Source organism: Myxococcus sp. RHSTA-1-4 (assembly GCF_020037125.1).
GTDB lineage: Bacteria > Myxococcota > Myxococcia > Myxococcales > Myxococcaceae > Myxococcus.
On sequence record NZ_JAIQDG010000036.1, the window covers coordinates 1 to 57,671 of the forward strand.

Sequence of the window (57,671 nt, forward strand, 5' to 3'; positions counted from 1 at the left end):
GCTGGTGGCTGGAGACGCTGACGAAGCTGGGGGGCACCATCAGCGGCGGCCCCAACTTCGCCTTCGAGCTGTGCGTGAGGCGCATCCCTCCGGCCGAGCGTGAGGGGCTGGACCTGAGCCGCTGGGAGGTGGCCTTCTGCGGCGCGGAGCCCATTCGCGCCGAGACGCTGGAGCGCTTCGCGGAGGCGTTCGCGCCCTGGGGCTTCCGGCGCGAGTCCTTCTATCCCTGCTACGGGCTGGCGGAGGCGACGCTCATCGTCTCCGGTGGAGAGAAGGGAGAGCCGCTGCGGCTGCGGCCGGTGGACCCCGGCGCGCTGGAGAAGGGCAGCGCGGAGGCGCCGCGTGGACAGGCGCGGACGCTGGTGGGGTGTGGGGGCACACTGCCCGGGCAGCGAATCGTGGTGGTGGAGCCCGAGTCGCTGCGGGTGTGCGCGCCGGGTGAGGTGGGGGAAATCTGGGTGGGTGGGCCCAGCGTGGCCGGTGGGTACTGGCAGCGGCCGTACGAGTCGCAGAGCATCTTCGAGGCGTACACGGCGCGCGGTGAGGGGCCCTTCCTGCGCACGGGGGACCTGGGCTTCCTCGAAGGCGGCGAGCTGTACGTGACAGGGCGCAGGAAGGACCTGCTCATCCTGCGTGGACGCAACCTCTACCCGCATGACCTGGAGCTGACGGTGGAGGGGAGCCACCCGGCGCTGCGTCCCGGGTGTGGAGCCGCCTTCAGCGTCGAGGTGGAGGGCGAGGAGCGGCTGGTGGTGGTGCAGGAGGTGGACACGCGCAAGCTGGCGACGAGCCTGGAGGAGGTGGTGGGCGCGGTTCGCCAGGGATTGGCGGAGAGGCATGAGGTGCTGCCGCATGCGCTGGTCCTGATTGAGCCCGGCAGCCTGCCGAAGACGTCCAGCGGCAAGGTTCAGCGACGCGCCTGCCGGGCGGCCTTCCTCGCGGGAGAGTTGCGCGAGGTGTACGCATGGCGGGGCTCGCAGACTGTCGAGTCCGCTGGGATTGAGCCCACGGCGTCCATTGCCGCGGCGACAGCGGAGTATGTGGCGCGCACGGGAGCTGTCGGCTCGCCTGCCGTGCCTCGTGCGGAAGCCGCCGGGAATCCTGGCGGCGCTGCTTCCGAGTCGCTGACGGGGCAGGGAGGACTGGAAGCACGCGTGCTCGCGCGGGTGGCGGCCCGGCTGGGCGCTCGCGCGGAGTCGCTGGAGGCCTCGGCACCGCTGACGCGCTTCGGTCTGGACTCCCTGGCGGCGGTGGAGTTGGCGCACGCGCTGGAGATGGAGCTGGGCGTGGCGCTGCCAGTGGAGTTGCTGCTGGGCGGCGCGAGCGTCTCCGAGCTGGCTCGGGAGATTGGCACCCGGCGGACGGCGGCGGGCGTGCTCCCGCCCATTCCGCGCGCTCCGCGCACCCGCGCGCTGCCGCTGTCCTTCGCGCAACAGCGGCTGTGGTTCCTCGACCGGATGGAGCCGGGCAGTGCCTTCTACAACGTGCCCGTCGTCTCCAGGCTGGAAGGCCGGCTGGACGCGTCGGCGCTGGAGCGCAGCCTCCAGGCACTGGTGCAGCGGCATGAGGCGCTGCGCACCGTGTTCGCCGAGGAAAGGGGCGAGCCCGTCCAGCGCATCCAGGACTCGCTGCTCCTCGCCCTGGCCCAGGTGGACCTGCGCGGCCTGCCGGAGGAGGCGCGGGAGGCGGAGGCCCTTCGACTCACACAGGAGGAGGCACGCCGCCCCTTCGACCTCGCGCGAGGGCCACTGCTGCGCGCCACGTTGCTGCGGTTGGGGCAGCAGCGGCACGTGCTGCTGCTGACGCTGCACCACATCATCGCCGACGGCTGGTCCATGCGCGTGCTGGTGCGCGAGCTGGCCGAACTCTACGAGGGCTACTGCACCGGACGCACGCCGGTGCTGGACGAGCTGCCCTTGCAGTACGCCGACTACACGGCGTGGCAGCGCCAGTGGCTGCGCGGGGAGCGACTCGAGGAGCTGCTCGGCTGGTGGCGCACGCACCTTGCCGGAGCGCCTCCGGTGCTGGAGCTGCCGACGGACCGCCCCCGCCCCAAGGTGCAGTCCTACCGTGGGGCGCACGTGGTGCGGCAGGTGGGACGGGCCACGTGGGAGCGGGTGAAGGCACTGGCTCAGCGCGAGGGCACCACGCCCTTCGTCGCGCTGCTGGCCGGCTTCCAGGTGCTGCTGCACCGCTACACCGGCCAGGAGGACCTGGTGGTGGGCGTGGACACCGCGCACCGAAACCGCCCGGAGACGGCCGGCCTCATCGGCCTCTTCGTCAACCAGCTCCCCCTGCGCGGCGACCTCTCCGGGGCGCCGTCCTTCCGTGAGCTCCTCGCCCGGCTGCACCCGGTGGCCCTGGGGGCCTGGGCGCATCAGGACCTGCCCTTCGACGAGCTGGTGCGCGGCCTCAACCCGGAGCGCAGCCTCGCCCATGCGCCGGTGTTCCAGGTGAAGCTGGTGCTGCAGGACGCCACGCCCGCGCCCCTTCGGCTGCCGGGACTGTCGCTGGAGAGCGCCCTGGGCGACACGGGCGCCACCAAGCTCGACCTCACCCTCTCCGCCACCGACACCGCCAGCGGCCTGGAGCTGCTGTGCGAGTACGCCACCGACCTCTTCGACGCGGACACCGTCGGCCGCATGCTGGAGCAGCTCGGCACCCTGCTGGCGGAGGCCGCCGCCACGCCGGAGCGCCGCATCGGCGAGCTGCCCCTGCTCTCAGAGCTGGAGCGCCACCGGGCACTCGGTGAGTGGAGCTACACCGCCCCCGCGACTCCGGAGGCCTGCGCGCACCACCTCTTCGAGGAGCAGGTGCACCGCACGCCCGAGGCCCCTGCCGTCTCCTTCGGCGAGCGCACGCTGACGTACCGGGAGCTGGACGCGCGTGCCAACCAGCTCGCCTGGCACCTGCGCTCGCTGGGCGTCGGGCCCGACGTGGTGGTGGGCGTGCACCTGGAGCGCACCCCGGAGCTGGTGGTGGCGCTGCTGGGCGTGCTCAAGGCCGGTGGCGCCTTCCTGCCGCTGGACACGGCGTACCCGCCCGCCCGGCTGGAGCTGATGCTGCGCGAGGCCCGGGTGCCCGTGCTCGTCACCCGTGAGGCGCTCGCGGACTCGCTGCCCTCCCACGGCGAGATGCTGGTGCTGGTGGACACGGACCAGGCCGCCCTGGCCGGACAGCCCAGCACGACACCCGCGCCCTTCGTCACGCCCGCGCACCTCGCCTACGTCATCTTCACTTCCGGCTCCACGGGGACGCCCAAGGGGACCCTGCTCCAGCACCGGGGCCTGAGCAACACCGCCTGTGCCACCCGTGAGGCGCTGGGGCTGAGCCACGGACATCGGCTGCTGCAGCTCGCCTCCATCGGCTTCGATGCCTCGGTGTCGGAGATCTTCTCGACGCTGCTCTCCGGCGCGGAGCTGTGCCTCGTCGAGCCTGAGTCGCTGTTGCCCGGCCCTCCGCTTCAGAAGGTGCTCGCGGAGAAGCGCATCACGGTCATCACGGCGACGCCCACCTCGCTGGCTCCGCTGGAGCCGGAAACCCTGCCCGGGCTGGCGGTGGTGGCCTCCGTCGGTGAGGCGTGCACGCCGGAGCTGGCCGCCCGCTGGAAGCCGGGGCGCCGCTTCCTCAACGCCTACGGCCCGACCGAGGTGTCCGTCTGCGCCACCATCGACACGGACGTGGACCCGCGCCGGCCGTCCATCGGCCGTGCCATCGCCGGGGCTCGTGTGTACGTCCTGGACGCGCGGATGGAGCCGGTGCCTCCCGGGATGCCGGGCGAGCTCTACGTGGGCGGTCCGGGGCTGGCGCGGGGCTACCTGCACCGCCCGGCGCTCACCGCCGAGTGCTTCGTGCCCGACCCGTTCGCCACGACTCCGGGAGAGCGGCTGTACCGCACCGGGGACCGGGTGCGTCCGCTGCCGGACGGCAGGCTGGAGTTCCTCGGGCGCCGCGATGCGCAGGTGAAGGTGCGCGGCGTGCGCGTGGAACCCGGCGAGGTGGAGTCGGCGCTGGCTCAGTACCCCGGCGTACGTCAGGCCGTGGTGGTGCTCCGCGAGGATTCGGGCGAGGCGCGGCTGGTGGCGTACGTCGTCGCCCAGGAGGAACTGGAGCCCGCGGCGCTGCGGCGCTTTCTCAAGGAGCGGCTCCCGGAGGTGCTGGTGCCCTCCGCCTACGTGACGCTGGCCGCGCTGCCGCTCACCCCGGGCGGTAAGGTGGACCGCGGGGCGCTGCCTTCGCCCGAGTCCACGCGAGCGGCACGGGAGGACTCCTTCGTGGAGCCCCGCTCGGAGCTGGAGCAGCGCATCGCCACGGTCTGGGCGCGCGCGCTCCAGGTGCCCCGAGTGGGGCTGCATGACCACTTCTTCGATGACCTCGGCGGCAGCTCGCTGCTGGTGGTGAAGGCCGGCACGCACCTGCGCGAGGCGCTGGGCCGGGAGGTGCCCGTCACCCACTTCTTCGAGCACCCCACCGTGTTTTCGCTGGCCGCGAGGCTGGAGCGGGAGCAGCGCTCCGAGCAGGCGCCACCGCCGTCCGCGAAGACGTCCGAACGCAAGGACCGGGGCGGGGAGGTTTCGGGCGACATCGCCATCATCGGCATGGCGGGGCGCTTCCCGGGGGCAAGGGACCTCGACACCTTCTGGGAGAACCTGCGCCGGGGCGTGGAGTCCATCTCTCGCTTCACTCCGGAGGAACTGGAGCCGTCGCCGCTGTTCCCGGACACGCTGCGGAGCCACCCGGACTTCGTCCCCGCCGGCGGAGTGCTGGATGGCGCGGACGGCTTCGACGCGGGCTTCTTCGAGGTCTCTCCGCGCGAGGCGCAGTGGATGGACCCGCAGCAGCGGCTGTTCCTCCAGTGCGCGTGGAACGCGCTGGAAGACGCCGGCTACGACCCGGAGCGCTTCCGGGGACTCATCTCGCTCTACGCGGGCTCGGGCTCCTCGGGCGGGCATGTGCTGTCGCTGCTCGGCCAGACGCGGAAGGACCCCGCCTCGCTGTTCGAGGCGCTGGGAACCACCACGGGCGAGAACGCAGCGACCAAGACCGCGTACAAGCTGAAGCTCGCCGGTGAGAGCCTCAACGTCTACACGGCGTGCTCCACGGGGCTGGTGGCCGTCCACCTGGCCTGCCGGAGCCTGAGAGACGGTGAGTCGGATGTGGCGCTGGCCGGCGCGGTGAAGATTTCGCTGCCGCAGCGCACGGGCTACCTCTTCCAGGAGGGAATGATTCTCTCCCCCGACGGCCACTGCCGCGCCTTCGACGCGCGTGCCCGGGGAACCGTCCCGGGCAGCGGCCTGGGCGTCGTCGTACTCAAGCGGCTCTCCGAGGCCCTGCGGGACGGAGACCGAATCTACGCCGTCATCAAGGGCTCCGCGCTCAACAACGACGCGGATGCCAAGGTCAGCTACACGGCGCCGAGCGTGCAGGGACAGCGCGAGGTGATAACACGGGCGCTGGCCTCGGCCGGTGTGGACGCCTCCAGCATCGGCTACGTGGAGGCGCATGGCACCGGCACTCCGCTCGGCGACCCGATAGAAATCGCCGCGCTGACCCGGGCCTACCGCGCCCACACGGGCCGCACCGGCTACTGCGCCATCGGCTCGGTGAAGACGAACATCGGGCACCTGGACACGGCGGCGGGCATCGCCGGTCTCATCAAGACGGCGCTCGCGCTCCACCATGGAGAGCTGCCTCCGAGCCTCCACTTCGAGCGGCCCAACCCGGAAATCGATTTCGAGAAGAGCCCCTTCTTCGTGAACACGTCCCTGCGCCCCTGGGAGCGCGGAGCCGAGCCCCGGAGGGCGGGAGTGAGCTCCTTCGGCATTGGCGGCACCAACGCGCACGTCGTGCTGGAGGAGGCGCCGCCCCACGCGAAGGGGCAGGGCAGCCGGCGTGACCGGCAGCTCGTGACGCTGTCCGCTCGGACCGTCTCCGCGCTGGAGAGGATGGCGCGCGAGCTCGCGGACCATGTGGAGACACACCCGGAGGTGGACCTCGCGGACCTGGCCTTCACCCGGGCCGTGGGACGCAAGGCGTTCGAGTTCCGCCGGACGGTGATTGCCAGGGACACGGCCGCGCTCGTGCGTGAGCTGCGCAAGCCGGGCACGCCTTCCGAGGTCAATGACCTGGAGACGGCCCGAGCCGCCCGGGTGGCCTTCCTCTTCCCAGGGCAGGGCGCGCAGTCCGTGCGCATGGCCCAGGGCCTCTACGAGTCCGAGCCCCTGTTCCAGCGCGAGCTGGACGTCTGTCTCGCGCTCCTTCCCGGAGCGGGGCTGACGGAGGACCTCCACGCCGTGCTCTTCCCCGAGCAGGGGATGGAGGCCCAGGCGGAGGCGAAGCTCTCCGAGCCGCGCTTCGCGCTGCCCGCGTTGCTGGCGGTGGAGTACGCCCTGGCGCGGCTGTGGATGGGCTTCGGCTTCCAGCCCTCGGCGCTGCTGGGGCATAGCTTCGGCGAGTACACGGCGGCGTGCCTGTCCGGCGTGCTGTCCCTGGAGGACGCGCTGCGGCTGGCCGTCCTTCGCGGCGAGATGATGTCGCGGCTGCCTCCCGGCGGCATGCTCGCGGTGGGGCTCTCCTCCGCGGAGCTGATGCCCCAGCTCCCCGCCGAGCTGGAGCTGGCCGCGTTCAATGGCCCGTTCCGCTGCGTGGTGTCCGGCCCGCTGGAGCCACTGGAGGCGCTGGAGCGCACCCTGGGGGGGCGCGGCGTGGCGGTGCTGCGCCTGTCCGCGGCACATGCCTTCCACTCGCGCGCGGTGGAGCCGCTGATGCCCGAGCTGGAGCGGACCGTGGCGGGGCTGACGCTGAACGCGCCCACCGTCCCGTATGTCTCCAGCCTCACGGGGACGTGGATTCGACCCGAGGAGGCGACGTCGCCGCGCTACTGGGCGCGGCAGATGCGCGAGCCGGTCCGCTTCACCGAGGGCATGGACGCGCTGGTGAAGTGGGGCTGCGGCTGGTTCATCGAGGCTGGTCCGGACCAGGGGCTCACCTCGCTGGCCCGCCTGCGCCTGCGCACCGAGCGTGACGCGCGGGTGGTCCCCTCCCTTCCTCGTGCTGGCACCTCCACGCCGGAGGAGCAGACGTTGCTCGAGTCGCTGGGCGCGCTGTGGCGTGCCGGCGCTCCTGTCGACTGGGAGGGCTTCTACGCCCTGGAGCAGCGCCGCCGTATCTCGCTGCCGGGCTATCCCTTCGAAGAGCAGCGCTTCGCCCTGGAGGTGCGGTCCGCCGTCGAGTCCGTGGCCGCGCCCGAGCCCGGCACGCCTCGGAGCGACATCGAGCAGCGGCTCGTGGAGCTGTGGCGCGAGCGGCTGGGCGTGACGGAGATTGGCCCGGACGACAACTTCCTGGAGCTGGGTGGCAACTCGCTGATGGCGGCGCAGCTCCTCACCCGGCTGCGCGAGGCGTTCCGGGTCCAGCTGCCGCTCAGTGATTTGTTCGAAGCCCCCACCGTGGCCAGCCTGGCCGAGCGCATCGCGCTGCGGCTCCAGGCGGAACGGCCGGGCAGCGGGGCTCATGCGGCCGCGATGCGGCCCATTCCGCGCACGGGCGAGCTGCCGCTGTCCTACGTGCAGGAGCGCGTCTGGGAGCTGGAGCTCCAGGAGCCGGGCAGCTCCATCTTCAACGAGCCCCTGGCGGTCCGTATCTCCGGGGCGCTCCACGCCGCCGCGCTGGAGCGCGGGTTCAACGAGGTCATCCGCCGGCACGAGTCCCTGCGCACCGTCTTCCAGCAGGTGGAGGGCAGGGCGGTGCCGCGCATCCTGAGCGAGGCGCGCATCCCGCTCCCCGTGGTGGACCTGCGCGACTTCGCCGGGGACCGCGAGGCCGAGGCGATGCGCCTGGCCCGGCTGGAGCCCGCCGAGCCGTTCTCGCTGTCTCGGGGACCGTTGGTGCGGGTGCGCCTGCTGCGGCTGACGGAGACCGAGCACGTGCTGCTCGTCACCATCCACCACATCGTGGCGGACACCCTGTCCCTGGTGAACTTCATCCAGGAGGCGGTGGCCCTCTACACGGGCTTCGTCCATGGCGTCTCCGTGCCGTTGCCGGAGCTGCCCATCCAGTACCTCGACTTCGCGGCGTGGCAGCGCCGGGCGCTCGCGGATGGCACGTTGGCGGCACAGCAGGCGTACTGGCGCCAGCGGCTCGCGCAGCGTCCCGGACCGCTCCCGCTGCCGCTGGACCGGCCTCGGGTGGAGGGGGCGCGCAGGCGGGGGGCGCGTCACTCGTTCAGCTTCTCCCGGGAACTCGGCGCGGCGCTGAAGGCGTTCAGCCAGCGCGAGGGGCTCACGCCGTACATGACGCTGCTGGCGGGCTTCAAGGCCCTCCTGGCCCGCTGCTCGGGGCAGGAGGACATCCTGGTGGGCACCTCCATCGGCAACCGCACCCGGCCCGAGCTGGAGCCTCAGATTGGCTACGTGGCCCATGCGCTGGCCCTGCGCACCAGCCTGGAAGGGGACCCCGGCTTCCGCGAGCTGGCGCTGCGTGTTCGTGACACCACGCTGTCCGCGTTCGCCCACCCGGACGTGCCCTACGAGCAGCTCCTCGGGGAACTGGAGCCCGGCGAGGAGACGCGGCTCTCCCGCCTGTTCGACGCCATCTTCCTGCTGCACACGCAGGACGTGTCCGCGCCCATGCTGGAGTTCCCCGGGCTGCGGCTGGGCTACTTCGACGTCACCGGGCTGCCCGCCCAGTACGGCACCTCGCTGGCGGACCTCACGCTGCTGATGCGCGAGGACGAGCACGGCTTCTCCGGCACCCTGGAGTACGCCGTCGACCTGTTCGACGTCTCCACCATCGTGCGCCTGCTCTCGCAGATGGAGGCACTGCTCGCGGATGCGATGGACTCGCCGGACAAGCCACTGTCGCGCCTCTCACTGACCCGCGATGCTGCCCTCGCGAAGCCCACCGCGCCGCACGTGCCGCCACACCCGCAAGCGCCGGGCGCGCGGAGGCCGCTGGACTTCAGCCTCTTCTACTTCGCCAACGACGCGGAGGCGTCGGGCAGGGGCAAGTACCAGCTCCTCATCGACGGCGCGAAGTTCGCCGACACGCACGGCTTCAGCGCGGTGTGGACGCCCGAGCGGCACTTCCACGCCTTCGGTGGGCCGTACCCCAACCCCATCGCCACCAGCGCCGCGCTGGCCATGGTGACCGAGCGCGTGGCCATTCGCGCCGGCAGCGTGGTGCTGCCCCTGCATGACGCCGTCCGCGTGGCGGAAGAGTGGTCCGTCGTCGACAACCTCTCCAACGGCCGGGCGGGCGTGTCCTTCGCGGCGGGCTGGAACGTCAACGACTTCATCTTCGCCCCCGGGAACTTCCACCAGCGGCCCGAGGCCGTGCGGCGCGGAGTGGAAGAAGTACGCGCCCTCTGGCGTGGCGGAACCGTGCGCCGCACCAACGGCCAGGGCGCCGAGGTGGAGGTCTCCATCCGCCCCCGGCCGGTGCAGTCCGAGCTGCCCATGTGGCTGACGGCCGCCTTCAACCCGGACACCTTCCGGCTGGCCGGAGAACTGGGCGCGGGCCTGCTCACCAACGTGCTGGGGCTGGGCCAGGACTTCGAGGAGCTGGCGCGCAAGATTGCCCTGTACCGCGAGGCCCGGCGGAAGGCGGGGTACGACCGGGGCCACGTGGTGCTGATGCTGCACACCTTCGTGGCCGGCAGCCTGGAGGAGGTGCGGCGTCAGGCGCGAGAGCCGCTCATCCGCTACTTCCGCAGCTCGGTGGAGCTGTTCAACGGACTGGTGGCCAGCCAGGGGCTGGGCTTCGACGTGCGCGGCCTCACGCCCCAGGACATGGAGGTGCTGCTGGAGCAGGGCGTCTCGCGCTACCTGGAAGCGGGTGGTCTCTTCGGCACACCGGAGACGCTCGCCGCGCGCGTGGAGCAACTGCGCCATGCGGACGTGGACGAGGTGGCCTGCCTCGTCGACTTCGGCCTCGCGCACGAAGTCGCCATGGAGGGCCTGCGGCACCTGGACGTGCTGCGCCGGAAGAGCCAGCAGCCGGTGGCCGAGCCCGGCGGCGAGGTGCTGGTGGAGACCGGCGGCGCCGAGGAGGACGCCGCGGTCCGGTTGTTCGGCACCGGCACTCCCGCGCGTCATCGCGCGGATGGCGGGGTGGAGTTCCTGACGCCTCCAGCCCGCCGCCGCCCGGCTCCGAGCACTCCGCCTCCCGCGCCCACACGGAGCCCGCGGCCTCGCGCTGATGAGCTGATTCCCCGCGTGCCGAGGACCGAGTCGCTGCCGCTGTCCTTCGCCCAGCAGCGGCTGTGGTTCCTGGACCAGTACCAACCCGGTACCGCGCTCTACAACATCCCCTCGGCCATGCGGCTGGAGGGAAGGCTCGACGTGGGCGCCCTCGGGAGTGCCTTCGCCGAGCTGATGCGGCGTCACGAGGCGCTGCACACCACCTTCCAGGCCCGGGAGGGCAATCCGGTCCAGGTGCTCGCGCCCGAGAGCGTGGCCAGTTCCTTGGAGGTAGAAGACCTGCGGAACCTGCCTCCAGCGCGGCGCGAGGAGGAGGCCCTGCGCCTGGCGCGCGAGGAAGCCTGCCGTCCCTTCGACCTGTCCCGGGGCCCGCTGCTGCGCTCGCGGCTGCTGCGCCTCTCGGAGACGGAGCACCTGCTGCTGGTGACGATGCACCACATCGTCTCCGACGGCTGGTCCATCGGCGTGCTCATCCGCGAGGCCGTCACGCTCTACGAAGCCTTCGTGGCCGGAAGGCCCTCCCCGCTGCCGGAGCTGCCCATCCAGTACGCGGACTACGCCGTGTGGCAGCGCGAGTGGCTCAAGGGGCCGGTGCTGGAGGAGCAGCTCGCGTGGTGGAAGGGCCGTCTCGAAGGCGCGCCGCCCGCGCTGGAGCTGCTCACCGACCGGCCGCGCACCACGGACACCAGCAACCCGGGGGCCTCGCTGCGCGTGCAGCTCCCGCTGGAGCTGATGCAGGGCCTGCGGGCGCTGTGCCGCCGCGAGAAGGGCACGCTCTTCATGGGCCTGCTCGCCGGGCTCCAGGTGCTGCTGTCCCGCTACACGGGCCAGGAGGACATCTGCGTGGGCGCGCCCATCGCCGGGCGGACGCAGCCTCAGACGGAGGGGCTCATCGGCTTCTTCGTGAACACGATGGTGCTGCGCACGCGCCTCGATGGGGACCCGAGCTTCCAGGAGGTCCTCCGCCGGGTGCGTGACGTGACGCTGGGCGCGTACGCGCACCAGGACGTGCCCTTCGAGAAGCTGGTGGAGGTGCTCCAGCCGCCAAGGCAGGCCGGGCATACGCCCTTCTTCCAGGTGACGCTGGTGCTGCTCAACACGCCCGCGGCGGAGCTGGCCACGCCGGGCCTCACCTTCCGGCCCGTGGACGTGGACAGCGGCACCTCCAAGTTCGACCTCACCCTGGTGTGCACCGAGACGCCCCGGGGCCTGAGCACCGTGCTGGAGTACCGCAGCGACCTGTTCGAGGCCTCGACGGCGGCGCGGATGATGGAGCACCTGCGCACGCTGCTGGAGGACGCGGTCGCCCGGCCCGAGCGGCGCCTGTCCGAGCTGTCGCTCATGTCCGAGGCGGAGCGCCGCCAGGTCCTGGTGGAGTGGAACGCCGGCGCGGTGGACTCCACGTCCGAGCCGTGTGTGCACGAGCTCTTCGATGCCCAGGCCGCGCGGACGCCCGAGGCGGTGGCCGTGGTGTTCGACGGCAGCCAGCTCACCTATGCGGAGCTGGAGCGCCGGGCCAACCAGCTCGCCTGGCACCTGCGCGCGCTGGGGGTGCGGACGGGAGACCGGGTGGCGCTGTGTCTGGAGCGCTCGCCGGAGATGGTGGTGTCGGTGCTCGCCGTCCTCAAGATGGGGGCGGCCTTCGTGCCGGTGGACCCGCAGTACCCCGCCGAGCGGCTCGCCTTCATGCTGGAGGACTCGGGCGCGCCGCTGGTGCTCACCCAGTCGCACCTGCTCGAGTCGCTGCCCCAGGGCACCGGGGCACGGGTGGTCTGCGTGGACACGGAGGTGGACGCGTTCGCCCGTCAGCCGGACGACACCCCGGACTGGCCGGTGTCGCCGGACGCCCTCTGCTACATCATCTACACGTCGGGCAGCACGGGCCGGCCCAAGGGCATCGCGGTGCCGCACCGCACGCTGTCCAACGTGGTGGCCTGGCAGCGCCGTCAGTCCGTGCGGGCGGAGGCCACCACGCTCCAGTTCGCGTCGCTCAACTTCGACGTCTCCTACCAGGAGATGTTCTCGACCTGGGCTGTCGGAGGCACGCTGGCGGTGCCCTCGGCGCGGGTGCGCCAGGACATGCCGGCGCTGCTCGACTTCATCGTGCGCCATGACGTGGAACGGCTGTTCCTTCCGTTCATCGCGCTCCGCGCCCTGGTGGAAGCCGTGGCCCACGCGGCGCGCGCCCCGGAGCGCCTGCTCGAGGTGGTGACAGCGGGTGAGCAGCTCCAGGTGACGCCCGCGCTGGTGTCCTTCTTCGAGCGCCTGCCGGAGTGCGTGCTGGAGAACCAGTACGGCCCGTCGGAGGCGCACGTGGTGAGCGCGTACCGGCTGCGGGGGGCTCCACCCACGTGGCCGCTGCTGCCCTCCGTGGGCAGCGCCGTGCCCGGCACCCGCCTGTACGTGCTGGACGCGCACGGCCGCCCCTGCGGCATCGGCGTGCCCGGTGAGGTGTTCGTCGGCGGTGTGCAGGTCGCGCTCGGCTACCACGAGCGGCCGGAGCTGACGGCGGAGAAGTTCGTCCCCGACGCGCTGTCCGGGGTGCCCGGCGTGCGGCTCTACCGCACCGGAGACCGGGCCCGCTGGAAGGAGGACGGCGTCCTCGAGTACCTCGGCCGGCTGGACGGACAGGTGAAGGTGCGGGGCTTCCGCATCGAGCTGGGCGAGGTGGAGGCCGCCCTGCGCGACGCTCCGGGAGTGCGCGAGGCGGCGGCGATGGTGCGCGAGGACACGCCGGGCGACAAGCGGCTGGTGGGCTACGTGGTGCTCCAGCCGGACACCGATTGGGACCCCGAGGCCCTACGCCAGACGCTGGCGCGCAGGATGCCCGAGTACATGCTGCCCTCGGCGCTGGTGCGGCTGGACGCGCTGCCGCTGATGCCCACGGGCAAGCTGGTCCGCAACCTGCTACCCGCGCCGGACGTGGAGAGCCTGCGCGGCGCGGTGCCCCTCGTCGAGCCGCGCAACCCGCTGGAGCAGGTGCTGGCGGAGGCCTTCGCCGGCGTGCTGAACCTCTCGCACGTCGGTGTCACCGATAACTTCTTCGCCCTCGGGGGCCACTCGCTGCTGGCCACCCAGGTGGTCGCTCGCGTGCGCGCCGCGCTGGGCGTGGAGGTGGCGCTGCGCGAGATGTTCGAGGCGCCCACGGTGGAGTCGCTGGCACGGCGTCTCGAAGGCCGCATCCCCGCCGGGACGCACCGCACCGCCGCTCCGAGGATTGTCCCTCGCAAGGAGACGGGGGACTCGGAGCTCTCCTACGCGCAGCAGCGGTTGTGGTTCCTGGACCAGTTCCAGCCGGACAGCCCGCTCTACAACATGTCGGCGGCGCTGCGGCTGGAGGGTGTGCTCGACGTGGCCGCCCTGGAGCGCGCCTTCGCCGGGCTGGTCCGCCGTCACGAGGTGCTGCGCACGTCCTTCGAGGTTCGCGAGGGCCGGCCGGTCCAGGTCGTCTCGCCCGCCTCGGAGTGGACGCTGGAGGTGGAGGACCTGTCGTTCCTGCCCACGTCCGAGCGGGAAGAGGAAGCGCTGCGCCTGGCGCGTGAAGAGGCGCGCCGGCCGTTCGACCTCACCCGCGGGCCGCTGTTGCGCACGCGGCTGCTGCGCCTGTCGGAGCAGCACCACCTGCTGGTGGTGACGATGCACCACATCATCTCGGACGGCTGGTCCATTGGCGTGCTGACCCACGAGATGGTGGCGCTGTACGAGGCGGCGGTGGCGGGCCAGCCGTCCGCGCTGCCTCCGCTGCCCATCCAGTACACGGACTACTCCGCGTGGCAGCGTGAGTGGCTCCAGGGCGAGGTGCTGGAGCGGCAGCTCGACTACTGGAGGAAGCAGCTCGACGGTGCGCCGCCCGCGCTGGAGCTGTCCACGGACTGGCCGCGCACGGCGGACGCGAGCAACCCCGGTACGTGGCTCCGGGTGGAGCTGCCGCTGGAGCTGACGCAGGCGCTGACGGCACTGTGCAAGGGCGAGGGCGCCACTCTCTTCATGGGACTGCTGGCCGGCCTCCAGGCGCTGCTGTCGCGCTACTCGGGCCAGGACGACATCTGCGTGGGCGCGCCCATCGCCGGACGCACGCAGGCGGAGACGGAGGGGCTCATCGGCTTCTTCGTCAACACGCTGGTGATGCGCACGCACCTGGATGGCGACCCCACCTTCCGCGAGCTGCTGGGCCGTGTGAAGGACGTCACCCTGGATGCGTACGCGCACCAGGACGTGCCCTTCGAGCGGCTGGTGGAGGTGCTCCAGCCGCCGAGGCAGCCCGAGCGCACGCCCTTCTTCCAGGTGGCGCTGGTGATGCTCAACACGCCCTCGACGGAGCTGACCGTCCCCGGGCTCACCCTGCGCCTGATGGAGCTGGACAGCGGCACGGCGAAGTTCGACTTCACGCTGACGCTGAGCGAGATGCCCCAGGGCCTGCGCGGCGCGCTGGAGTACCGCACCGACCTGTACGAGGACCACACGGCCGCGCGGATGGTGGACCACCTGCGCGTGCTGCTGGAGGACGCCGTCGCCTGGCCCGAGCGGCGGCTGTCCGAGCTGTCGCTCCTCGCGGAGGAGGAGCGGCGCCGGGTGCTGGTGGAGTGGAACGGCGCGGCGGGGGAATCGTCCCCCGCGGCCTGTGTGCATGCGCTCGTCGCGGCCCAGGCCGCGCGCACGCCGGACGCGGTGGCGGTGGTCCATGAAGGGGACACGCTGTCCTACGCGGAGCTGGAGCGCCGGGCGAACCAGCTCGCGCGATACCTGCTCGCGCGAGGCGTGCGCCCGGGGGACCGGGTGGGCCTGTGCGTGGAGCGCTCGTTGGAGCTGGCGGTGGGCGTGCTGGGCATCCTGAAGACCGGTGCCGCCTACCTGCCGCTCGACCCCGGCTACCCGGCGGAGCGCCTGGCCTTCATGCTGGAGGACGCGGCGGTGCCGGTGGTCGTCACCCAGGACTCCTTGATGCCGGTGCTTCCGGCCAGGGTCCGCACCCGCCGCGTGCTGCTGGACGTGGAGGCCACGGCCATCGCGGACCAGCCGTCGCACGCTCCGGCGGTGGAGGTACCGCCCGAGTCCGCCTGCTACGTCATCTACACCTCCGGCAGCACGGGACGGCCGAAGGGGGTGGCGCTGCCGCACCGCGCGTTGTCCAACCTGCTGGCGTGGCAGTTGAAGCAATCCGTCAAGCCCGACGCGACCACGCTGCAGTTCGCGGCGCTCAGCTTCGACGTGTCCTTCCAGGAGCTGTTCTCCACATGGTGCGCGGGCGGCACGTTGGTGATGCCCACGGCGCTGGTGCGGCAGGACATGCCCGCGCTGCTGGACCTCATGGCACGCACCGGCGTGGAACGAATGTTCCTTCCATTCGTCGCCTTGCAGGCCCTGGCGGACGCGGTGGCCCACGGAGCCCGGCTGCCACAGCGCCTGCGCGAGGTGGTGACCGCGGGCGAGCAGCTCCAGGTGACACCCGCGGTGGTGGCTCTCTTCGAGCGGCTGCCCGGCTGTGTGCTGGAGAACCAGTACGGCCCGTCGGAGACGCACGTGGTGAGCGCGTACCGGCTCCAGGGGGCGCCCGCGTCCTGGCCCCGGCTGCCGCCCATCGGCTCCCCGCCGCCCGGCACCCGGCTCTACGTGCTGGACGAGCGTGGGCAGCCCTGCGCCATCGGCGTGCCGGGCGAGCTGTACCTCGGAGGAGTGCAGGTTGCGCACGGCTACGTGGGACGCCCCGAGCTGACCGCCGGGAAATTCGTGCCCGACCCGTTCTCCCGCGAGCCGGGTGCGCGGCTCTACCGTACGGGAGACCGGGCCCGCTGGAGGGCGGAGGGCACGGTGGAGTTCCTCGGCCGGCTGGACGGACAGGTGAAGGTGCGGGGCTTCCGCATCGAGCTGGGCGAGGTGGAGGCCGCCCTGAGAGACGCGTCCGGTGTGCGTGATGCCGCCGCCGTGGTGCGCGAGGACACGCCGGGTGACAAGCGGCTGGTGGGGTACGTGGTGCTCCGGCCGGACACCGGCTGGGACCCCGAGTCCCTGCGGGAGTCGCTGGAGCGCCGCCTGCCCGAGTACATGGTGCCGTCGGCGCTGGTGCGGCTGGAGGCGTTGCCGCTCACGCCCAGCGGCAAGCTGGCCCGCCGCCTGCTGCCCGCGCCCGACGCGGAGAGCCTGCGCGGTGATGCGCCCTTCGTTGCTCCGAGGAGCCCGCTGGAGCAGTCGCTGGCGGAGGTCTTCTCCAGCGTGCTCGGCGTGCCTCGCGTGGGCGTCACCGACAACTTCTTCTCCCTGGGCGGCCACTCGCTGCTGGCCACGCAGGTCGTCTCGCGCCTGCGGGCCTCGCTGAAGGTGGAGGTGCCGCTGCGCGAGCTGTTCGAGGCCCCCACGGTGGAGGCGCTGGCACGGCGCCTCGCAGGGCAGGTGCCGGCGGAGGTTCGCCGGACGCCGGCCCCGGTGATTGTCCCCCGCACCCGGGAGGCGGAGCTGTCCTTCGCCCAGCAGCGGCTGTGGTTCCTGGACCGGCTGGAGCCCGGTGGCTCCCTCTTCAACATCCCCATCGCCCTTCGTATCGAGGGCGCGCTGGACGTGAACGCCCTGGAGCATGCGTTCCGGGAGGTGGTGCGCCGGCACGAGGCGCTGCGGACCGTGTTCCGCGACATGCCCGAGGGCCCGGTGCAGGTCATCCTCTCCGGCGTGGAGCCGCGGCTGATGGTCGAGGACCTGCGCGTCCTGCCGATGGACGTGCGTGAGCAGGAGGCGCGCCGGCTGGAGGAGGAAGAAGCGCGCCGCCCGTTCAACCTGTCCACGGGGCCGCTCCTGCGCGCGACGCTGCTGCGCATCCAGGACACCGAGTACCTGCTGCTGCTGACCATGCACCACATCACCTCGGACGGCTGGTCCATGGGCGTGCTGGTGCGGGAGGTGGTGGCGCTCTACGCTGCGCACCGCGAGGGCCGACCGTCGCCGCTGCCCGCGCTGTCCGTGCAGTACGCGGACTACGCGGCCTGGCAGCGCGAGTGGCTGAAGGGCGACGTGCTGGAGTCGCAGCTCGCGTACTGGCGCCGGCAGTTGAAGGGCGCACCCGCCGTGCTGGAGCTGCCGGCCGACCGGCCTCGGCCCGCGGTGCGCACCTACCGGGGGGCCACGCACCTGTCCACGCTGAGCCCGGCGCTGGCGGAGAAGCTGGAGGCGCTGGCCCGGCGCGAGGGGGCCACGCTCTTCATGCTCCTCATGGCGGGCTTCCAGTCCCTGCTGCACCGCTACAGCGGGCAGACGGACCTGGTGGTGGGCACGGACGTGGCCAACCGCAACCTCGCGGAGACGGAGCCGCTCATCGGCTTCTTCATCAACCAGCTCGCCCTGCGTCTGCGGCTGGAGGGCAACCCTGTCTTCCGCGACGTGCTGGAGCAGACGAAGCGGGTGGCCATGGACGCGTACGCGTACCAGGACCTCCCCTTCGAGGAGGTGGTGCGCGCGCTGAACCCGGAGCGGAGCCTGGCGCACGCGCCGGTGTTCCAGGTGAAGTTCGTGCTCCAGAACATGCCGCTGAAGGCCCCGGAGCTGCCGGGCCTGACGCTGCGCTTCGGGGAGTCGCACCCGGCCGCGTCCAAGCTGGACATGACGGTGCTGGTCAGCCCGATGCCGGAGGGGCTGGTCTGCTCGTGGGTGTACACCACGGACCTCTTCGAGGCCTCCACGGTGGAGCGCATGGCGCGGCACTTCCAGCACGTGCTGGAGGCGGTGGCGGCGGAGGACGGGCGGCAGCGGCTGTCCGAGCTGCCGTTGCTGACGGACGCGGAGCGGCGCCGGGTACTGGTGGAGTGGAACGACACCGCGGCGCCGTACGCGCGGCGGTGCATCCACGAGCTCATCTCCGAGCAGGCGGCGCGGGTACCGGACGCGGTGGCGGTGGTGGCCGGTGACGAACGGCTCACGTACGCCGAGCTGGAGCGCCGGGCCAACCAGCTCGCGCACTGGTTGAAGGCGCTGGGCGTGGAGCCGGAGACGCGGGTGGGCCTGTTCGTGGAGCGGCGGGCGCACGCGCTGGTGGGCCTGCTGGGTATCCTCAAGGCGGGCGGCGCGTACGTGCCCATCGACCCGGCGTACGCGCACATGAGCGAGCGCGTGCGGCACGTCCTCCAGGACGCGCGCGTGCAGGTCATCGTCACCGAGGAGGCGCTGGCCAACGAGCTTCCCTCGCAGGGAGAGTTCCTGGTCAGCCTGGACGCGGAGGACGGGCTGCTGGAGTCGCAGCCGGAGGAGCCGCCCTCCAGCGGCGTGGTGCCGGGCAACGCGGCGTACATCATCTATACGTCGGGGAGCACGGGGCAGCCGAAGGGCGTGTGCATCGAGCACGGACAGCTCGCCTGCTACGTGGCGGGCGTGAGCCGGAGGCTGGAGCTGCCCCAGGGCATGAGCTTCGCGTCGGTGTCGACGCTGGCGGCGGACCTGGGCCACACGGCGCTCTTCCCCACGCTGTGCGCGGGCGGCACGGTGCACCTGGTGGGGATGGCGGCGGCCTCGGACTCGGCGCGGCTGTGGGCGTACGGGCGCAAGCACGGTGTCGAGGGACTGAAGATCGTCCCCACGCACCTGGAGGCGCTGCTCGCGGCCGATGACGTGGGCGAGCTGCTGCCACGCAAGCGGCTGGTGCTGGGAGGAGACCGGGCGGAGTGGGCGCTCGTGGAGCGCGTCCACGCGCTGGCGCCGGAGTGCGAGGTCTTCAACCACTACGGCCCGACGGAGACGACGGTGGGCGTGCTCGCGCAGCGGGTGGAGCGCGGCGAGCGCGTGCCGGGGACGCAGTCGGTGCCGCTGGGCAGGCCGCTCGGGAACGTGCGCGTGTACGTGCTGGATGGGGACGGCCAGCCGGTGCCGCCGGGCGTGCCGGGAGAGCTGTACATCGGCGGGCAGAGCGTGGGCCGCGGCTACCTGGGCCGGCCGGACGGGACGGCGGAGCGCTTCCTGCCGGACGGCTTCAGCGGCGAGCCCGGGGCGAGGCTGTACCGGACGGGAGACCGGGTGCGATGGCTGGAGGATGGCCGCATCGAGTTCCTCGGACGGGTGGACCACCAGCTCAAGATTCGCGGCTTCCGCGTGGAGCTGGGCGAGGTGGAGGCCGTGCTGTCGCAGCACCCGGGCGTGGGCGAGTGCGTGGTGGTGGCGCGAGAGGACGTGCCCGGTGACAGGCACCTGGTCGCGTACGCGGTGGGCAGGCCGGGGAAGACGCTGGAGGAGCCGGCGCTGCGCGAGCACCTCGCGGCGCGGCTGCCGGACTACATGGTGCCGTCGGCCTGCGTCGTGCTGGAGGCGCTGCCGCTGACCGCGAACGGGAAGGTGGACCGGAAGGCGCTCCCGGCTCCATCCCGGAGGCGGGAGACGGAGTACGTGGAGCCTCGCACGGAGACGGAGCAGCGGCTGGCCGGGCTGTGGAAGGAGCTGCTCGGTGTGACCCGGGTGGGCACGCGCGACGACTTCTTCGACCTGGGTGGCCACTCGCTGCTGGCCACGCAGGTGGTGGCGCGGGTGCGGAGCCTCTTCGACGTCCAGCTCGCGGTCATCGACTTGTTCGAGGCGCCGACGCTGGAGACGCTGGCCGCGCGCATCGAGGCGGGCAGCACGTCGGACTCGCCGCTGGTGACGCTGAGGAAGGGCGGCGACGCGAGGCCCTTCTTCTGCGTGCACCCGGTGGGAGGCAGCGTGTTGGCGTACCTGGAGCTGGCGAAGCGGATGGACGCGGACCAGCCCTTCTACGGCCTGCAGGTGCCGGCGGGCGGCGCCGGGGACTCGGTGGAGGAGATGGCCGCGCGCTACCTGGAGGCGGTGCGCGAGGTGCAGCCGGAAGGCCCGTACCTCCTGGGCGGCTGGTCCATGGGCGGCCGGGTGGCGTACGAGATGGCTCGTCAGCTTGAGGCTCGCGGAGAGAAGGTGGGGCTGCTGGTCATCGTCGACGCGCGAGGCAGGGAAGAGGCGCACGCGGAGGAGCAGGAGGTGGAGGTGGTGCTGGAGTTCGCCAGCCACCTGTCCCGGCTCTCCGCCATCCACCCGCGGGCGGCCGAGGTCCTGGAGCACGTGGACGCCGTGGAGCTGGCGGCGGTGCTGGACGGGAAGCCCGGTGCGGACTCCGGCCTGGACGAGGAAGCGTGCGCGGAGCTGCGGGCCCTGTGGGAGATGTTCTCGCGGAACCGGCGGGCGTCTCGCCGGTACGTGCCTCAGTCCTTCGATGGCTCGCTGGTGGTGCTGCGTGCCGCCGAGGGACCCGCGGACGTGGAGGAGGACCTCGGGTGGCGTGGGCTCGCGCGGGGAGGCGTGGAGGTGCGGGAGGTGCCGGGCGACCACTACAGCCTCGTGGCCGTGCCCCAGGTGGAGCGGCTCGCGGAGGTACTGCGGACGCTGCTGGCCCGGGCCCGCTCGGCGGAGTCCATGCAGAAGGCCGGGTAGCAGGTGCGTGGTGGCCGGCGGCCTGCCTGGGTCGCCGGCCGTCGCGATGGCACGTCCTTCCTGCTGGTCGCTGGCCGCCGAGAGGCCGGGACCGCGGCGTTACGCCGGGCTGGCGCCGTACTGCTTCAGCTTGCGAAGCGACTCACGCGCGGCCTCGCGCAGAGACTCCTCCGGCGCGTCCTCGAGCGCTTTCAGCGCGGCTGGCACCTCGTCACCCGGGTAGAGGATGTCCCCCAGCCGCTGGACCGCGAGGAGGCGGTCCGGCAGTTCGCCGCGCCGCACCTCGGCCAGCAGGTAGTCCCTGTACCCGGCGAGGAAGTGGTTCTCCGCCTCCAGCATCCGGGCGCAGAGCGCGCGCAGGTGCTCGCGGTCCGCGGGCGCCTCCGGCACGCGGTAGCCCCAGCGCTTGCGGCACTCGTAGATGTCCATGAACAGGGGCGTCCACGCGTCATTCACGTGCTGGCGGTGCGCCTCGATGGCGTCCTGCTTGGAGGACGTGTGCCTTCCGGCCTTGCTCGCCACTTCCACCGTCGCGAGCCGGCAGGCGAGGGTGACGAGCTCCTTGAATCCCCGGTGGAGCTGGCCCCGGGCGTCCATCGCCTCGCGGTGGTCGTAGCCGTACAGCTCACCGCGCGGGTCCGGGTAGCCGAGCGGGTAGCGCAGCGGCTCGCCCTCGGCCCGGGCGCGGGCGCGCTCGATGAACATGTAGGGCCGGTGCATGCAGTAGCGCAGCCACCGGTCCATCGGCATCAGGGGGATTCGCTCCCGGAGGTCCTCTCCCGCCAGCAGCACGGAGGACAGCTTCAGGTTGACCTCTCCTTGCTCCAGCAGCCGCGCCTCTTCCACCGCGCTCAGGTCCAGGGGGAACCGGGCCAGTGGCCCGACATAGTGGCGGAGGCGCTCGGCGCGCTCCTTCTCCCCCTCCTGGAAGCGCTCCTTGAAGACCAGCACCAGGTCGATGTCGCTGTCCTCCACGGCCTCGCTCGTCGCGTGGCTGCCCAGCAGGTAGACGGACCGGAGACGGCCCGGGAAGACCATCTGGCACAGGCCGATGAAGCCGTAGAGGACGGCGTTGACGTGCATGTCCTCCGTCAGGCCGACCAGGGAGAGCTCTTCATCCACCACGTGTGTTCCTCCAGGCACCCAGGGGCGCATCGCCGAGGCGAGTCTCGGATGAGCGGGAGGCGGAGGCAATCGGGCCAGGCACGGGGCGCTTCCCGGCTATCCGGCGGGACACGGGTGGTGGTAGGAGCGCCGGACCTCAAGACAGGGGAGCAGTCCATGCGGGCATTCGTCACCGGGGGGTCGGGCTTCGTGGGCAGGAACCTCATCGCCGCGCTGAAGGCGCAGGGGCACTCGGTGCGCGCGCTGGCGCGCTCTCCCTCGGCCGTGAAGGCCGTGGCCGAGGCCGGCGCCGAGCCCTTCGAGGGAGACCTGTCCGACGCGGACCGGCTGAAGCCGGGCATGGAGGGCTGTGACACCGTCTTCCACTCCGCGGCGAACGTGAAGGCCTGGGGGCCTCGCGCGGAGTTCTACGCGGCCAACGTGCGGGGCACGGAGCACGTGCTGGAGGCGGCGCGCTCGGCGGGCGTGAAGCGGCTGGTGCACATCAGCACGGAGGCGGTGCTGGTGGACGGCTCGCCGATGGTGCAGGTCAACGAGACGTGGCCCGTGCCGGAGCGCCCCATCGGCAACTACGCCTCCACGAAGGCCGAGGCGGAGAAGCGGGTGATGAGCGTGAACTCCGCGGAGCTCACCACCGTGGCGGTGCGCCCTCGCTTCATCTGGGGGGCGGGCGACACGTCGCTGCTGCCTGCCATCGTCGAGGCGGTGAAGGCGGGCCGCTTCCGGTGGTTCGGCGGAGGGCGCTACCTCACCTCCACGTGCCACGTGGCCAACTGCGTGGAGGGGACGCTGCTCGCGGCGGAGAAGGGCCGGGGTGGCGAGGCGTACTTCCTCACCGACGGCGAGCCGGTGGTGTTCCGGGACTTCATCACCGAGATGCTCCAGACGCAGGGCGTGGACCCGGGCACGCGCACGATGCCGTACGGCCTGGCCGCGGCCCTGGCCACCCTGGGCGACCTGGCGTGGGGCACGCTCGGGCTGCCCGGGCGCCCGCCGCTCACGCGCACCGAGCTGCTGCTGGTGGGGCGCGAGGTGACGGTGAGCGACCAGAAGGCCCGCCAGGAGCTGGGCTACGAGGGCCGCATGACGCGCGAGGCGGGCCTGCGCGAGATGCGGGAAGCGCACAAGGCGAATTCGCCACGCACGCTGTGAGACCCGGAGCGCGTGTGTGCGCTAGCCTGGGGGCCATCGCCGACGCACGGAGGAGGAAGCGCCAATGCGCAGGTTCGAGTTCGTCGAGGGCAGCAGCTCCAAGTTCTGGGAGCCGGAGCTGAAGGGCAACACCTTCATCGTCACGTACGGCCGCATCGGCACCACGGGGCAGCGCAAGGAGAAGGACTTCCCCGACGAGGCCTCCGCCCGGCGCGAGTACGAGAAGAAGGTCGCGGAGAAGCTGCGCGAGGGCTACCGCGAGGTGACCGCCGGTGCCGGAGAAGCCGCCGCCCCGCCGCCTCCGCCCACTCCCGAGAAGGCCCCGCTGCCCCGCCGCGTGCCGCCGGCCACCCCCACGCCCGAGGCCGTGAAGGCCGCCGCCGAGGCCCTCGCCGGCCTGCGCGCCCGCCTCGGGTGGCGGAGCTGGGAGGTCACCTCCCGTGCCCGGCGCGCGCGGCGGGCCCTGCTCGCCCTGGGAGGCGTGGACCCCTCTGCGCACCCGGAGCTGGCGGGCACCTTCTCCGCGCTGATGGAGCGCGTGGTGGCCTCCCCCAGGGAAGGCCGCCTGCCGCTGCGCCACGCGCTGGCGCTGCTGGGCGCGGTGGACGTCGCGGCCTTCGTGCGCGCCACCGAGGTCTGGCGGCGCGCGGCACAGGCCGTCCCCGCGGCCTCGGTCGTGTCCCAGCAGGCCTCGTCGCTGGGCGAGCCGGAGCTGGCGCTGCGCCTGGGCATGCTGCTGGCGGAGCGTCCCGGCCTGCGCGGTGGCCCGTCCGAGGAGGGCTGGGCGAAGCGTTGGAAGGAGCTGCGTCCGCACCTGGAGGCGCACCTGTCCTCCGCCGGGGGCTCGCTGGCCGCCTGGGCCAAGGGCGTGGACGCCGGGGGGGATTCGCACCTCACCCAGCGGCTGGCCCGCCTGGAGGCGTGAGCCCGCGCCCCGGTGCTACCGTGGGCGCATGACGAGCACCACCCCACGAGGACTGCTGGCGGCGCTCCTGCTGCTGGCGGCGGGCTGTGCCTCCGAGAGCGGCGCGAAGCGCGGAGGCGGGACGGAGGCGGACGCACGCGTGCAGGAGCTGGAGGCACGCAACCAGGAGCTCCGCGAGGAGCTGCGCCGCAAGGAAGCGGAAATCGAGCAGTCCTTCGCCGCCACCACCCAGGCGGAGGCCTCCGCCGGGCTGCGTGGCCTGGACTGCGCCGGTGTCACGTCCGCCAGCGCCCCCGCGCGAGGGATGCCGCGCTCGGGCTCGGTGCACTCGAAGCTGAAGCTGAACCACCGCGCCTTCCAGCTCGCTCCGAGCTTCTCCAGCGCACGGAGCACCGGAGGCTGGAAGGTGTCGCAGGGCAACTGCCAGGTGACTCCGCAATGAGCGCGCGAAAGATGGGGGCCTCTCCGTGGGCGGTGCTCGCGGTGGCCGTGCTGCTCGGGGGCTGTGCCGTGGACCCCCGCGTGCGCGCGAAGTCGCTGGAGGACGAGAACCGGAAGCTCACCCGCGAGGTGCAGGCCGCCGACCAGGCCGTGCAGGCGTCCGCCGCGTACCTGGCGGAGATGCAGGCTCCGGCGAAGGCGGGCGGGGCCTTCTCGCTCTACTTCACGCCGGAGACGCTGGACCGGATGGCCGCGCAGACGGTGCCGTACCGGATGTCCGGCCGCGAGTTCAACAGCAAGCTCAAGGGCGAAATCATCGTCGAGCGGGTGACCGACTTTCAGTTCCTCTCCCGCAACCGGCTGCGCTGCAAGGCGCACCTGCGAGGGGAGAAAATCAAGTACACCGGCAGCGTGCCCTCCTTCGCGAGGGGCCAGGTGAAGGAGTTCGAGCAGGCCGTCACCAAGGGCGCCATCGCGGACCTGGAGGTGCGGCTGGAGCTGGACGGGCCCCACGTGGTGGCCCGGGCGCGGGCCACGGACATCCGCCTCAAGGCGAAGCGCGACTCCAGCGCGGAGAGCCGCCTCCAGGACGAGATGAACAAGAAGGCGCTGCGCCTGCCCCTGGTGTTCGACATGACCATCCAGGGACATGGCGCCGTGCCGCGCCGGCTGATGGTGACGGGCAACCACGTCGTCGTCACCTACGCCCCCTAGCCACGCGGGTGCTCAGGGGGTGCCGCCGGCCGCGGTGCCCGTGGCCTCGGGCCCCTTCGCGGGGACGAGGTCCGGGTGCCGGTCCATCTCCTCGGCGGGGAAGTTGGCCGCGGCCTCCAGGTAGAGCTTCGGCTGGACGCGCCTGCGCATCGCGCGCGACAGCCCCTCCGGCTCGATGAGCTGGGGTTCGCCGCCCGCGGCCTGCTCCACCCGGTGCCCGTCGCAGAAGTGCGCCACGGTGCGGCCGTCCGCGTCCTGGCGCACGTAGTAGGCGACAGCCTGTCCCACCTGGGGCTTCTCCGGGCACCAGTTTCCGCGCGCGGACGCCTCCCTCGCGGGGGCCTCCTCCTTCCACTTGCGCACGGCCTCGCCCCGCTTCGCCGCCTCCAGCGCCTTCGGGGCCTCCGCCAGCCGCGTCCGCGAGGCCTCCAGCAGCTCCGCGCCGCGCCGGGCGATTTCCGGAAAGGCTCCGGAGCGGCGGAAGCCACACTGCTCCAGGCCCGCGAGCGTGCCGCGATGCACCTCCAGCACCGGGGGCAGCGTTCGCGTTGCTTCCTGGAGCAGCGCCGCCTGCTGCGCATGGTCCGGAGCCTCCGGACGGTGCGCGCGCTCCGTCTCGCGCAGGAAGCGCGCCAGCAGGCTGTTGACCGCCGTCAGCTCGTCCGCCAGCCACCGTGGCTCCGCGTCACACGGGTTGGCCTTCGCCCCCGCGTAGTCGCGATAGTCCGCTCGGGCCATGCCCAGGACGTAGCTCTTCATGGGAGGCGCGGGCCTCGCCGCACAGGCGCAGAGCGCCGCCCCCAGGCCCGTGAGCACGAGCCGCCGAAGGATTGCCGTCATGGGTCGATTCTGCCATCCGGTTGGAGTGCAAACAAATATCACGATGGGTGCCAGTCACCGGGGCCCGGGCCGCTCGCGCCCCCAGCATCCGGGCGTGGTGACACACAGGTGTCTCCGCTGCGTGACGGGCCTGTGACAGGGTTGCAAAGACGAGGTGAGTTAAGGGGCGGACTCCTTGTGGCGCGGCGTCGGGGCGTTTCAAGGTGGTGACCGACGGCGCGGAGGAGGACTGCCGATGTGGAAGTTCCATGTGGGGTGGCTCGCGCTGGCGCTGCTGGCGGCGTGCAGGTGCGGCGGCCCTTCGGGTGGGGGAGGGACTCCTGGCGCCGGGAGCGCCACCTCCGGCCGGCCCCGGAACGCGGTGGTGCTCACCGTGGCCTACGGCAGCGAGAAGAAGACCTGGCTGGAGGAGCAGGCGCGGGCCTTCGAGGCCGGCCGTCCCACCACGAAGTCCGGCCGCCCCATCCGCGTCGACGCCCGGGCCCTGGGCTCCGGCGAGGCGCTGCGGGAGATTGTCTCCGGCCGGCTGAAGGCCCACGTCTACAGCCCCGCCTCCAGCGCGTACCTGCCCCTGCTCAACAGCGCATGGACGCGCGCCACCGGCCGGACGCAGCCGGTGGTGGGGCAGGGGGAGCCGGTGCTGCTGTCCCCCGTCGTCATCGCCATGTGGAAGCCCATGGCGGAGGCGCTCGGCTGGCCGGACAGGGCCATTGGCTGGGCGGAGCTGATGAAGGTGGCCGCCAACCCGCGGGGCTGGGCCGCCCACGGCCACCCCGAGTGGGGCCGCTTCAAGCTCGGCCACACCGACCCGGAGCGCTCCAACTCCGGCCTGCTGTCGGTGCTGGCGGAGGCCTACGCGGGCGCGGGCCGGACGCGCGGGCTGAGCGCGGCGGACCTGGAGTCTCCGGAGACGCTGGACCTGCTCACGCGAATGGAGGGCACGGTGGTGCACGACGGTGAATCCACCGGCGCCCTCGCGGACACGATGCTGGAGCGCGGCCCGGGCTTCCTCTCCGCCGCCGTCCTCTACGAGAACCTGGTCATCGAGTCCTACGCGAAGCCGCCGCGCGCGCCCTTCCCGCTGGTGGCCGTCTACCCGGTGGAGGGCACCTTCTGGTCGGACCACCCGTACACGACGCTGGAGGCGGAATGGGTGGGCCCCGAGGAGAGGGAGGCGGCGGAGGCCTTCCGGCGCTTCCTCGTGTCCCGGCCGGCGCAGGAGCGCGCGCTGGCGCTGGGCTTCCGTCCCGCGGACCCGGCCGTGGCCATCACCGCGCCGGTGGACGCCGCGCATGGCGTGGACCCGAAGCAGCCGCAGACGTTGCTGGAGCTCCCCGGCGCGGCCGTGCTGGAGAAGCTGCTGGCCGTCTGGCACCAGACGCGGGAGTCCACCGGCCCCTCGACGGGGAGCCGGGCGGAATGAACGCCGGCCCTGGCGCCTTCGAGGAGCCCCTGAAGTCCATTCACGAGGTATGAGTCGGGACATGAAGCCCAAGGCCCTCATCATCATCGGGTTCCTCGCCGCGGTCATTGGGGTGCTCTATCTGTCCTCCCACCGCAACGGCGGCACGGGGGAGGGCGGCGGTGCCTCGCGTGGGGGCCCGCGGGCCACGCCCGCCGAGGTGACGGAAATCTCCTTCCTCTACAGCACGGAGAAGAGGGACTGGGTGGAGTCCGCCGCGGCGGCGTTCCAGCGGGAGAACCCGGCCATCAAGGTCCACCTCGTGGGGCGGGGCTCCCTGGAAGCGGCGCAGGCCATCCTCGATGGCCGCGAGAAGCCCACGGTGTGGAGCCCCGCGGACAGCGCGGTGCTGCGGATGCTGGAGTCGGACTGGGCCACCGAGCCCTCGCGCGGGCCGCTGTTCGTCACCGACGGCGAGGGCGCTCCGCAGCCGCTGGTGATTACACCGCTGGTCTTCGTGGTGTGGGAGGACCGGGCGGAGGTGCTCCAGAAGGCCAACGAGGGCCGGTCCGTGTCATGGAAGGCCATCCACAAGGCGGTGGCGAGCGACCAGGGCTGGTCCTCCATCGGCGGGAAGCCGGAATGGGGCCTCGTGAAGCTGGGCCACACGGACCCGACGCGCTCCAACTCGGGGCTGCAGGCGCTGCTGCTGGCGACGCTGGAGTACTACGACAAGCGCAGCGGCCTGACGGTGGGCGACCTGCTGGACCCGAAGTACCAGGCGTGGGTGACGCAACTGGAGAAGGGCGTCACCCGCTTCGAGACCTCCACCGGTACCTTCATGACGGACATGGTCCGCTTCGGCCCGTCCCGGTACGACATCGCGGTGGTGTACGAGAACCTGGCGATTTCCCAGATTGCGAACGCGCAGGGCCGGTGGGGCAACCTCAAGGTGTACTACCCGGCGCTCACGCTGTGGAGCGACCACCCGGCGGCGGTGCTGCAGGGCCCCTGGGTGACGCCGAAGCAGAAGGAGGCGGCGCTGGAGTGGCTGCGCTACCTGCGCAGCCGGCCGGTGCAGGAGCGGGCGCTGGCCTTCGGCTTCCGGCCCGCGGACCCGTCGGTGCCGCTGAAGACGCAGGACGCGGCCAATCCCTTCACCCGGCTGGCCTCGCACGGCATCCAGGTGGACGTACCGCCCGCGGCGGAGGTGCCCGAAGGGCCGGTGGTCCGCAACCTCCTCACCCTGTGGTCCCGCGTGGTGGCCGTGTCGCGGTAGGCGCGGCGCTCGCGGGCGGGACGGCCGGGGTTTCACGCCGCCCTCCTGGCCGTCATCTGCCGCTCGCGCGGGCCGGCGCGCTGGGGCCGGCGGACGTCGAGCGCGACGCGGAGCTCCTGGTAGGCGAAGCTCAGGCGGCGGCGCACGTTGACGGGCGTCAGGCCCAGCCGCTGGGCGATGTCCGGGCTGGCCAGGTCCTGCTCGAGACGCAGGACACAGGGCCCCCGCAGGGGGGCGGGCAGGGCCTCGACATGCCGCATCAGCAATGAGGTCTGCTCGCGCTCCAGCAGCACCTGTTCGGGAGAGGGGGCTGGCGGTTTCAGGCCCGGGCCGGGCGCGTCTTCGTCCTGTTGGGACGCAACTGCGTTGCGGCGCCTCCACCGGATGAGGTCGGTGCACGCGTTGATGAGGATGCGCGCCAGCCAGGCCTCGACGTCCTTCAGCTGGTGCTGCTGCTCCTCGAAGGCGTCGAGCGCCCGGAGCATGGCCGTGCTCAACGCATCCTCCGCGTCGGCCCTATGTCCTCCCATGCGGTGCAAGCTCAGCTTGAAGAGCTTCGGGCGGTGATTCTGCCACACCTCCCAGAAGCGGGTCATCGTTGTCTCGTGCATTGGTTCCCCGCGGGTTGGCCGGGGGCGCGAGAGCAACGGGCATGCCCTCGCGTGCGCGCCTCGCGAGGTAGGCCTCCGCGTGTAGTCCTCCAGCTGGCACCGCCAGGGCGGACACGGGGCGTGGCAATCCCGTACCTGCCCTGGACGAGACGGCCTTCCCGGGCCCGGAGAGTGTCAGGCAGTGGGCCTTTGGGCCGGCCGTGATGCCGCCATCCGGGCAGCTCGCTGCTTCGCAAACCGGGCAGCCAGACGGCGCGACGGCATGGGTCCCTGGCCCCGCTCCGTCTACGCCGTCACCTTGCCGGCGGATGAATGGGAGGGCTTGTGTATGACATCAAATCGTGGGTTGGGGAGAATGGCCGCGGCGCTGTGCCTGCTGATGGGGATGGTCATGCCCCGCGCGGAGGCCTTCAGTGACGCGGACGCCGTGAGGGTGATTGGCTTCGCGCGCACGCAGCTCGCGGACACCACGCGGGAGATGCCGGACGCGACGTGGTCGCCGAAGGCGGCGCTTCCGGACGGGACGTGGAGCCGGGAGCCCAACACGGACCTCATCGAGTGGACGCAGGGCTTCTTCCCCGGAAGCATGTGGTTCATGTACCAGGTGGCCGGGGAGCCGCTCTGGAGGGACCGGGCGGACCGCTGGACGCGGGCGCTGGAGCTGCAGAAGACGAACCGGCAGACGCACGACCTGGGCTTCAAGCTCTTCCTGAGCTTCGGCAACGCGTACCGGCTCACCGGTGACACGTACTACCGCGGCGTCCTGCTCACGGCCGCCGAGTCGCTCGCGTCCCGCTACAACTCGCAGGTGGGCATCATCAGCTGCTGCGACTGGAACTCCGACTGGCAGGTGCCGCTCGTCACCGACACCATGATGAACCTGGAGCTGCTGCTGTGGGCCTCGCGGAACGGCGGGCGCGCGGAGTGGCGGACCATGGCCGTCAACCATGCCCTCAAGACGCTCCAGGACGCGGTGCGGGCGGACGGCAGCTCCTTCCATTACGTGGACTACAACCGCACCACGGGGGCCATCCGCTCCAGGGGCACCTACCAGGGGTACTCGGCCAGCTCCACGTGGGCCCGCGGCCATGCGTGGCTCATCTACGGCTACACCATGGTGTACCGGTACACGGGCGACGTGAGGATGCTGGAGGCGGCGCGGAAGGTGACGGACTGGTACCTGGCCCATCTGCCCGCGGACAGGGTGCCCAACTGGGACTTCAACGCCCCCAGCCAGCAGAAGGACTCGTCGGCCGCCGCCATCGTCGCGTCCGCGCTGCTGGAGCTGAGCGCCCTGGAGACGGACGCCACCCGCAAGACGCGCTACCGGGACGCGGCGCTGCGCACGCTCGACGTGCTGGTGTCGCCGGCCTACTACGCGGACGGCACCAACAGCCCGGGCCTGCTGCTGCACGGCGTGGGGAACCATCCGGCGGGGCGGGAAATCAACACCACCCTCATCTACGGTGACTACTACTTCCTGGAGGCGGTGCTGCGCTTCAACCCGAAGCCGCCGTATCCCTGGTACTCGAAGACGTCCTTCTACCAGAGCCAGCACCTGCTCGGCTCCTCCAACACCGGCGTGCGTACCATCGAGTTCGACGTCAACCCACGCGCCACCACGCAGGACGGCACGGTGGGCTACACGGACAGCTCCACGGCGGTGACGGGCTACTCCGTCCTGAACATGACGGTGCGCATGAACACCAGCGGCTACTTCGACGTGCGCAACGGTGGAGGCTACGCGGCGCTCACGCGGGTGAACTGGGTCTCCGGACAGACGTACCACGTACGCATCCGCGCGGACCTCGCCGCGCAGCGCTACAGCGTCTGGGTCCGTCCTCCGGGCGGCAGTGAAGTCCAGATTGCCAGCAACTACGCCTTCCGTACCGGCGCTCCGGCCATCAACGACATCGGCCGGGCCTCGGTGAGGACGGTCATCGCCGACAGCGACTTCCGCGTGCTGAACCACTCCATCACCGCTGGCTCGAGCGCGGTCTCCACGCCCTCCAGGCCGCTGGAGGAGCAGGGGCTGTCAACCGCGTTCCTGGACTCGCTGGGCGAGTTCGAGAGCAGGGAGGCGGTCCTGACCGCCGGTGATGGGAATGACAGCACGGCCTCGGCGGAGGGGGACGGCGCTCCGGGCGTCATCGAGGACGCCACGGCACAGCCGGAGACGCCCCCGGTGGACGCCGCTCCGGAGGTGCCCGAGGTGGTGGACGAGCGGGGCGCGGGGTGCGCCAGCGCCGCCGCCGTTCCGCTTCCGCTGGCCGTGCTGATGCTCCTGGGCCTGGCCGTGCGCCGGAGGCGGGCCTGGAGGAAGTGAAGTGCAGGGGCCCCGCCAGCGCGCGTCCACTGGCGGGGCCCACTCATCTGGCGCGAAGTCTCAGCGCGTTTCCTTCTGGTAGGCCTTCACCAGGGTGTTGATGCGCCGCCCGCTGGGGTCCTCCTTGCGAGGGTCGGCGATGACGAGCACCGTCTTTCCTGAGGCCACGGAGGAGCCGACGGTGTTGCCCACGAGCTTCCAGCCCGCGTCCTCGGCGGCCTTCGCCTTCTCCTCGTTGTCGAAGACGCACACCGTGGCGTCCAGGCCGCTCACCTTGCCCGCGTGACACTTGCCGCCGGGCAGCTTCTCGCCCACGTCGCTGAAGCCGGAGGGCGACTCACCGGCCGCCTTCCACGCGTCGAGCACGTCATCCGGGCCGCTGGAGCAGCCCGCCACGAGCAGCGCGGCCAGCGCGCATACCGTCCGCCGCATGCTCAGTCCCGCCCCTTGAACTTCTTGTGCTTGTGCTTCTTGTGCTTGTGCCTCCGGTGTTCGCAGTGGTCGTCGTGCTCGTGCACCACTTCGCGCTCGTGCACGACGACCACGTCATGCCGGACCGGAACGGCGCCCACGTTCACCTCGACTCGCGGCACCGGGAGGTTGACGTTCACCTGGAAGATGGGGCCGTGGTACTCGGGCGGCGGGGCCACCGTCACCACCGGGCGGGTGGGGTTCCACGTGCGGTACACCGTGTTGACCCGGACGAGCTGCGGGCTCTCGCGCCGGTACTCCTCCGGGTACTCGCCCGCGTAGTAGTAGACGTCCTCCTTCTCCACGAACTCCTGACGCGGCGGCGGCTCGTAGGCGTGGTAGTGCGGCCCGTCGTGGTAGCAGTACTCCACCACGTCCACGTCCACCTCGATGTTGATGAGCACGTTGAGGACCACCGGGTGGTGCCCGTAGTACGAGTGCCGGGGGCCCTCGTAGCCGAAGGGCGTGGGGTCCCCGATGAAGACATAGGCACCGTCATGTGTGCGGTAGAGCACGTCCGCCTGCACCGGTGCCGCAGTGTGCACGTGCATGGCTTCGATGTGGCAGAGCCCATCCGCCGGCTGCCCACTCCGCGGGTGCATGCCCGCGTACTTCCACTGCTTCGCCTCGGCCGTGCCCGCGGCGAGCAGCAGCGCGGCTCCCACGAGGCCCATCCGGTTCATCCGTGACATCCATGCCTCCATCATGGCCACGCACCCTACGCGACGTGCCGTGTCGGAGAGGAGGCGCACTGCCTTCGCGGCCGGGAAAGTGTCCGCTCGGCAGCCTGCGGGTCTTCCTCCCTCACAGTCCTCGTGAAGGGTTTCCACCGTACTCAACCGCGCACGCCGCGGCGCGGCCTGAGGTACCTTCGTGCCTCGTCGATGATGCTCCTGCCTTCCCCCCAGAGACTGCGCCGTGGCCTGCTCGCGACCGCGGGCTTGTTGACGGCTCTGGGACTGGGAGTGGAGACGGTGCACCATGCGTGGGGTGTCTCGCGGCTCGAGCCGCTCGTTGCCTTCGTCTCGCTCAGCTACGAGCGGAACCTTCCCACGTGGTACGCGTCGGGGCTGCTGCTGTGCTGCGCGCTGGTGCTCGCGCTCATCTCCCGTGTCACCTCACGCGCGGGCGAGGCCGGGAGGCACCACTGGACGGCGCTGGCCTGTGCGTTCGCGTACATCTCCCTGGACGAGGCCGTGGGTCTGCACGAGCACCTGGGCGGGCTGCTGGAGCTGGACGGAGTGCTGTTCTTCAGCTGGGTGGTGCCGGCGGCCGTCGTCGTGACGCTCGGTGGGCTCGCCTTCCTGCCCTTCCTCATGCGCCTTCCCCCGCGGCGGCGGGGGCAGTTCCTCGTGGCCGGAGTCCTGTACGTGGGCGGCGCGCTCCTCATGGAGCTGCCGCTGGGCTGGTGGACGGAGCGGCACGGCAACGACAACCTCGTCTACGCGCTCATCGACCATGTGGAGGAGGCGCTGGAGCTGACCGGGGTGAGCCTGTTCCTCGGCGCGCTGATGGAGGAGCTGGGAGAGCGGGTGCGCGTGGAGGAGGTACCGCATGGCCGGGCCGCTGGCGGCGCGCGCTGAGGCCGAGGCGCTCCCGGACGCCGGCTCCATCGCGCCGGCGCGGGAGGTGTCCGAGGCGCGGGCGCGCTCGCCGTACATCGTGGGCCCCGTCTACGACTGGGCCTTCTTCCTGCTCCCACCGCTGCTAGCGCTCGGGCTGGGCATCGCCATCTCGGGCACCTCCTTCAGCGATGCGTCCTTCCGCCTCTTCGGGCAGGAGAAGACGGGGGCCGGGCTGCTGGTGGGCAGCCTCATCCACGCGCACCTGGTGGCGGTGTTCTTCCGCAGCCATGGCAACCCGGCCATCTTCCGGCTCTACCCGCTGCGCTTCCTGCTCGTCCCGGTGCTGGCGTGGGCCGCCATCCGGGGCTCGGTGGTGGTGGCCGCCGCCGCCACGGTGCTGGCCACGTTCTGGGACGTCTGGCACTCGGGCCTGCAGACGTTCGGCTTCGCGCGCATCTACGACCGCAACCGGGGCAGCCCTCCCGAGTCGGCGCGGCGGCTCGACTTCTGGCTGAACCACCTGCTGTACGCGGGCCCCATCCTCGCGGGCGCCACGATGCTGGACCACTTCCAGAGCTTCGAGGTGTTCGGCGACGTGGGCCTGCCGTGGCTGGCGTCCGTGCCCGCGCGGATGACGGCCACCCACCGGGCCTGGACGCTGGGCGTGCTGGGCGTGGGGAGCGTCTTTCTCGCCTTCTACGTGCTGACGGCGGTCCGGCTGGCGAGGCGGGGCCAGCCGCCTTCGTTCCACAAGGTGTTCCTGCTGGTCACCACGGGCGCCTGCTCCATCTACACCTGGGGCTTCAACAGCTGGGGCGAGGCCTTCTTCATCATGAACCTCACCCACGCCGTGCAGTACCTGGCGCTGGTGTGGGCCCAGGAGCGGGGGCGCATCCGGGAGCGGGTGCGGGGCCGGAGCGCGGGCCTGGCGCTCGCGCTCTTCCTGATGCCGGTCATCGCCTATGGCGTGGGCGCGGAGCTGCTGGACCCCGACCTGGAGAGTCTCTACGCGCTCACGCTCGTCGTGTCGCTGATGCACTTCTGGTACGACGGCTTCATCTGGTCGGTGGCGCGCCGGCAGGTGTGAAGCGCCCGCTCAAATCATCCCGTATGGCACGCGGACGGTGGCATGGCGCCCCGCGACGCCACGCCACCGCCCGCTGCTCACGCCCGGGGGGGAATCAGTCCTCGCTGCCCTCGTCGTCCTCGTCGTCGTGGTCCTCGCCGCCGTCGTGGTCATCGTCATCGAAGGCGTCGATGGACTTCTTGATGCTCTCCTCGATGGCGGAGCGCGACTCGTCCTCGCGCGGGTCCAGCCGCTGGCCGTCGGGGCCGGTGAACCAGGTGCTGGGGTCGATGTTGATGGTGACGTTCTGCCCGTCCTCGGCCTTCACCTCGAAGCGGGCCTCGCGCTCCTGCTCCACCGTCAGGCTGGAGACGAAGCTGAAGGGCTGCCCGTCGATGCGGCCGTCGATGATGACGGAGGCCTCTTGCTGGGCCATCTCCTTCAGCCCCGCGTCGTCGCCCGCGTCCTCGATGGACACCTTCTCGATGCCGAACTCGATTTCGTCGTAGATGCCCGGCTCGACCTGCACGTTGCTCAGCTGCACCACCTTGCCCTCCAGCTCCTGGCCGGACAGGTCGATGATGAAGGGGCCCGTCTCCCTCTCGTCGTGGTCGTCCGCCGCCTCCGTGTCGCTGGAGCCGCTCTCTCCCGAGAGGCCATCGTCGTCGTCATCGCCCTCGAGCTCGAGGTCGAGCTCCTTCACGGAGAGCCGGATCCTCTCGACGGTGATGCCGTTGGACGTCTCCAGCCGCTGCGCGGTCTGGCCGGGGACCGCGGCGCCGCTCTTCGCGGCACCCACCCGCGTGCTCAGCCCCACCGCGGCGGGCTCGTTGCCACTGCAGGCGGACAGCAACATGACGGACGCGCACATTCCCAAGTAACGACGCATGGCTTTCGTCTCCTGATGTGAGGGGCTCTCCGGTCCGCGGCACCTTCCGGCCCGTCGCCGCGGCACTGGCCCTTTCGAAAAAGAAGGAGCCCGGACGCGAAAATCGGCCACAGCCCCGCCTTTTCTCCGGGGCTCCTCGCCCCGGCTGTCCAGGTGTGAGGTCCATTCGCACCTGGGGCGTGTGGCCGAAAAGGGCCTCGTGACTCCTTCCCATGCGGCGGGGTACTCAATGAGGAGACATGGCTTGGTTCCACACTCCCGCACAGGCGTCTTCGAGGGGCTGTCCCGCCAGGGGCATCCCTACGCCCGGTCGCGAGCGGCCGCTGGCGGACGGGCACGCCTGCGGGTGTCCCGCTGGCCCCTGGAAGCGCCCGCGGGAGGGACTGCACGCCGGTACCTCCGGAGACCGGGCACCGGGACGGGGTGGCGCGGGCGGGGAGGCGGTGCCGTGACGGAGGAGGAAGTCGCCGTCTGCATCCAGCGCGCGGCGCGGGGCGAGCAGGACGCGTGCCGTCAGCTCTACCAGCGCTTCCACGGCTCGGTGCGCCGCGTGGCGTTCGGCTTCTCGGGACTGGGGCCGGCCGAGGTGGAGGACGTCGTCCAGGAGACGTTCGCCCGGGCCTTCCGCGAGCTGCCCCGGTTGCAGCACCCGCGGGCCTTCAGCCGCTGGCTGGTGACCATTGCCCGCAACCACGCGCTGGCGCTCAGCCGTGGCGAGCGCGTGCGGGCCCTCGCCGCGGAGCACCTGTCGCGGGAGGTGGAGGACATCGCTCCCGCCGTGCCACCCTCGCTCGGGGTGGAGCGGCGGGTGGCCGTGGTGCGCGCGCTCATCGAGGAGCTGCCCGAGGGCCCCGAGAAGGAGACGGCCCGCCTGTTCTACCTGGAGGGTGAGCTGAGCGCGCGGGAGATCGCCGAACGCCTGGGGCTGGGCAAGAGCGCGGTGACGATGCGGCTGGAGCGCTTCCGGGCCCGGGTGAAGCGGGAGTTGCTGGCGCGGCTGCTGGCCGCGGAGGTGGAGTGACCATGGCCGACACCGGCAGGCACCTGGACGCGGAAGGCTGGCGCGCGCTGCAAAGGAAGGAGCCGGAGGCGGTGGCGTACTTCGCCAGGCACCTCGCGGCTCCCTGCGACGTGTGTGAGGAGTTCCTCGCGGCGGAGCAGGAGGAGGACGCCCTCGGACTGGAGGCGCTGGCGGACGAGGCGCTCGGCGAGGCCGCGGGCCCCGCTCGTGAGGACGCGGTGGGCTGGGCGCGTCTGCGCCGCCGCCTGGGAGCGCCGAGGCGCGCCTGGCTGGCCGGGGCGGTGGCGGCGGCGGTCGCCGCGGGCCTCGCCGTCCTGGTGCTGCCCCAGGTGATGAGGACGGAGACCACGCCCTCGCAGCGCATCAAGGGCACCGTGCCGCTGGTGCTGGAGCTGGCGGCGATGGCGAAGCTGCCGAACGGCGAGACGCCTCCCGTGCGCGACGACACGGTGCTGCCGCCCGAGGCGGTGGTGCTGCTGCACTACCATTCCAGCGAGGCCGCCGACGCGCTGCTGCTGCGCGAAGCACCGGGGCTGCCCACGCAGGTGCTGGGCCGCTACGAGCTGGAGCCGGGAACGAACCCCCTGCGCGAGGGCGCGGACCTGGCCGGCGTCTCGCTCGAAGGCGAGCAGGGCCCCGTGACGCTGGTGCTGGTGGCCTGGCCGAAGGGCCCCGGTTCGCGGGAGGCCGTGGAGCAGGCGGCCGGGCAGGGGGCCGTCCCACCGGACGCGGTGCGGGCACGGCTGCACCTGCGCGTGGATCCGGGGCATGCTGCGCCCTGAGGAGGTCCGTCTGTCCCGCCTGCTGCTCATTCCGTTGATGCTCGGGGTCCTCGCCCTCTCCGCCTGCCGTACGGCGGAGTCGGGGGAGAAGGGCCGCGTCGTTCGTGTGCGGATGGAGGAGGAGGCGCTGGTCTCCGCGCAGGCGGGCGAGCGGCACGCGCTGCTCATCGGCATCCCGGAGTATGCGGACTCCGCCTGGAACCGGCTGCTCTACGCGGGCAAGGACGCGGAGGACCTGGGGCGCGTGCTGGCGGACCCGGTGCGCGGCGGCTTCAAGTCGGTGACGGTGCTGGCCCGGCCGGAGCAGACGACACGCCAGTCGGTGCTGAACGCGCTGAAGGCGCTGGAGGCCCGGCCCTGGCGCCCGCAGGACGTGGTGGTCGTCTACGTCTCCGCCCACGGCACGCTGGCGCGTGACGAGACGGGCGAGCTGCAGCGCTACCTGGTGACGCACGACACCTCCTTCCGCGACGTGCCCGGCACCGGGCTGGAGATGGCCGCGCTGGAGCGGGCGTTGGAGCGGCTGGGCTCGCGCCGCCGCGTGCTGGTGCTCGCCACCTGTCACAGCGGCACCGGCAAGTCGCTGCTGCCTCCGGATGTGCGCCACGAGCTGGCGCGTACCAAGTCCGCCTTCGCGCCACGGCCATTGGAGGCCGCCAGCCGCGCGTCCATCGTCCTGTCCGCCAGCGACTGGGGCGAGGCCGCGCGCGAGGACGACGCGCTGGCCAACGACATCTACACGCACTTCCTCATCCAGGCGCTCGACGGCCGGGGAGACCGCAACCGGGACGGCGCGGTGAGCGCCACCGAGGCGCACGACTGGGCCCGCCGCCACACGTGGGCCTATACGAACGGGCGCCAGCGGCCGAGCGCGCAGATTCTGGAGGTGGGCGCGGACCCGGTGCTGCTCGCGGGCGCGCTGGAGCGGCCCGGCCAGCCCGAGGTCTTCTCCTACAGCGCGCGCCTGGAGGGCTTCACGCTCAAGGTGGACGGCCAGGCCGCGGGTGAGCTGCCCGGCGGCGTGGTGGTGCCGGAGGGCAAGCGCCGGCTGGAATTGCGCAAGGGCGGGCGGGTGCTGTGGGAGGACACCGTGGCGCTGGAGGCGGGAGAGCGCCGGGAGCTGGAGTCGCTCGTGCGCCGCGCCTCGGAAGGGCCCCGGCGCACCGTGGCGCTGGAGGCGGGCGCGCTGGGGTTCCTCGACGCGCGCAGCCGCGAGCAGGTGCTGCCGGCCTCCGTGCTCGCGGGCGTGGGCCTGCGCCTGGACGGGGTGTTGCTGGAGCGGCGGCTGGACGTCTGGGTGGACGTGGCGGGCGGGCAGGGGCGGCAGTCACTCCAGCTGGAGCTGGGAGGTGTGGTGCCGGTGCGCCACCGCACGCTGCTGGTGGGCGCGGCGGTGGGGCCCACGTGGTGGTGGGGGCCCCTGGGCCTCTCCACCGGTCCGCGAGTGGCCGGTCTGTGGTTGCAGCGCTCCTTCCAGTTGGACCTGTTGAGCCGGGATGAACGCTACGTCACGGTGTGGCCCGGCTGGATGGCGGGTCTGTCCTGGCGCTTCAGTCCGGCGTTCGTCCTGGACGCGAAGGCGCAGTTGCTGTGGGCGTACGTGCCGGTGGACGGGCGGACGCGCATGGTGGGCTTCGGCGGCTTGATGCTGGGCGGAGGGTATCGGTTCTGATGCGCACTCCAGGAAGCAGGATGGCCCTCGGGTTGCTGGGGCTGGCGGTGGCGGGCTGTGGCGGCTTCGAGAACGGGCCGCTGGGGTCCGGCACGGTGCGCGGGCGCATCGTCGACGCGGAGCCCGACGTGGCGATGGTGAGCGTGCTGGGCCGGCCCGAGCTGCGCGCCGGGGTGTCGCAGGACGGGCGCTTCGAGCTGGCCGGCGTGCCCGCCACCTCCGTGGAGCTGTTCGTGGTGGCCTCGCGCACGCGCGCGGTCCGCTCGGCGGTGGTGGCCCAGGGGGCCCGCATCGTCGACGTGGGCGACATCCAGGCGCCGCCGGGGGCCTTCATCACCGTGCGGGTGTCGGACGGCCAGGGCGGCGTGCCCTCCCGCGCCGAGGTGGAGGTGGACGGCACGGTGCTGGACGAAATCGAGGTGGACGCGACGAGCGGAGAGGTGCGCGTGGGCCCGCTGCCCTCCGGCTGTTATGAGCTGAAGGTGGATGCGGACGAGGTGGACGAGGTGAAGGAGGACGTCTGCCTCCGGGAGGGCGAGGAGCTGGTGCGCTCCGTCATCCTCGTGCCCGATGGCGACGGTGGCGAGGACGACGACCCCTGAGCGTCACCGGCCTCCGCGCGCGGCCAGGTCGATGAAGCCGCGAATCCAGATGAGGTTCACCGCGTGGCACCTGGCCAGCGGCGTGGGTGTGGTCGTCTCCAGCGTCGCCGTGTAGGGCACGCCCTGGCGCATGTACCAGTCGGTGACGCTGCCGTCGTGGTACTCGATGAGGCCGTCCGCGTCCGTGACGTTGTGCTCGTCCACCTTCTGGTTGCGCACCACGGTGACGTGGCGGGCGCTTGCGTCCACCAGGGGGCGGTAGGCGGCCTTGTCCCCGAAGGTGTACGCGTAGGTCGCCTCGCCGCCCAGGTAGTTGTCCTGGTGGAGGTCGAGCGCGGCCGCGGGGGGCGGGAAGCGCGCCAGGTCCCCGCGCACGGCGCGCGTCTCCCTGGGCCCCCCGTCGTACAGCACCCAGCGGAGGATGGGCTGCGGGCGGCTCAGCTCGCCCTTCCACTCGCCCGGCGCCACCTCGTAGCGGAGGAAGTCGTTGTTGGGTTTCTCTCCGCCGCGGTTGTAGCGGGTGCCGTCCTCGAAGCCGGAGGGGTTGATGCAGGGATAGACGCGCAGGCCCACGCCGCGCTCGCGGGCGTAGGCCACCACCTCCGGGAAGTGCTCGGCCAGCGTCAGCGGGCCGGCGGGCTCCTCTCCGTGGAAGCCGGAGGTGATGACCAGCCAACGCTCTCCGGGGACGATGAGCCGGAAGAGCGGGTATTCCTGGCCACCCTCGGTGACGCGGCCGTATTCGGCCACCTCCGCGAGTGTCGTGAAGGAGCGGATGCGCTGGGCGTAGTCGGTGTAATTCACGCACCTAAACTAGCCGTCGTCCTCTCCGCCGCCCACCCATTACCACCCGGGTACAAGGGGGGCCGCGTTCAGTGCCCCACGCACGCGGGCCCGTCTGTCGGGACGGGCCCGGGGCGAGGGCTCACTTGATGCCAGTGCGCTCGCGGAACTCGGTGGCCAGCTCCTTGCGCTGCTCCGGCGTCAGCGTGCCGTGCACCTCCAGCGCGGCGTCCGTCAGCTTGTGGGCGAAGGCGCGCATGGCGTCGATGCGCGCGTCCACCAGCGCATGGAGCTTCTGGGCGTCCGGGGTGTCCGACGCGAGCTGGGTGAAGGCCTCCGCGCGCGCCGCGTGCTGCTCCTGCATGAGCTGCGAGCCCTCGTCGAACAGGCGGTCCTTCACGGCGTTGATGGACTGACGCTGCGCGTCGGTGGCGTCCAGGTCCTCCAGCTTGTCGTTGAGCCGCCAGGTAATCATCTGGCGGATGCGCTCCGGGTCGCGTCCCCAGCCATGACCTCCGCGGAACGCGAAGCCGCTGAGGAGGAGGACGGCGAGGACGGCGGAACCGGCGATGGCGAGCTTCTTCTTCATGGCACTGTCTCCTGGATGGGGCCCCCGCGGGGCCCCGGGTGGATTCGCCACGGTGGCGACGGTGCTCAATGTGCCGGCCGCCCGTTTCGGGCGCCTGTACGGCTCGTGAAGAAGTGTGAAGGGGGCCGGGCTTTCAGCGCCGGCCGTGGGGCTGGGGCAGGTGGGGCACCGGCCGCTCGCGGGCCAGCACTTCGCGAAGGGTGCGCACCACCTCCGGGTGCTCCCCGCTGACGTCATGTGCTTCCGCCGGGTCCGCCACCACGTCGTACAGCTCCACCTTCAGGCCCCGGGGCGTGGGCAGCTCCAGCAGCTTCCAGCGTCCCAGGTACAGGCCGCGGTGCCTGGCCCTCTGCACCGGTGCTTCCCACTCCGGCCGGAGCGCGATGTCCCCCGTCTCCGGCTCCACGGTGGCCGTCTCGTAGACCCAGGGGTAGGGGATGCGCATCCGCTGATAGGGCTGGCCGTCCCGGTCGCTGAACCAGAGGTCTGTCTCCACGAGCGCGGGCGCGTCCGGAAGCGTCACCCCGTTCGAGCCCGGGTGGACCAGGGGTGCCAGCGAGCGGCCGCGGAACGACTCCGGCGCGGGCACGCCGAGCAGGTCCAGCAGCGTGGGCGCCACGTCGATGGCACGGGCACGCTGGGCCACCGTGTGGCCCTCGGCCACGGTCCCCGGGAGCCGGAGCACGAAGGGGATGCGCAGCGCGGCGCCGCCCCACAGGTGGTCTCCATGGCCCACGCCGCGGCCCTCGTCCGCCAGGTGCTCGCCGTGGTCCGCCAGCACCACCACCAGCGTGGAGTCCCACAGCCCACGGTGCTCCAGTTCCGCGCGCACGTCTCCGACGAGCCCGTCGAAGGCGCGCACCGCCGCGTCGTAGTTGGCCACCAGGGCTCGCACGTCCTCGGGGGTGGGTGACTCCTCGCCCGGGAGCGCCTCCAGGCGCGGCGTGGTGCCGAAGCGCCAGGGGCCGGTGTAACCGGGCGCGACGAAGCGGCCCTCCTCGGGCCAGGGCGCGGCATAGGGGAAGTGCGGTGTGGAGCCGAAGACGACGAGCGCGAAGGGCGCATCGTCCGGGAAGCCGTCCAGCGTGCGCCGCACCTGCTCCAGCAGCGGGGCCGGGTTGGTCAGTTCGGGGAACTGGCCGCGCTCCGGGAAGAGGCCGGGCGCCAGCGCCGTCCACGGCAGCAGGGCCACGTGGGTGATGAGCATCCGCTGGCGGATGAGGCCCGGGAAGTGGAAGTCCGGCGCCTCCACGCGGTGGAAGCCGTAGTCCAGGCGGGAGAAGTGGTCGCCCGCGTAGTCCGCCACCACCGCCGTGCTCCAGCCCGCGTCGTTCAAGGCCGTCGCCATCGTGTGGAGCGGTTGCTCCCGCGCCTTGCGCCCCACCAGCGTGTGTCGGATGGGGTGCTCACCGGCCCACTGCGAGGTGAGCAGCGTCGTCCACGAGGGCGCGGTGCGCGGCACCTGCACCACCGTCTCCTGGAACTGGCTGCCCTCGCGCAACAGCCGGTCGATGTTGGGGGTGGTGGGGCGAGGGTAGCCGTTGCCGGAGAAGTGGTCCGGCCGCAGCCCGTCCGCGGAGAGGATGAGCAGGTGGGGGCGCTCCGGGCGCTTCTCCGTCACGATGGGTGGCGTCCCGGCCCGTACCAGCGTCCCCGTGCCGAGCAGCAGCGCCGCCCCCAGCGTCCCGCCCAGCGCCAGTGCCGGTGCGCGCCATGGCATCCGCGCGAGCAGCCGCAGGACGGCCAGTGCGGGCAGCACCGCCGCGCCCAGGCGCCAGGACAGGGGCGGGGTGCCGCTCACCGCCAGCAGCAGCCACCGGGTGAGGGCCGAGCGCTCGTACAGCGTGGCCGCGTAGAGGTGGGGGTGGTGCGCCAGGTCCCCCAGCATCAGCAGCACGCTCACGGCGAGGCAGGCCAGCGCGGTGCCCCGGAACACGGCCCGGCGGCCCGCCCCGGCCGCCCAGAGCCCCGCGCCCAGCAGCGTGCCCAGCGCCAACCCCAGCACCGTGTACGCCGCGATGAGGCGCGCCACCTGCCACAGCACCACCCCGCGCCACTCGCTCCACACGAAGTCGGAGACGAGACGGCTCTCGTTCCCCTGGTAGCCCAGCCGCGTGTTGAGAACCGCGCACAGGGTGTAGAGCACCAGGAACACGAGCAGTCCCGCCCGGCAGCCGAGCAGGAGGGCACGGGCGAGGGTGGGGCGGTCCGCGGAGGCCATGGGATTTCACGCTGGGCATGCTCCCGGTTTCGCAACACCCCGGAATCGCATGGAAGTGCCAGCGGCTGGACGTCCGGTGGGGGCCACGCGGGCGGGCGCCGGCAGGGCCGGGTCGTTACTTTCTTCGCCCCCGCTTCCGCTCATGGCAGAAGGGGTTCCCGGGCCGAAAAATCGGCTCCGCCGTCGCCTACCCCCAGGGTCTCAACACTGGACTGGCGAGCAGGGGAGCCCCGCCCTACTGTTCAGCATCTCTCCTCTTCGGAGTGGCACGAGCCTATGTCCTTTACCCACCTCCACCTCCACACCCTGTACTCGCTCCTCGATGGGGCGATCCGGATGAAGGACCTCATCAAGACGGTGAAGGAGAAGGGGATGACCAGCGTTGCCGTGACGGACCACGGCAACATGTTCGGCGCCATCGACTTCTACAAGAAGGCCAAGGACGCCGGCATCAAGCCCATTCTCGGCATGGAGGCCTACGTCGCCGGCCCCAAGGGCCGCGAGGACCGCTCCGAGAAGGTGTCCCACCACCTCATCCTGGTGGCGAAGAACGCCGAGGGCTACGCCAACCTCCGCTACCTCTCCTCCACGGCGTACATGCACGGGTTCTACTACCACCCGCGCATCGACAAGAAGGTGCTCGCCGAGCACAGCAAGGGGCTCTTCGCCCTCACCGCGTGCCTGGGCGGTGAAATCACCAGCGCGTGCTTCCGCGGCGACATGGACCACGCCCGCCGCGCCGCGCAGGAGTACAAGGACATCTTCGAGCCGGGGCACTTCTTCCTGGAGGTGCAGTCCAACGGGATGCCCGAGCAGGACAAGGCGAACGAGAACCTCAAGCAGCTCTCGCGCGACCTGGACATCCCGCTGTGCGCCACCGCGGACGCGCACTACATCAAGCGCGAGGACGCCCGCGCGCACGAGCTGCTCATGTGCATCGCCAGCGGCAAGACGCTGGCGGACGGCAAGCGCATGAAGCACTCCACGGACAAGCTCTACGTCACGAGCCCCCAGGAGATGCTGGAGTTCTTCAAGGACACGCCCGAGGCCGTCCACAACACCCAGCGCATCGCCGAGCAGTGCAACCTGGAGCTGAAGCTGGGCAAGCCCATGCTGCCCACCTTCAAGGTGCCCGACGGCCACACCCCGGACAGCTTCATGGCGGAGCTGGCCTACGAGGGGCTCCGCCAGCGCTTCAAGGAGCTGGAGGGCGCGTACCCGCTGGACCGCGAGCAGTACCACGCCCGCCTCACGCTGGAGATTGGCGTCATCCAGAAGATGGGCTTCAGCGGCTACTTCCTCATCGTCCAGGACTTCATCAACTGGGCGAAGCAGCACGGCATCCCCGTGGGCCCGGGCCGTGGCTCCGGCGCCGGCAGCCTGGTGGCCTACGCGCTGCGCATCACCGACCTGGACCCCATCCCGTACAACCTCCTGTTCGAGCGCTTCCTCAACCCGGAGCGCGTGTCGATGCCGGACTTCGATATCGACTTCTGCCAGGACCGCCGGGACGAGGTCATCCAGTACGTCGGCCGGAAGTACGGCGAGCTGAACGTGGGGCAGATCATCACCTTCGGCTCACTGAAGGCGAAGAGCGTGCTGCGCGACGTGTGCCGTGTGTTCGCGCTGCCGTTCAGCGAGGGTGACCGCATCGCCAAGCTGGTGCCGGAGGTGCTCAACATCACCTTGAAGGAGGCCATCGAGATGGAGCCTCGCCTCAAGGAGATGATGGAGACGCCCTCCAACATCGGCGAGGTGGAGGGCAAGCCCGTCACCACCAAGGACGTGCTGGAAATCGCCCTGGCGCTGGAGGGCCTGCACCGGCAGCCCGGCATGCACGCGGCCGGCGTGGTGATTGCCGACAAGCCGCTGTGGGAGTTCGTGCCCGTCTACCAGCCGCCCGGTGAGAAGACGCTCATCACCCAGTTCGCCAAGGACGAGGTGGAGGCGGCGGGCCTCGTGAAGTTCGACTTCCTCGGCCTGAAGACGCTCACCGTCATCCAGCACGCGCTGGACCTGGTGAAGCGCAACCACGGCAAGGACATTCCCCGTCACGAGATTCCGCTCAACGACGACAAGGTCTGGGAGCTGATGGCCAAGGGAGACACGGCCGGTGTCTTCCAGATGGAGTCCAGCGGCTTCACGGAAATGGTGGTGAAGCTCAAGCCGTCCTGCTTCGAAGACGTCATCGCCGCTGGCGCGCTCTACCGCCCGGGTCCGCTGGACTCCGGCATGGTGGACGTCTTCATCAACCGCAAGCACGGCCGCGAGCCGGTGACGTTCCCGCACCCCGCGCTGGAGCCGGTGCTCAAGGATACCTACGGCGTCATCGTGTACCAGGAGCAGGTGATGCAGATCTCGCAGGTCCTGGGTGGCTACACCCTGGGCCGCGCCGACCTGCTCCGCCGCGCCATGGGCAAGAAGAAGGCCGAGGTCATGCAGGCCGAGCGCGCCGGCTTCCTCGAGGGCTGCGCGAAGAACAGCGTCGACCTGAAGATTGCCGGCGAAATCTTCGACCTCATGGAGAAGTTCGCCGAGTACGGCTTCAACAAGAGCCACTCGGCGGCGTACGGCCTCGTCACCATCCACACGGCGTGGCTGAAGGCGCATTACCCGTGCGAGTTCATGGCGGCCCTTCTCTCCAGCGAGAAGGACAACACCGACAAGGTGGTGAAGCACATCGGCGAGGCGCGCGAGTCGGGCCTCGAGGTGCTGCCGCCGGATGTGAATCAGTCGGACCTGCAGTTCGGCGCGGTGGACGGGAAGATCCGCTTCGGTCTGGGCGCCATCAAGGGCGTGGGCGAGGGCGCCATCGAGTCCATCCTGGAGGCACGCAAGGAGGGGCCCTTCAAGAGCCTCTTCGACTTCTGCGAGCGCGTGGACAGCCGCCGCGTCAACCGGAAGGTGATGGAAGCGCTGGTGAAGGCGGGCGCCTTCGACTTCGAGAAGCGGCCGCGCCGGCAGCTCTTCGAGACGATTGAGAAGGCGATGAACCGGGGCTCGGCCAGCCAGAAGGACAAGGCCGCGGGGCAGAGCTCGCTGTTCGGCATGCTGGCCGGCCCGTCCTCGGGTGGCGGCGGTGGGCTGAAGGACGAGTACGTGGCGGTGGAGGAGTGGACGGAGAAGGAGCGGCTGGCGCTGGAGAAGGAGGCCATCGGCTTCTACGTGTCCGGCCACCCGCTGCATCAGTACGACAAGGAGCTGAAGCGCTACGCGCGGCCGATTACCGCGGTGCAGCGGGCGCGCAAGGACGACAAGCTCACGGTGGCGGGCATCGTCACGATTCTCCGCGAGCGGCCCACGAAGACGGGCAAGCGCATGGCGTGGGTGACGATTGAAGACCTGTCCGGCTCCATCGAGCTGGTGTGCTTCCCGGGGAAGGAAGGCACGCGCAACGTGATGGGCAAGGACGGCAAGTGGGCGAAGCAGGGGCCCAAGCCGGGGTACGAGAACTGGGAGCACCTGCTCAAGTCGGATGACCCCATCCTGGTGTCGGGCACGGTGCAGATCAGCCAGCGCGACGAGAACAACCCCACGCCGGAGCTCATCGTCGACGACATCCAGAGCCTGAAGGCGGTGCGTGAGAAGCGCACGAAGCGGCTGGAGCTGCGCGTGCCCGCGGACCTGCTCACCGAGGACCGGGTGGCGAAGCTGCACGAGCTGGCGAAGAAGTACGCGGGCGCCACGCCGGTGGCCGTCAGCGTGCTCTTCCAGGGCGAGGCCGAGGCGCTCATCGGCAACACCTCCATCAAGGTGCAGGTGAACGACGACCTGCTCACGGCCGTGGACCGGTTGTTCGGCATGCGGGTGGTGGAGTTCGGCTGACGTCCGGCGGTGAGGCGTCCACGGCACTCCCGTGGACGCCGCCGCGTTGCTTCTGGTCAAGTGCCGCCATCTCGCTTTCCTGGAGGAATGGATGGACGGCACGTACAAGTCGCTGCGAATCGAAAAGGGTGAGGGCGTCGCGGAGCTGGTGCTCACCGGCCCGGGCAAGGGCAACGCCATGGGCCCCGACTTCTGGCGGGAGATGCCCGAGGCCATCCGCGCGCTGGATGCCGACGACACCATTCGCGTCATCCTCGTGCGCGGCGAGGGCAGCCACTTCACCTACGGCCTGGACCTGATGGGGATGATGGAGACCCTCGGGCCCCTGTTCATGGGCGAGAGCAACCTGGCCCTCGAGCGCACGAAGCTCCTGAAGCTCATCGGCGACATGCAGCAGGCCACCGAGGGGCTCGCCCGCTGCCGCAAGCCCGTCATCGCCGCCGTGCATGGCTGGTGCATCGGCGGAGGCATGGACCTCATCGCCGCGTGTGACTTCCGGTACTGCTCGCAGGAGGCGAAGTTCTCCCTGCGCGAGGTGAAGGTGGGCATCGTCGCCGACCTGGGCGCGCTCCAGCGCCTGCCTCGCATCATCGGCGAGGGCCACACGCGCGAGCTGGCCTACACCGGCGGTGACGTGGACTCCGCACGCGCGCTGCGTATGGGGCTCGTCAACGAGGTGTTTCCCACCCCCGAGGCCCTGCTCACCGAGGCGCGGGCCACCGCCCGGCGGATTGCCGACAACCCACCGCTCGTCGTCCAGGGCGCCAAGCAGGTGATGGAGTACTGCGCCGACAAGTCCATCGCGGACGGCCTGCGCTACGTGGCGGTGTGGAACTCCGCGTTCCTCCAGTCGCTCGACCTGGCGGAGGCCTTCTCCGCCTTCGCCGAGCGCCGGCCTCCTCGCTTCCAGGGGCGGTGATTCCGCACCCAGGGGTGGGGGCTTCCGCCACGCTGACGCCGGTGCGAGGATCTCCTCATCATCGTGCACGTGCAGCGGGAGCCTGTCTCAATGCTGGAGAGCATCGCGTTGCTGGGATATGGGCGCTTCGGTCGCGCCCTCTCGGGGTTGCTCCTCGAAGCAGGCATTCCTCACAAGGTGCATGACCCACGGCAGGAAGGGGTTCCCCCCGAGCTGCGCGCGGGCTCGCTCGCGGAGGCGGTGAGCGGCGCGAGCCTGGTGGTGCTGGCCATGCCGGTGGGCGCCATGCGCGCGGTGCTCCAGGAGTTGCGCCCGCACCTGAAGCCCTCCCAGACGGTGATTGACGTGGGGAGCGTCAAGGTGCGGCCGGTGCAGGTGCTGGCCTCGGTGCTGGGCCGGGACATTCCCTGGGCCGGTACCCATCCGCTCTTCGGCCCCGCCAGCCTCGCTCGCGGGGACAAGCCCCGTCGCACCGTGGTGTGTCCCAATGAGCTGCACCCGGACGCCGCGCGGAAGGCGCGGGAGTTGTTCGAGCGGCTGGGGTGCGTGGTGACGGAGATGACGCCGGACGAGCACGACACGCTGATGTCGCGCACGCACGTGCTCACGTTCTTCCTGGCGCACGGCCTGATGCGTGCCGAGGTGGGGAAGGACCTTCCCTTCGCGCCCCCGAGCTTCCAGCCCCTTGCCCGCCTGGTCGAGTACGCGAGCCAGGAGGTGCCCCACCTGCTCGGCGTCGTGCAGTCGGAGAACCCCTATGCTCGGGACGCTCGCGTGGGGCTGATGGACGCCCTCACGCGGCTGCACCTGGAGCTCGAAGCCTCCCGCGCGTCGGACAGCCCGGCTCCCGAGGCCATCCCCACGCCTTCCGGCCTGACCGAGATTCGTGAGCGCATCGACGTGCTCGACCGGGAAATGGTGGAGTTGCTGGCCCGGCGCGCGCGGCTCGTGCAGCAGGCGGCGCGGGTGAAGGCGGAGCACGGCCTGCCCCTGCCGGACCTCGGGCGTGAGGCGAGCCTGCTCGAAACGCGGCGTCAGTGGGCCGCGGAGCTGAAGGTGGATGCCAACGCGGTGGAGGACGTGTTCCGCGCCGTGCTGCGCTTCTCGCGCCGCACGCCCCGGGACTGATTCGCGGCTCCCGTCAGCGCTGCACGGTGAAGGTCGGGTTGAGCACCTTCATGGTGCCCTTCGTCACGCCGAACTGCTCGTGCACCGCCGCGCGGCGCACGGCCTCTGCGGGGGAGATGCGGCCCGCCAACAGGTCCTGATAGGCCGACAGCACCCGCGTGGCCTCCTCGCGCGACTCGCGCACGAACTCCACCCGGTAGCGCCGCACCCCGCGCTCCAGCAGCCGGGGCACCAGTGACGCCGCGCTCTGCGCCTGCGCGTTGAACACCGTGTTGCGGCACCCCACGTCCACCACCACCGGGTGCTCCAGCCCCTTGTGGTCTCTCAGCGACACCCGATGCTTCTCACACGGACGCCCGCAGCTCCGGTAGTCGCGCCCGTGCGACAGCGTGTGTGAGTACACGCAGTGCTCCGTGTGGAACGTCGAGATGTGATGGTGCACCGCCACCGTGAAGCGCTCCGCCGGCAGGTGCTCCAGCATGGCCCCGAGCTGCACCGCGTCCAGGTCATGCGCGAACGTCAGCGTGTCCAGCCCCAGCCCCAAGAGGTGCAACGCCGTCATCGAGTTGGTGACGTTCAGCGAGAAGTCTCCATGCAGCGCCGGGCGAGACTCCCCGGGCGCGGGAGGCTTCTCCAGGAAGTGCATCATCGCCCCCCAGTGCCGCACCAGCACCGCGTCCGGCTTCAGCTTCGCGATGCGCGCGTCGTAGCCCTCCTCGCCGGGCTTCTGCACGCGCACCGTCGCAATCGTTACCCGCAGCCCCGCCGCACGCGCGCTCTCCACCGCGCGCTGCAGGCCCACCAGCTCCATCCAGTCCAGCTCCACCTCGGGCAGCCCCGCGGCGATGACGGCCTCCAGCTGCTCGTCCGTCCGGCACAGCGGCAGCAGCCGCGCGGCCTCCGGTGAGCGCCCGGCCGTCACGCGCTCCCGAGGCGACTTGACCGCGCCCTCCGGTGGGGGCACCGCCGTCACGCGCTCGGGTGACGCAACCGAGCCCGCCGCAACGGACGCCGCCGTCACGCGCTCGGGTGACGCAACCGAGCCCGCCGCAACGGACGCCGTCGTCACGCGCTCGGGTGACGCAACCGAGCCCGCCGCAACGGACGCCGTCGTCACGCGCTCGCGAAGCGATGCGCGCAGCTCCTCCAGGACGGACTCCTCCCGGACGGTTCGCACCGGCCCTCGCGCCACGCTCTCCGCCAGCTCCGCCACCAGCCGGCGCCGCAGCGCCTTCAGCTCCGACACCGGCAGGTGCAGCCCCGGCACCAGCCCCGCCGTGTCCAGCCCGCTCAGGTGGAACGGTGTCCCGCCCAGCGCCGCCAGCTTGTCCTTCAGCAGCGCCGCGTCCATGCCGCCACCGCGTGCCTCCGCCAGCACCACCTCGCTGGACACCATGAACACGTGCCCACCGCGCGCCCGGCCCGTCACCACCAGCGGCGCCCCGGCCGCGCCCGACACCGTCAGCTCCAGCGGCACGCGGCCCTCCGGCTCGCCCTGCGCCAGCAGCTCTTCCGTGCGCTTCGCCAATGCGGGATCGCTCGTCACCCACACGCGCTGCCCCGGCGCCACCCGCGCGAGGTCCGGTCCGGGGTTGCCAAAGCCCAGCACCCAGCCGCGGCCCTTGCGCTCCACGCGGAACAGCGGCCCACCCGGCTCGTGCTTGTCTTCCGGGTGGCCCGCGTCGAACACCACGCCCATGCCGGGGCGCGGGGACACCTCGGCCGCCACCGGCGCGTCGCCTTCCAGCGGCGAGGACACCTTGCCCTGCGGCGCGTCCGGGCGCTTGTCCGCGTCCTCCTGTCCCAGGCCGCCCGTCCAGGGGCGGCCCTCCGGGTCGTCCACCACACGCACGTCGCGCCCGTGCACGGACTCCACCCGGCCCAGGTACATGCCGCGGTGCTTGGGGAAGCGGCCTTCCACCAGCGTCTGGTGGTCCGAACCCGCGAAGAACCCGTGCGAGAAGCCCCGGCTGTACGAGAGCGTCATGTCCGCCAGGTCGCGCTTCAGCGCGCCCGCGTCCGGCTTCCCCGCCGCCACGCCATCCACCCACCGCCGGTAGCCCTGCACCGCCGTGGCCACGTACTGCGGCCCCTTCTGCCGGCCCTCGATCTTCAGCGAGTGCACGCCGATATCCACCAGCTGCGGCACCGCCATGACGCCGGCCAGGTCCTTGGGGCTGAGGAGGTACTGCACGTCCCCCAGCTCGCGCGTCTGGCCATCCACCACCAGGTCGTACGGCAGCCGGCACGACTGCGCGCACTGCCCGCGGTTGGCGGAGCGCCCGCCCCAGGCCTCGCTCGTGAGGCACTGGCCGCTCCACGACATGCACAGCGCGCCGTGGATGAAGACCTCCAGCTCGATGTCCGTCTCCGACGCCAGCCGGCGAATCTCCGCCACCGACAATTCGCGTGGCACCACCACCCGCGTGGCACCCAGGCCCCGCGCGAAGCGGGCCCCTTCCGCGCTCGAAATCGTCATCTGCGTGGAGGCGTGGACCTCCATCTGGGGGCACACCGCGCGGGCAATCAGCGCCACCGCCGGGTCCTGGACGATGAGTGCGTCCACCCCCGCCGCGGCCACCCGGCGCAGGATGTCCTCCACCACGGGCAGTTCAGGCTCGAACACCAGCGTGTTCAGCGTCAGGTACGCCCGCGCCCCGGCGCGGTGCACGAGCGCCAGCGTCTGGGGCAGGGTGGCGAGCGAGAAGTTCTCCGCGCGGGCACGCGCGTTGAAGCCCTCGTCCAGCCCGAAGTAGACGGCGTCGGCACCACCGGCCAGCGCGGCCTTCATCGAGTCGAGGTCCCCAGCGGGGGCGAGGATTTCGGGGCGGCGGGTCATGTCGCGTCCTCTAACACAGCGCCCCCGGACTCGCCGTCCGCCTCGTGAAGGTCATGGCGCGGTGCGGCGGGTTCTGGTCAAGTCGCCGCCTGGTCGCTTCCACAGGAGACGAGTCAAATGGCAGAAGGCGTGTTCCGGGACGGGCTGCTCGCGGGCAAGGTGGCGTTCATCTCTGGCGGCAGCAGTGGCATCAACCTCGGCATCGCCGAGGCCTTCGTGAAGGCGGGCGCGAAGGTGGCCATCAACGGCCGCAACGTGGAGAAGCTGGAGGGCGCCGTGAAGGGCCTCCAGGCGCACGGCACCGCCATGGGCGTGGCCGCCGACGTCCGGGACTACGCCGCCGTGGAGAAGGCCCTCCAGACGGTGCGAGACGCCTACGGCGAAATCGACATCCTCGTCTGCGGCGCCGCCGGCAACTTCCCCGCGCCCGCGGTGGGCATGTCCTCCAACGGCTTCAAGGCCGTCATGGACATCGACGTGCTGGGCACCTTCAACATCAGCCGCGCCGCCTTCGACCACCTGCGCAAGCCCGGCGCCTGCGTCATCAACATCTCCGCGCCCCAGGCCTACCTGCCCATGGCCATGCAGGCCCACGTGTGCGCCGCCAAGGCCGGCGTGGACATGCTCACCCGCGTGCTGGCGCTCGAGTGGGGCGGCTCCGGCGTGCGCGTCAACACGATTACCCCCGGCCCCATCGAGGACACCGAGGGTATGCGCCGGCTCGCTCCCAGCGAGGAGGGCAAGCAGAAGATGATCCAGGCGCTGCCCCTGCAGCGCTTCGGTACCAAGGACGACATCGCGAAGCTGGCGCTCTTCCTCGCCTCGCCCGCCGCCTCGTACATCACCGGCTCCATCATGGTCTGCGACGGCGGCCAGTCCCTGCTCGGCGGCGGCGCCATCATGGCCGCCCTCACGTAGCCCCGTGTCACGAGGGGCTGACGGGACGACGCTCACGGCCGGGTGAAGTTTCATTCGAGTTGCAGGTTTACGGCCGTGGGCTACTTCCCGGGGTGGATTGTCTGGTAGAAAGCGGTGCAACCCCGCGAGTGGAGTCCTCCGCGCGGGGGGTGCTTGCTCCCGGAGACATCCATGTCCCCTCGTCCCCTCTCGCTGGCCCGGCTGCTCGGGCTGGGCGTGCTGTGCCTGGGCCTCTTGCTGGGCTGTGGTGGTGGTTCCACGCCGCAGACGCCACAGCCGCCGAAGCCGCTGCCCGACGCCTCGCGCTCCACGGTGGAGGTGAGCCGCGCCTCGGGAGTGCTGGCCGACGGCGAGGACCGGGTGGACGTCACCATCACCGTGAAGCAGGAGGATGGCTCGGCGTTGGAGGGCCGCACGGTGCGCGTGGAGGTGTCCGGCGACGGCAACACCGTGACGCAGCCGGCGAGCAGGACGGACGCCCAGGGCCGGACCACGGCCTCCGTGGTGTCCACCCGCGCCGGGACGAAGACGGTGACGGCTTCCGTGGAGGCCGAGGGCGGCGCGGTGGTGCTGGGCTCGCGTCCCGCCATCACCTTCACCCCGCACGTCGCCACGCGGCTGGCCTTCACCGCCACCGCGCTGTCGGCCAGGGCCGGCGCGCCCATGGGCGGCCTGGAGGTGCGCCTTCAGGACGGCCAGGGCCGCACCGTGACGAGCGCCACGGATGAGGTGACGCTGTCGCTGGCCGCGGGCCCGGGTGACGCCACTCTGGAGGGGACGCTGACGGCACGCGCGGTGGCCGGCGTGGTCCGCTTCACGGAGGTGGTGCTGAAGAAGTCGGGCACCGGCTACCAGTTGAAGGTGGAGGCCGCGGGCCTGGAGGGCGCCACCAGCCCCACCTTCGCCGTGGCTCCGGCCGCGGCGGCCTCGCTGGAGCTCTCCGGCCTGCCCGGCGTCCTCACCGCGGGTGCCGCCGGGAGCGCCCAGGTGACGGTGCGCGACGCGTTCGGCAACGTGGCCACGGGCTATACGGGCACGCTGGTGCTGACGTCCACGGACGCCACCGCCGGCCTGCCGGCTCCCCACGCCTTCACCGAGGCGGACGCGGGCCGCTTCACCTTTACCGGCATCATCCTGAAGCGCGCGGGCAGCCACCGCGTCGACGTGCGGGACGGCGCCAGCGCGGCGCTGGCGGCCGGGCAGGGCGTGGGCGTGGTGGCCGGTGAGGCCTCGACGCTGGCCTTCATCGAGGCACCGCCGGAGCGGGCCTCCGTGCGCGCGGTGCTGCCCCTGGTGATGGTGGAGCTCCAGGACGCCTTCGGGAACCGGGCGGTGGTGGGCGCGCCCCTGGTGACGATGGGGCTGGCGCAGGGTGCGCAGGGACTGGGGGGCGTCACCAGCGCGGCGCCGCTGGAGGGGGTGGCCACCTTCACCAACCTGCGGGTGAGCGAGGAGGGCCGGTTCCAGCTCGTCGCGTCGGCACAGGGGCTGTCCAGCGCCACCAGCGCGGGCCTCGACATCGTGGACGACGTGGCCCCGGCGACGCCGTCGCTCTCGGCGGGCACGTCCACGTCCAACAGCGCCACGGTGACGTGGGCCGCCGTGGGGGACGACGGCGGAGAGGGCCGGGCGGCGTCCCAGGAGCTGCGCTACTCGGAGAGCGACATCACCAGCGACGCCCAGTTCGACGCGGCCACCCTTGTGACGGGCGTCGGCGCTCCCGCCGAGCCGCGCGCCAGCGAGTCCGCCACCCTCACCGGACTGCTGCCCCGCCGCACCTACTACGTGGCCCTGCGGGTGACGGACAACCGCGGCAACTCCGCGCGCTCCTCCAGCGTGATGGTGCAGACGCGGGACCCGGACGTGGAGCAGCTGGCCTTCTCCGTCCAGCCCTCCGGAGGCACGGCGGGCGCGCTGCTGCCGGAGGTCCGCGTCGAGCTGCGGGATGCCAATGGGAATGTCGTTCCCTCGGCCAACACGCCGGTGACGCTGTCCCTCGTGGGCCACCCCGAGTTCGAGCCGGTGCAGGTGGCCGCCGTCAACGGCGTGGCCGTCTTCGACACCCTGCGGGTGGAGGTGGCGGGCCAGCACCGGTTCTCCGCCAGCGCGGCCGGGCTGACGGCGGTGGAGAGCGACCCGTTCACCATCCGCGCGGACGCCGCCAGCCGCCTCATGCTCACCGGCCTGATGCCGCCCGTCAGGGCGGGCGTGCCGGGCACCCTGACCGTCATCGTGTTCGACCGCTTCGACAACGTGGTCCGGGACTACACCGGGACGGTGCACTTCAGCTCGGACGACCCCGCGGCGACCCTGCCGGCCGACTTCGCCTTCACCGAGAATGAAGCGGGCATCGGCTCCTTCGTCGACGGCGTGGTGCTGCGCACGGCGGGCCTCCGGCGGATAACGGTGGTGGACACGGCCAATGCCGCGCTCACCAGCTCCGTCACGCTGGAGGTGGTCAGCAGCATCGTGGAGTACCTGGCGCTGGAGGGGCTGCCCGGGGACGTCACGGCGGGCGCCTCGAACATGCTCACCCTCAGCGCGAGGGACCGCTTCGGCAACATCGTCACGGGGTACTCCGGCAGGGTGCGCTTCACGTCGACGGACCCCCAGGCGGTGCTGCCGGAGGACTTCACCTTCGAGCCCGCACGGGACGCCGGCCTGCACGAGTTCCCGGTGACGCTGCGCAGCTCGGGCCTTCAGTCCATCACCGTCGAGGAGCAGGGCTTCGGGTCGCGGAACGTCACGGTGAGTACCCGCGTGGCGCCGGCGGCGGTGGCGCGGATGACGCTGGAGCTGTCCACCACCACCCCGGCCGCCGGTCAGGCGGTGGATGCCACGGTGACGCTGCTGGATGCGTTCGGCAACCGGGCCTCTGGCTACCGGGGAACCGTGGGCTTCCAGGTCAGCGGAGATGCCCAGGCCACCCTGCCGGGGAACTACCCGTTCACCGAGGCGGACGCGGGCCGGCACATTTTCAGCGTGACGTTCGCGGCGGTGCGCGACAGCGTCCTGGTGGTGGAGGAGACGGCGGGCGCGCCGCTTCGCGCGGAAGCGCCGGTCTCGGTGCGGCCGGGCCTGCTGACGGAATTGCGAGTGGCGCGGGTGCCGGGGCCCGTCGTCGCGGGCCAGGGCAACCTCTTCGTCGTCTCCGCGTATGACCGCTTCGGCAACCTGAAGACGGACTACACCGGCACGGTGGAGACCACCACCACGGACCCGAACCCGGGCCTGCTGGAGTCCCACACGTACACGGAGCTGGACCGCGGCGCGTACACCTTGCAGGCCACCCTACGGACCGCGGGGCCACAGACGCTCACCTTCACGGACGCCGCGGCCGGGGTGTTCGCCACGGACGCCGTCACCGTGGACGCGGCGGAGCCCGTGCGGCTCGTCTTCCTCTCCGCGCCGGCGAGCGGCTCCGTGCGCCAGACGCTCTCTCAGACGCGGGTGGCCCTGCGTGACGCGTTCGACAACACGCCTCGTGTCTCCATCCCGGCGGTGACGGTGTCCCTGTCCGGCGGCCCCGCGGGCGCCACCCTGGGGGGAACGCTCACGGTCTCCCCGGTGGACGGAGTGGCCGTCTTCTCCGACCTCACCGTGGACCAGGAGGGGAACTTCCTGCTCGTCGCGCGCACGGAGAACCCCGCCATTCCGACGGTCGACACCCTGCTCACCCTCATCGACGACCAGGCTCCGGCTCCGGCGCCCGCGTTCGCCGCGAGCCTCGTGGACAACCGGACCGTCCGCCTGACCTGGCGGGCCACGGGTGATGACGGCAGCCAGGGCACGGCGTCCCGCTACGAGCTCCGCTACAGCCCCGACCCCATCGACGCGGGCAACTTCGGCAACGCCTCGGAGGTACCCACCGGCCTGCCCCAGCCCCCGGACACGGACGAGGAGGCCACCCTCCAGCTCCCGCTGGTGCAGGCGACCTGGTACTTCGCCCTTCGCATCATCGACAACGCGAACAACGCCAGCACGCTGGTGCTGACCTCCATCGAGCTGCCGGGCCCGTGCGGCGGCGTCGTCTGTCCGCCCCGGCCGCCGGAGTGCTCGCCCGACAACGTGAGCCTCGTGACGTATTCGGGCGCGTGCGTGGCCGACAACGGGGAGGCGCGGTGTGAGTACACACCCAGCATCTCGCTTTGCGAAGGCGCGCAGGCGGTCTGCTACGCGGGCGCCTGTGACACGGCGGCGCCTCCGGCCGCGGGGGAACTGGTCATCAGCGAGGTGATGCACAGCCCCAACGTGGGAACGACCGAGTACCTCGAGCTCACCAACACCACGGACCGGCTGCTCGACGTCACGAACCTGCTCGTCACCTTCGACAACGGCGCCGGCGGGGTGGAGAGCTTCGCGGTGCAGGCTCCGGGCGACCGGCCCACCCTCGTCGCGGGCGGGGACACCTTCGTCGCCGCGTACAACGTGGACGAGGCCACCAACGGCGGCGTGCCCGCGGACTACAGCTTCTTCGGAGGGACGTTCTCCCTGGGCGACACGGGGCGCCTCACCCTGGAGTCGGGCGCCACCGTGGTGGATGACCTGGTGCTGACACTCGCCTTCCCGCGCATGCAGGGCCGCTCCATGAACCTGTCGTCGGTGGTGCTGGCCTCGCCGGCCCGCCAGCACCCCTGGTACTGGTGCGACTCCAGCGAGGTCCTCCCTGGAGGTGACCGGGGCACGCCGGGCCGGGCCAACGAGACGTGCGCCGTGGCCATCAACCCGCCGGTGGACTACTGCGCCATCCAGTTCCCGAAGACGATTGCCGCCCCCGTCGTGGTTGACTCGGCACAGAGCATCTACAGCCAGTTCTACGACGACCAGGTCACCAACCGGAACCAGGCGGGCAATGACGACTTCCCGTTCATCGTCGCCGAGCTGGGCTACGGCACCGACGCCAACGACCCGGCGGGCTGGACGTGGGTGCCCGCGTCCTTCAACGCGGGCTACAACCTGC

General features: G+C 71.6%; 29 protein-coding genes (1 of these 29 running past the window's edge). 19 read left to right on the top strand and 10 right to left on the bottom strand.

All coding sequences use genetic code 11. From position 1 onward, the window contains the following. A partial coding sequence (locus tag K8638_RS35775) for a non-ribosomal peptide synthase/polyketide synthase (protein WP_370644212.1) occupies positions 1-20,606 on the top strand: 20,606 nt, incomplete at its 5' end. A gap of 99 nt (positions 20,607-20,705) precedes the next feature. Here K8638_RS35775 and K8638_RS35780 read toward each other — a convergent pair. Continuing rightward, positions 20,706-21,731 (bottom strand): nucleotidyltransferase domain-containing protein, encoded by a 1,026-nt coding sequence (locus tag K8638_RS35780; protein ID WP_223759204.1) that lies wholly within the window; start codon positions 21,729-21,731, stop codon positions 20,706-20,708. Between the two features lie 156 nt (positions 21,732-21,887). Here K8638_RS35780 and K8638_RS35785 point away from each other — a divergent pair, with 156 nt between their 5' ends. From K8638_RS35785 to K8638_RS35800, 4 genes are all read left to right on the top strand, one after another. Beyond that, complete coding sequence (locus K8638_RS35785) at positions 21,888-22,883, top strand: NAD-dependent epimerase/dehydratase family protein (RefSeq protein ID WP_223759205.1); 996 nt, start codon at positions 21,888-21,890, stop codon at positions 22,881-22,883. Positions 22,884-22,947: 64 nt separating this feature from the next. After that, on the top strand, positions 22,948-23,808 hold the full coding sequence (locus K8638_RS35790; protein ID WP_223759206.1) for a WGR domain-containing protein: 861 nt from the start codon (positions 22,948-22,950) through the stop codon (positions 23,806-23,808). Positions 23,809-23,836: 28 nt separating this feature from the next. Then, positions 23,837-24,250, top strand: a complete 414-nt coding sequence (locus K8638_RS35795) for a hypothetical protein (protein WP_223759207.1) — start codon at positions 23,837-23,839, stop codon at positions 24,248-24,250. Beyond that, entirely contained in the window at positions 24,247-24,963 is a 717-nt protein-coding gene (locus K8638_RS35800; RefSeq protein ID WP_223759208.1) for a hypothetical protein, read from the top strand. The genes K8638_RS35795 and K8638_RS35800 overlap by 4 nt, the downstream gene beginning before the upstream one ends. 12 nt (positions 24,964-24,975) lie before the next feature. On the opposite strand, the gene K8638_RS35805 is transcribed toward K8638_RS35800, so the two are convergent. Further along, the gene (locus tag K8638_RS35805) at positions 24,976-25,803 is read right to left on the bottom strand and encodes a hypothetical protein (protein WP_223759209.1); all 828 of its coding nucleotides are present in this window, start codon (positions 25,801-25,803) and stop codon (positions 24,976-24,978) included. 235 nt (positions 25,804-26,038) lie between these two features. Between K8638_RS35805 and K8638_RS35810 the strand changes: the two genes are divergently transcribed. Next, entirely contained in the window at positions 26,039-27,226 is a 1,188-nt protein-coding gene (locus K8638_RS35810) for an extracellular solute-binding protein (RefSeq protein ID WP_223759210.1), read from the top strand. Between the two features lie 61 nt (positions 27,227-27,287). After that, positions 27,288-28,484: an extracellular solute-binding protein gene (locus tag K8638_RS35815; RefSeq protein WP_223759211.1), complete on the top strand. Its 1,197-nt coding sequence runs from the start codon at positions 27,288-27,290 to the stop codon at positions 28,482-28,484. A 32-nt stretch (positions 28,485-28,516) separates the two neighbouring features. Here the strand turns inward: K8638_RS35815 and K8638_RS35820 are convergent, their stop codons facing one another. After that, complete coding sequence (locus tag K8638_RS35820; protein ID WP_223759212.1) at positions 28,517-29,080, bottom strand: RNA polymerase sigma factor; 564 nt, start codon at positions 29,078-29,080, stop codon at positions 28,517-28,519. A gap of 370 nt (positions 29,081-29,450) precedes the next feature. On the opposite strand from K8638_RS35820, the gene K8638_RS35825 reads away from it, so the two are divergent. Then, positions 29,451-31,421 carry a glycoside hydrolase family 88 protein gene (locus K8638_RS35825; protein WP_223759213.1) on the top strand — a complete coding sequence of 657 codons (1,971 nt, stop codon included), beginning with the start codon at positions 29,451-29,453 and terminating at the stop codon, positions 31,419-31,421. A 60-nt stretch (positions 31,422-31,481) separates the two neighbouring features. On the opposite strand, the gene K8638_RS35830 is transcribed toward K8638_RS35825, so the two are convergent. Together K8638_RS35830 and K8638_RS35835 are read right to left on the bottom strand one after the other, a co-directional pair. Beyond that, on the bottom strand, positions 31,482-31,853 hold the full coding sequence (locus K8638_RS35830; RefSeq protein WP_223759214.1) for a hypothetical protein: 372 nt from the start codon (positions 31,851-31,853) through the stop codon (positions 31,482-31,484). Between the two features lie 2 nt (positions 31,854-31,855). Next, positions 31,856-32,584 (bottom strand): hypothetical protein, encoded by a 729-nt coding sequence (locus K8638_RS35835; RefSeq protein WP_223759215.1) that lies wholly within the window; start codon positions 32,582-32,584, stop codon positions 31,856-31,858. Between the two features lie 249 nt (positions 32,585-32,833). On the opposite strand from K8638_RS35835, the gene K8638_RS35840 reads away from it, so the two are divergent. Both K8638_RS35840 and K8638_RS35845 read left to right on the top strand, forming a co-directional pair. Continuing rightward, positions 32,834-33,475, top strand: a complete 642-nt coding sequence (locus K8638_RS35840; RefSeq protein WP_223759216.1) for a hypothetical protein — start codon at positions 32,834-32,836, stop codon at positions 33,473-33,475. Beyond that, complete coding sequence (locus K8638_RS35845) at positions 33,447-34,544, top strand: hypothetical protein (RefSeq protein ID WP_223759217.1); 1,098 nt, start codon at positions 33,447-33,449, stop codon at positions 34,542-34,544. The genes K8638_RS35840 and K8638_RS35845 overlap by 29 nt, the downstream gene beginning before the upstream one ends. A gap of 94 nt (positions 34,545-34,638) precedes the next feature. On the opposite strand, the gene K8638_RS35850 is transcribed toward K8638_RS35845, so the two are convergent. Next, positions 34,639-35,412 carry a hypothetical protein gene (locus K8638_RS35850; protein WP_223759218.1) on the bottom strand — a complete coding sequence of 258 codons (774 nt, stop codon included), beginning with the start codon at positions 35,410-35,412 and terminating at the stop codon, positions 34,639-34,641. Positions 35,413-35,860: 448 nt separating this feature from the next. Here K8638_RS35850 and K8638_RS35855 point away from each other — a divergent pair, with 448 nt between their 5' ends. Genes K8638_RS35855 through K8638_RS35870 form a run of 4 tightly spaced genes read left to right on the top strand, consistent with a single transcriptional unit; the run spans position 35,861 to position 39,489 of the window. Then, entirely contained in the window at positions 35,861-36,433 is a 573-nt protein-coding gene (locus K8638_RS35855; RefSeq protein WP_223759219.1) for a sigma-70 family RNA polymerase sigma factor, read from the top strand. Between the two features lie 2 nt (positions 36,434-36,435). After that, positions 36,436-37,215, top strand: a complete 780-nt coding sequence (locus tag K8638_RS35860; RefSeq protein WP_223759220.1) for a hypothetical protein — start codon at positions 36,436-36,438, stop codon at positions 37,213-37,215. Beyond that, positions 37,202-38,887, top strand: coding sequence for a caspase family protein (locus tag K8638_RS35865; RefSeq protein ID WP_223759221.1), 1,686 nt, complete (start codon positions 37,202-37,204; stop codon positions 38,885-38,887). Before K8638_RS35860 ends, K8638_RS35865 begins: the two co-directional genes overlap by 14 nt. 20 nt (positions 38,888-38,907) lie before the next feature. Continuing rightward, complete coding sequence (locus tag K8638_RS35870; protein ID WP_223759222.1) at positions 38,908-39,489, top strand: carboxypeptidase regulatory-like domain-containing protein; 582 nt, start codon at positions 38,908-38,910, stop codon at positions 39,487-39,489. Between the two features lie 3 nt (positions 39,490-39,492). Here K8638_RS35870 and K8638_RS35875 read toward each other — a convergent pair whose 3' ends face one another. The 3 genes from K8638_RS35875 to K8638_RS35885 form a co-directional block, all read right to left on the bottom strand. Further along, complete coding sequence (locus K8638_RS35875; RefSeq protein WP_223759223.1) at positions 39,493-40,293, bottom strand: hypothetical protein; 801 nt, start codon at positions 40,291-40,293, stop codon at positions 39,493-39,495. Positions 40,294-40,414: 121 nt separating this feature from the next. After that, complete coding sequence (locus K8638_RS35880) at positions 40,415-40,861, bottom strand: Spy/CpxP family protein refolding chaperone (protein WP_223759224.1); 447 nt, start codon at positions 40,859-40,861, stop codon at positions 40,415-40,417. Positions 40,862-40,994: 133 nt separating this feature from the next. After that, complete coding sequence (locus tag K8638_RS35885) at positions 40,995-43,082, bottom strand: sulfatase-like hydrolase/transferase (protein WP_223759225.1); 2,088 nt, start codon at positions 43,080-43,082, stop codon at positions 40,995-40,997. 276 nt (positions 43,083-43,358) lie between these two features. On the opposite strand from K8638_RS35885, the gene dnaE reads away from it, so the two are divergent. The 3 genes from dnaE (at position 43,359) to K8638_RS35900 (ending at position 48,954) form a co-directional block, all read left to right on the top strand. Next, positions 43,359-46,907 carry a DNA polymerase III subunit alpha gene (gene dnaE, locus K8638_RS35890; RefSeq protein WP_223759226.1) on the top strand — a complete coding sequence of 1,183 codons (3,549 nt, stop codon included), beginning with the start codon at positions 43,359-43,361 and terminating at the stop codon, positions 46,905-46,907. Positions 46,908-46,998: 91 nt separating this feature from the next. Next, on the top strand, positions 46,999-47,826 hold the full coding sequence (locus tag K8638_RS35895; RefSeq protein WP_223759227.1) for a crotonase/enoyl-CoA hydratase family protein: 828 nt from the start codon (positions 46,999-47,001) through the stop codon (positions 47,824-47,826). A gap of 90 nt (positions 47,827-47,916) precedes the next feature. Next, positions 47,917-48,954 carry a prephenate dehydrogenase/arogenate dehydrogenase family protein gene (locus tag K8638_RS35900; protein ID WP_223759228.1) on the top strand — a complete coding sequence of 346 codons (1,038 nt, stop codon included), beginning with the start codon at positions 47,917-47,919 and terminating at the stop codon, positions 48,952-48,954. Between the two features lie 13 nt (positions 48,955-48,967). Here K8638_RS35900 and K8638_RS35905 read toward each other — a convergent pair whose 3' ends face one another. Continuing rightward, positions 48,968-51,793 carry a DUF3656 domain-containing protein gene (locus tag K8638_RS35905; RefSeq protein ID WP_223759229.1) on the bottom strand — a complete coding sequence of 942 codons (2,826 nt, stop codon included), beginning with the start codon at positions 51,791-51,793 and terminating at the stop codon, positions 48,968-48,970. Between the two features lie 117 nt (positions 51,794-51,910). Between K8638_RS35905 and K8638_RS35910 the strand changes: the two genes are divergently transcribed. After that, positions 51,911-52,711, top strand: coding sequence for an SDR family oxidoreductase (locus K8638_RS35910; RefSeq protein ID WP_223759230.1), 801 nt, complete (start codon positions 51,911-51,913; stop codon positions 52,709-52,711). A 171-nt stretch (positions 52,712-52,882) separates the two neighbouring features. Then, positions 52,883-57,671, top strand: the 5' portion of a protein-coding gene (locus tag K8638_RS35915) for an Ig-like domain-containing protein (protein ID WP_223759231.1). Its footprint extends 998 nt past the window's final position; only the first 4,789 of its 5,787 coding nucleotides appear in the window; its start codon is at positions 52,883-52,885; its stop codon lies off the right edge, out of view.

What these genes read in the sequence shown, in the direction of transcription:
- K8638_RS35815 (WP_223759211.1), top strand. Translation starts at nt 27,288, where the DNA reads ATGAAGCCCAAGGCCCTCATCATCATCGGGTTCCTCGCCGCGGTCATT.
- K8638_RS35800 (WP_223759208.1), top strand. Translation starts at nt 24,247, where the DNA reads ATGAGCGCGCGAAAGATGGGGGCCTCTCCGTGGGCGGTGCTCGCGGTG.
- K8638_RS35805 (WP_223759209.1), bottom strand. Translation starts at nt 25,803, where the DNA reads ATGACGGCAATCCTTCGGCGGCTCGTGCTCACGGGCCTGGGGGCGGCG.
- K8638_RS35785 (WP_223759205.1), top strand. Translation starts at nt 21,888, where the DNA reads ATGCGGGCATTCGTCACCGGGGGGTCGGGCTTCGTGGGCAGGAACCTC.
- K8638_RS35835 (WP_223759215.1), bottom strand. Translation starts at nt 32,584, where the DNA reads ATGTCACGGATGAACCGGATGGGCCTCGTGGGAGCCGCGCTGCTGCTC.
- K8638_RS35795 (WP_223759207.1), top strand. Translation starts at nt 23,837, where the DNA reads ATGACGAGCACCACCCCACGAGGACTGCTGGCGGCGCTCCTGCTGCTG.
- K8638_RS35810 (WP_223759210.1), top strand. Translation starts at nt 26,039, where the DNA reads ATGTGGAAGTTCCATGTGGGGTGGCTCGCGCTGGCGCTGCTGGCGGCG.
- K8638_RS35865 (WP_223759221.1), top strand. Translation starts at nt 37,202, where the DNA reads ATGCTGCGCCCTGAGGAGGTCCGTCTGTCCCGCCTGCTGCTCATTCCG.
- K8638_RS35825 (WP_223759213.1), top strand. Translation starts at nt 29,451, where the DNA reads ATGGCCGCGGCGCTGTGCCTGCTGATGGGGATGGTCATGCCCCGCGCG.
- K8638_RS35820 (WP_223759212.1), bottom strand. Translation starts at nt 29,080, where the DNA reads ATGACCCGCTTCTGGGAGGTGTGGCAGAATCACCGCCCGAAGCTCTTC.
- K8638_RS35845 (WP_223759217.1), top strand. Translation starts at nt 33,447, where the DNA reads ATGGCCGGGCCGCTGGCGGCGCGCGCTGAGGCCGAGGCGCTCCCGGAC.
- K8638_RS35910 (WP_223759230.1), top strand. Translation starts at nt 51,911, where the DNA reads ATGGCAGAAGGCGTGTTCCGGGACGGGCTGCTCGCGGGCAAGGTGGCG.
- K8638_RS35850 (WP_223759218.1), bottom strand. Translation starts at nt 35,412, where the DNA reads ATGCGTCGTTACTTGGGAATGTGCGCGTCCGTCATGTTGCTGTCCGCC.
- K8638_RS35870 (WP_223759222.1), top strand. Translation starts at nt 38,908, where the DNA reads ATGGCCCTCGGGTTGCTGGGGCTGGCGGTGGCGGGCTGTGGCGGCTTC.
- K8638_RS35830 (WP_223759214.1), bottom strand. Translation starts at nt 31,853, where the DNA reads ATGCGGCGGACGGTATGCGCGCTGGCCGCGCTGCTCGTGGCGGGCTGC.
- K8638_RS35900 (WP_223759228.1), top strand. Translation starts at nt 47,917, where the DNA reads ATGCTGGAGAGCATCGCGTTGCTGGGATATGGGCGCTTCGGTCGCGCC.
- K8638_RS35895 (WP_223759227.1), top strand. Translation starts at nt 46,999, where the DNA reads ATGGACGGCACGTACAAGTCGCTGCGAATCGAAAAGGGTGAGGGCGTC.
- K8638_RS35885 (WP_223759225.1), bottom strand. Translation starts at nt 43,082, where the DNA reads ATGGCCTCCGCGGACCGCCCCACCCTCGCCCGTGCCCTCCTGCTCGGC.
- dnaE (WP_223759226.1), top strand. Translation starts at nt 43,359, where the DNA reads ATGTCCTTTACCCACCTCCACCTCCACACCCTGTACTCGCTCCTCGAT.
- K8638_RS35880 (WP_223759224.1), bottom strand. Translation starts at nt 40,861, where the DNA reads ATGAAGAAGAAGCTCGCCATCGCCGGTTCCGCCGTCCTCGCCGTCCTC.
- K8638_RS35860 (WP_223759220.1), top strand. Translation starts at nt 36,436, where the DNA reads ATGGCCGACACCGGCAGGCACCTGGACGCGGAAGGCTGGCGCGCGCTG.
- K8638_RS35905 (WP_223759229.1), bottom strand. Translation starts at nt 51,793, where the DNA reads ATGACCCGCCGCCCCGAAATCCTCGCCCCCGCTGGGGACCTCGACTCG.
- K8638_RS35790 (WP_223759206.1), top strand. Translation starts at nt 22,948, where the DNA reads ATGCGCAGGTTCGAGTTCGTCGAGGGCAGCAGCTCCAAGTTCTGGGAG.